We start from the raw sequence: 55786 nt of genomic DNA, 5'->3' as shown, positions 1-55786 counted from the left end.
CCTACCCCTCAGGAGGAAATAATGATATCTCTATCAAAAAATAAATGGTTCTGGTTCAGCCTGCTTCTCGCCTTAGTGATCAGCTCCAACTTTTTGATTTACCGACTTGAGAGCTTAGGCCCGCTTCCTACGGGAATGGTCATCGGTTCGCTGTTTGATTTCATCGTTACCATCCCGTTGCTCGTGTACTTTTTTATTATCAGAAAGCGCTATTCGCTAAAATATATACTCCCAATCATGTTTGCTGGATACGGGGCTGCGGTTCTGATTATTCCACACGGCCTCCTGTCCGCCTACTCGTTTGTAAAATATATCTTATTTGCGGGCGAGGCAGCCTTCTTCTTGCTCGAGATATACGTCGTTGTGAAATTATTTATAAAAATACCAGCAATCCTCAAAAGCTACCGCAAGAATGATAGTGAGATTCCAACCTTTCCATATCGGATGAAGCAAGCTTGGGATCAGCACCTAAAACCATCCCGTGCCCAGGAATTCTTTTTCTCCGACGTGACGATGTTCTATTACAGCCTTTTTTCGTGGCGGAAAAAACCATGGCCCTCTGATGACCGGAGGTACTCATTTCATAAAAAAACAGGGGCGATTACACTTTATATTATGCTGATTCACGCAGTTGTTTTGGAATCGCTAGGTTTTCATTTTCTCCTTCATTCGTGGAGTGAGTTAGTTGCCATCATCGTCCTCATTTTGAATGTCTATACTTTGTTATTTTTTCTAGGAGAAATCCAAGCTATTCGGCATTGTCCAATCATGATTACCGACAAATATTTATACCTGCAAGTCGGAATCATGAAACAGCTAATTGTCCCGATTGAGAAGATTAAAAGTATTCATGTATATAACGGCCCTGATAAGTTAACGAAAGAGGAAACCAAGGATATTTTCGATGCGACCCTTTCTGATTTTTTCAAAGAGAAGCCCCAGTTTGAAGTCGAACTCGATCACGCTGTGGAGGCGAGATTCATGTATGGGTTTAAGCGGAGGGTAAATAAGGTCCATTTACGCATCGACGAGCCACAGAGATTCTATCATGCACTTTTGGAAAAAATAAATTGAAAATAAAAAGTGGGACAGGCGAACTGTCCCATTTTTGCTTACTTGTTATGGCTTTTTTGCGCCTTTAAGGCTACTTTTTCAAATCCATTTCCTCTTTCTTCCGCAAATTCCATATCTGCTTTTGGTAGAGCAGTATTATGATTCTTCGCTGAGTTTTTCTTATTTTTAGACATAGTTTTTCACCACCTAGTTATATTCTTCAAGGAGGTCGCCATTTCGTGTCGGCGGCACCCACGAGTATAGTTTGCATTCTTTTTGAGAGGCTATGCTACTTCCATTTTTCTTCACCTAAAAAGCGAGCAGTTCCTGCATGGTAATTTTCATTTTGCTAAAAAAAAGAAGCCCTCTTACTTATAAGAAGGCTTTCTTGGAATATAAATTGAATTAATGAACACGGATAATTTCGTTTTGATATTGATCATGATGAACCCTAGTATGCTTCGATTCAAGCCGTTCAAATTCCGTAACTTCATCGATGGATTCGCCAAACAACCAGTTTTTGAGTTCAAACCAAAAATCTGTAAGCATCAGAATTTCCTCCCTAAATTGGGTTATTGGATACCTTATACCGTTATTATACATGTGAATCACTTCACATAAAAGCGGTTACAAAATAGGCGAAATAGCAAAATTATACAGAAAAATGAGAGAGTTAAGGCAGATATCTTACCACCATTTCAAGCATAAATACCAACAAAAAAAGGATAAAACCATTACGGCTTTATCCTCTAAATTTGCGTTTATTGGTGGTACCTAACATTGCGGTACCTGACACCATTTTGTGTCCTGTCTATATGGACAAAAGGGGTCGAGTGTCCACGAAGGGTACCTGACACCAATAATGACACCAATAAATGAAACCATAAACATTACCCCAGATACACCAGGTCTTTCAATTCATCGGTGGATAATTCGGTGATCCAGTTTTCGCTTTGGATGATTTGGTCGTTTAAGAATTGTTTTTTCTCGAGCATGGCATCGATTTTTTCCTCGAGGGTACCAGTGCAAATCATCTTGTGGACGTGGACGAAGCGCGATTGGCCGATGCGGTACGCTCGGTCAGTGGCTTGGTTTTCTACAGCTGGATTCCACCAGCGATCATAGTGGATGACATGATTTGCCGCCGTCAGGTTCAGCCCCGTTCCACCAGCTTTCAACGACAGCAGGAACACCGGGAACTCCTGATTTTGGAACTGCTCAATCATCTCGTCACGTTTCGCTTTCGCCACACTTCCGTTCAAAAATGGTACTTCGATGCCAAATTTCTTCTTCAGCGCACTTCGAATCATTTCGCCCATTTCGATATATTGGGTGAAAATCAGACAGCTTTCACCCTGCTCCAAAACAGCGTCAATTAATTCGACCAATTTCTCCAGTTTATTCGAACGCTCCAACAGCACGCGCCCAGCAGATTTTTCCTTCAGATAAAGGGCTGGGTGGTTGCACAACTGCTTCAAGCGGCTTAGCATTTGTAATATTAACCCTTTCCGCTCAAAGCCCGACAGCTTTTCAATTTCCGCAAACGTGTCATGGATCAGCTGCTCATACAACGAGGCCTGCTCCGCGGTGAGCGGGCAATATTCCTTTTGCTCAAGCTTGTCAGGAAGATTCAAGGCTACCTCCTCATCTTTTTTCGTACGGCGCAATAAGAACGGCCGAATCAATGATTGAAGCTGTTGGACCTTATCCTTCTTCTCATCCTTTTCAATCGGAATCACAAACTTTTTCTGGAATTGCCCTAGACTGCCCAAATAGCCATGATTGGTAAAATCAAAGATTGACCACAGCTCAGTTAACCGGTTTTCCATCGGTGTCCCTGTCAGCGCAATATGATGGCGGCCGCGCAGCCGCCGAACCGCCTTCGACTGCTTGGTCTGAGCGTTCTTGATATTCTGCGCTTCATCGATGGCAATCGAGCTCCAAATCAACCCTTCAAACTCCGCCAAATCGATGTGGCTCAACCCATACGAAGTTAACACGATATCGGCCTCTTTACACTTTTCAGCAAAAGCTTCCTCCTTCAGCCGGTTCGAACCGTAATGCAAATACACCTTCATCTCCGGTGCAAAACGCTCCAGCTCCTTCTGCCAGTTTCCAAGCACAGAAGTCGGGCAAATAATCAGCGCTGCCTTCGTCGGGACTTTCGCAGCAGGCTTAGCTGCAGCATCCGCCTCATCCTTTTTGCGGCGCTTTTTCGTCTCAGTCAGGGTGTCAGGTACCATCTCCAGCTCGTCCCCAACCACTTCTTTCACCTTCAATAAGTAAGAGATAAGCTGGACGGTTTTCCCGAGACCCATGTCATCAGCGAGACAGGCACCAAAGCCGTATTGGCGCAAGAACCAGAGCCAACTCATGCCCAATTGCTGGTATGGCCGCAGCTCTCCCTGCAAACCAACAGGTACATCCTCGAGCGGAATTTCGTGGACTTCAGACAGCTGTTTGATCATCTGCTTCCATTGGCGATTCAACTCTATTTGAATTTTTGCAAATGCCTTTGGATTCTCAAGCTCATCTTCGGTCACCTCAGACTCTGTCAATTCCTGCTCTAACAAATCGCGGACATGCAAGCCCTCTTTTTCCGCCCGCTTCATCATATCCTGAATATGTCGAATAAACTGAGGGTCCAGTTTCACCCAGCGTCCTCGAATGAAAACGAGCCGCCGTTTTTCCTCGACAAGCTTCCCAAACTCATCCTCGGACAAGTCGACACCATTCATCGAAAAGCGCCAGTTAAAATCAAGCATCGCTTGGAGCCCAACAAAGGACGGCCGGTGACTCGAGGTCCCTTTCAGCGATGCTTTCACCTTCAAATTGGCATTTTTCATCGCCTGCCACCATGAAGGAAGGAGGATTTCAACATCCAACGCCACCAAGGTCTCACTCGCCTCCGTCAAAAACATCCACGCTTCTTCTTCAGTCAGATGTGTTTTAAAGAAACCATCCTCGCCTAACCATGGAATCAAGCGGGCCCAGCGTTCCCGCTCGCGGTCGACTTTTTCCAAAAAGGGACGCCACTTAGCAGGAATCTTGGTAGAACCGTCCACATCATAAACCTCGTCCACGTTTTTCTTGCCGCGTAAAAAGAGATCGAGACTCCACGCCCCTTCGCCATCCTCCGGCTCATCTAAGCGGAGCCCAATCGTAAACGGGGTGTCGCTTTCCTTGATTCCGACCCATTCCAGCCAGCTTTCTTCATCAAAATAGCGGGCCAGTTCGCCGCCGGAAATATTCTGCCTACGAAGCAAATCAAGCTTAGGCCCGAACAGCTCTTTCATCTCAGCATTCCGCGTCAAATAGCCGTCAAGCGCATTATTATATAAATCGGAGATATAGCTTTTAGTCGTCCCTTGGCCATCCTCAGGTTCGGCGTCCTCAATCCGTTGCTCCCAAAACGATGGATCAAACTCATCCTTCACACGCTCAGGAAGCTTCCAGCGGAAATCGCCGTGCTCCCAGACCGAAAAGTCGGGGAGCCAATCTTTTTCAAGGATTCCCTCATAAAGCGCATGGGCCGCCGCTAGACAAATCTCTGATTGCTCATTCCAATCCCATTCAATAAAGCGATTGAACGATTCCTTGGCGAAAAGAGAGACCAGGTGCCAGCCGCTAACCGCGACACCTTCAACGCCATTCATGGTCTCGTTCTCAAGAAGCGTTCCATAGAAGCTCTCCTCATGACTGCTGAAAACGAGATTTTTCCACCTAAATGGGCTCATCACATGACCTCGTTCATCCTCGGCAGTAAGAAGAAAGCGACCTTCCCCGATTTTAGTCGTCAGCAACTTCAAAAACCTTGTTTTAAGCATCGATTCAAAACTCCTTTTAGTGGGGGAGAGAACATCACAATCCGTGTGGAAATTTCCAAAAAATGTCTAATTGTACAAAACCCCTGAAAAAATCAACAAAACATATAAAAAAATGTACAAGAGGATCCGGAAATGAACAAAATCTATAAAAATATGCACAAAATCCAACCATAATTGTACAAAATAAATTTCATCCCAAAATAGTCATCCTGATACCCAAAAACCTGATCAAAATCCATATATTCCTAACAACTGTCCACTCTATATGGACAAAATACTGGAAATTGTCCACGAGAGGTACCTGACACCAGTTTAACTAACCCTCAATCAATTTACTCCGCTTACATTCCTCATGAAACGCCCGCAGACGCTTCGTCCGTTCCATCAATGTATCTAAAAAATACTGCCATTCATCGACGCGTTTCAGCTTTTTATACAGCGTCCGCAGCTTCTTCAAATGGCGCACCGCCATCCGGTAACTGGCCCGATTCTTCTGGTCAATTTCCTTCTGCGCCGTCTGATGCAGCATCCCGAGCAGCACTTCAGGCTGCTCCTTCTCAATCAGCTTCAACCGGTCCTTCGGCAGCTCATAATAATCCAAGCCGACAAACGCCTGGAGCTCGCCCCAGCGGTCATACTGTTTCCGCTCAAACAACACATACTCATAATCACCGAAACTATACGGAAGCATCGCAAGCATCGCCCGCTCATACAAATCGCCCCGCTCACTCTCCGAACAATAGGGCGCCACCGCCCGCAGCGCACTCCGCACAAACGTTGCACAGCTATGATAACCGCCGAGCCACTCCAAATACCCCTTTACTTTTTGCAAAAATAACTCAACCACCGCACCAACACGCTTCCACGCCTTCAGCCCGTTTAAATATTCAATCCAAAATATCAAATAAGGCGCAATCTCAGCGTCACTAAACGCTCCTACTAATTTTAGTGCCGCCTCATCATCACCAAGCAAGAAATTCAGATGAACCCTGGCTAGCAGCAGCGCTCCTGGACTCTCCCAATCCTGCAGCTCCTTCAGCCGCGTCTGAAGCTTCACCAGCTCTTCCTCACGCCACGCCTTCTTCTTGAAAAAATGAATCCACATCAGCCGATACAAGAAAATTCGTTCATACTCCAACCCCTGCGTACACGTCAGCAGTTCAAACGTATCCATCCGTAACTGGTCGACAAACTCATCAAAATCAAACGGCAGTGTCTGCACGCCAATCTTCATCGCCAAATCCTCTGCATCATCCATCAAATTATGGAACAAATGCAAATAGGCCCTCTTCACCATATCCTCATCATGGCCCAGAGAATCACTCAGCCGCGCCAGCTTCCGAAACGACACCACAATCCCAACCAATTCATACAGCAAGCGCCATTCCTGCTCCACCGGCGCACCCGCATGAATCCGGCGCTCATAAATCCCAAATAACTCCGGAATCACATATGGACTCGTGTACTTCTTCGTCGCCAGCAGCGTATCAAAACTCACCTCAAACGAATGAACCCAGCGCCGATAATCCGGCTTTGACACCCCATTCGCTTTAATCAAATCCTTGGCCGCCTGCAGTCCCCAGCCCGAAATCGCCTTCGACTCCCGCACCGGCTCGCGCCAATCCGACACCCAGTCCGACACACTGCCAACCCGAGCAGCATACGCACCAAAAAACACCGCCATCTGATGCCGGCAAAACCCGTCACTCGGACACGAACACTTACTCAACGACAAAAAATCAAAATCCAGCGTCACATAACACGGCGTCACATCCTGAACCGTCGCCGTAATCTTTGTATTCCATATCTGCAGCTGCTTCACCAGCCCTTGCCGGTACAACATCAAACCCTTCTGAACCAGCCTCGCATCCTCCGTTACCGTCGGGTGCAGCAATTCCCTCACCTGTTCCCCAAAAAGCTCAATCTGATCACTCGCAGGTGTCGACTCCAAAGCCACAACCCCCTCATAAAAATCCATATTCCTATATTATACCCAAAAATGCACCCATAGAGATAGCCCACGCTCAACTACATGGATATTTTAATGAAAAATCAGCTCGGATTAAAAAAATATAAATATATGGAAAATTATGCTATAATTTTAGTGAATAGGGGGTCCGAGCTCAAATGAAAAAGTATTTAAAAATTGGTCTCGTTGCTGTGATTCTGTTTAGCTTGTTGATTGGTACAGCACAATCGACAACGTATGCTGCAAGCAGTAAGAAGGTTCTTGGAACCGAATTTACTAATGGCCTAGTATTATTTAAGCAATATGGTAAGTATGGAATGTTGGATAGAAAAGGGAAGGTCGCAATTAAGCCGCTTTACCAAGCAATTGATCAATCCAAGCGGACCAATTTACTACGCGTAAAAAAAGGGAATAAATACGGGTTCATTAATCAAAAGGGAAAAGTGATTGTCACGCCGCAATATGACTATGCTGATGTTGGTTTATATAATCCAATTCTAGTAGAAAAGAAAAATAAATATGGATTAATCAGCACATCTGGTAAAACGATGGTTAAACCAAAATATGATAGCATTAGTGATTTTCACAATGGTGTTGCCGCTTACAAGAGTAACGGTAAATATGGAATTATCAACACAAAAGGCAGTATTATCCTAGCGCCAACCTATGATGAGATCACGGAAAACACGAATGGAGTTTTCACAGTCTCCCAAGATAAAAAGTTCGGGTTAATCAATAAGCAAGGAAAAGTTATCGTCGCACCTGTTTATGAATCCATCGCATCTTTTGAGAACGGACTGGCTAGAATCAAAAATAATGAAAAATACGGGGTTATTAACACAATGGGAAAAATCATTGCTACGCCCAAATATGATTATATTGGATCGTTTGTTAATGGTTTTGCCGAAACAAAACTTAATGAAAAATGGGGTTTTATCAGCACAAATGGAAAAATGATCGTAGAACCGAACTATGATTCCGTTGATTTTTTCTGGAAGGGTTTAGCACCAGTTGTAGTCGGCGGTAAGCTAGGCTATATTGATACAACTGGAAAAATAATCATTCAACCACAATATGAGACAGCCTACGATAGTGATGGGAGTGCGCTCTATGAATTTAGGCACAATGCCGCGGTCGTCATCAAAAATGGGAAGTATGGAATGATCAATAAAAAGGGTGAAGTGATTCTGGATTTTACCTATGATTCAATTAGTTTGTTTAACAAACGAGGAGTAGCGATCATTCGGCAAAATTTAAAATATGGTGTTGCAAATGATACGGGAAAGGTTATTGCCCCGCCCTCCTATGATTATGTGAGACTGGCAACCTATGGTGATGGCCAGTTTACGGATGATTTTGTTATTTTTAAGAAGAATAACAAAGAAGGCGCGATGAATAGCAAAGGGAAAGTTTTCATTCAACCCAACTATGACCGACTCGACCCATTTCAATACAAGGGCTTAATTCGTATGCAGCAGGGATCGAAATATGGACTTCTGACATCAACAGGAAAGGTCCTGGTCAAGCCAAAATTTAGCGACATTAATCCTTTTTACAAAAGTGACTCTTATTTATCGCTTGTTCAGTATAAAGGTAAATATGGTTTTATTAATGCTAAAGGGAAAATCGTCATCACGCCCCAGTATGATGAAGTGCGGTCATTCAAAGAGGGGCTTATATATGTGAAGAAAAAAGGAAAAGCAGGTTTCATTGATAAAAAGGGAAAAGTAGTTATTAAATTGGTTTATTCCTAAACAAAAATAGAGCCAACTCCCACAGATTAAGGGGTTGGCTCTATTTTATTTATTTCCGTTTTTGATAAGCTAGTAATATATTCAAACAAACTCGTAATATAACTATTAAGCTCAAACCCGTCCTCATTAGCAAACTCCGACAATAACAACTTACTTTCCTTCATCTTCGTAACCCCCTCGAATTAAGTTCCTATCCTCATTATTGCCAAACTATCATTCTCGTATACACGTAAACTTTTCAAATACAGATTTGAGAAAAGGCTATTTTAGAAGTATGGTAACTAAAAAGGGGTTTGGCGGAATCATAGGGGAAGTTGGCGGAATCCATCATTGGTCTCGCGGGAATATTCCAGAGAACGGCGGAATCCTGCCAAAGTTTGGCGGGAATATCGTCGCAAACGGCGAAATCGCCGTCCCATCAGGGGAACCTTTACTTTAAAAACTACCGAGGGATTTGGCTGGTTTAATACCAAAAAAGGTAATTGAAAAAGGGGTTTGGCGGAATAAAAGGGGAAGTTGGCGGAATCCATCATCGGTCCCGCGGGAATATTCCAGGGAACGGCGGAATCCGCCTCGGTTCTGGACAAATCCCGCCCACTGCAAAAAAAGGACAGGTTATCTTGCAACCTGTCCTCTGGATCTTCCAAAAAAGTGACTAGGCACTTTTTTGATTGATTAGCCTAAGAAAGAAGCGCCTACAATGATTAACAAAATGAACAATACTACGATTAAAACAAAACTGTTGTTAGAACCGCCACCGTAGCCACCGCCATAGCCGCCGCCGTATCCATAGCACATGCACAATCACCTCCCAAAAAGTATTTGAGGATAGTAATTACTAACCACATCACCATTATATTTTTTGAAAAAGAAGGTGATTGGACAAGTTTCATGCTTTTTAAAAATCCGCAATTGCCCCCCTTGTGATCCTAATTTGATTTAGTGGAATAATTATCAGGAAAAGTCACCATTCAAATAGCGGAAATGGTTTATTATGGATTTATGCGGAAGGCAGGAGATTAAAAGTGAAAAAGAGAATCGTAGTCTGGTTCCTCCTCGTTTCCATGCTCGCACTGACGGCATGTGAATCTGAGCAGCAAGTGAATCAGATTGTTAGGGATTATGTGAAAAAAGAGTACGGAGTTGGCGTCACAATTGAAGAGCGTGAGGATGTGAATGAAGGGAACGGCGGGGACCGCACGTTTGTGTTGAAGAGTAAGGAAGAAATTCCGGTTACGTTTGAGGTGTATCTGAAGGGTTTATTTTCCACGAGCGTAACTGGGGACACTTATAAAAAACAGAAAAAGCAGGCGATATCAGGCAGAAAATTTTTCAATAAGAATAAAAAAGAACTATCAACACTGGGCTTTTCGGATGTTGAATTTTCTGATCGGGAGGGAATTCAGGTTACAGCTAGTTATGATAAGGATATTAACTTGTATGACGAAAAGTCAGTTAACACCATCTATCAATTTATTCAACTCTTTAATACCTACAAACCTGCACCCGAGACACTCTCGTTAAAAACAAAATCGATAGAGGTTCCCGTTGAGTTTAAGGGTCTGTCTCGCTTTAGAGAGAAAGGAATAGTAAAAAGGATGCTATTTCAGGACCTTCATGTCGTCAATGTTTCCTTGTTTCAGCGGGACTTTGACAAATTTAAAGCAATTGAAGAGGGGGTCGAAAGACGAGGATATTCGCTTGAATTTGGTTTGACCGTCGGTGTATTTGACCAAAGTTTTTACTGCTTTGAGGAAAATCTTTTAGCCCATGAATGTACGGGCGGGTACTTAATTGGTCTGAAGGGCGGGAAAACTGACAAGGAGAGTTTGTTTGATCTTGTTCGTTTTTTAAAGTCCCAGCCCATTCGGATCAGTAATATTGCCTTTCATGACCATGGGATTTACCTTGAAAAACTGGACCAAATTAATCATCCTGACCAAATCGTCATTGATCCTGATTAAAACTCCCAACTATTTTGGTCGGTCATTCACTTCTTTGGCGGTCCGGACACCTGATTCAATCGCTCCTTGGATCCAGCCGTGGGTAAGTGAGGTATGTTCGCCGGCAAAGTGGACTCTTCCCTCAACGGTTGAAACATAAGGATAGAGCTCCAAATCCTGTCCGGGCTCAAACGAGGTAAAGCCTCCGCACGAATAGGGATTCTTGCTCCAGCTATAAGTTGTCCCTGAGATAAACTCTGAATAAACGTATGGCCCATAAATTTCTGCCAGGTTTGCCAACGCACATTGAAGCTGCTCTTTTTCAGACAGGCTCTCTAAAGTCAGGGCCTCGTCTGCCCAGATATAACTCGCGATAACAACCGCAGGACCAGGTGTCCCAATCCCGTAACTTGGATAATAGCTAAAGCGAATCGGCAGCTCCGTAATGGATTTCCCGCCACGCTGCCCTTCTTTTTCCCAAAATCGGCTCTTAAATTCGATGGCGATTTTGGTCGAGGCCATATAATTGAGCTCGCGGATTGCTACCCGTTTATAATAGGTAAAAGAATGATAGGGCTCAATTTTTACAAAGCGCAGGGTCGAAAAGGGAATCGTCACGATGGCGAGGTCGCCAGTGATCTTCGTATTCAAGCTGGTTAGCTGATGCTTACAATGAATTGTGACACTGTCCTGTGATTGAGAGATTTCCATCATTCGTTGGTTGAAGTGGATGTTCTCTCTTAATTGCGGAACAAAGGCAAGCGGTAAGCGGTCCATGCCGCCCGTTATTTCATAGAAAGACTTGGTGGTTGTTAAGATGATGATCTCCCGTAATACTTCAACAAAGGTCATGCCCATAAAAGCTTCCAAATCTAGAAGCACACCAATCATGTCATTCGCCCCGATTGAAAAATAAGTATTTAAGAAAGCACCAAATGAAAGACTTCGATATTGTTTTTCGATTTGGGGCCAATTCTTTTCGGGGTCTTGATTAATAAAGTTGATAATGGGCTGGATTGCAGACAGCAACAGGTCCTCAGCCGATTTTCCTTGTTCATGGGGCGCGACAGGGAATTTTAAAATGCTGGGATTCCGTTCAAAAACATTAAGACGTGTTTTGATGCCGTTGGCGTAGATGATGTCCGTGGGAGTTCGGTTAATAAATAGATTGGTAGGCAGCTTGAATCTTTTAATATATTCAAAGGTTAAATGGTGGGTATCAGGAATACGCATGGCTCCGGCATTAAAATATAAGGATTCACTAAAGGGAGCGCGGATGGTGTGAACACGCCCTCCAACTCTATCATTTGCTTCGAGCACTGTGACTTTATGCCCAGTCTCTTTTAATAAAGAGGCCGCAACGAGTCCTGCCATACCGGCACCGATAATAATAATATGTTTAGGAGTTTGTGAAGGGGTAAGGCCATTCCGAATAATTTCAAGCATTTGCTGATCCGTTAATCGAGAATTCATGATGTGGTGACCTCCCTTGTATTTCCATAAAAAGGCTTAGTGCATTATATACAATTGAGGGAACGCATATGTGTTTAATTTGACGTCGATGCTTTGGGTCTTTGCAGCTAGTAGGCATTTATCTGATTAGACTTGGATTCTATTCAATGACCTGATCGAGGAACAAGCGCCTGATGTTGGGTTATTTCGCCTGGTGTGGGCTATAATTTTACCATCGAAAGGGGTGTGGTCTTTATTTTTAATGCAATTGTTTTGTTTATCCTTGCCGGATTGGCTGAAATCGGTGGTGGTTATTTAATTTGGCTGTGGCTGCGAGAAGGAAAGCCTGTGCTATGGGGAATTGGCGGAGGTATCATTTTAGCTTTGTACGGCATCATTGCTACCTTTCAAAATTTCCCCTCATTCGGGAGAGTGTACGCAGCCTACGGGGGTGTGTTCATCGTACTGTCTATTTTATGGGGATGGGCAATCGACCGAAAAACACCAGATTTGTATGATTGGGTCGGTGCCGGCATAAGCTTAATCGGAGCCTCGGTCATTTTGTTTGCACCCAGGCATTGAATCTAATTGAGTGGATAAGGGAGTTACTTTATCTGCTTTTTATTTTTTTAGACAAGTATCCACACTTTTTAAATAATGAATCATAGTTTATGGAAGAGGCATTAAAGAGAGGAGGACCGTGATTGGAGGACAAGGATCATCATCGGAAACAAAAGTCGACTAGAGAAGTGGACCGTTTTTCTAAATTCATGTTTGGGAACCGTCAACCAAGAGGTACATCCCAAACAGAAGAAGACTCGACTTCGAGAACAAAGCGTAATGATGGTTGGTTTTGGGGGCGTGGAATTAGGGAAAATCGAACGCACAACCATGATCATCAACCTCAAACGATGCAGAATAAAGTGGAAAATATTATGAACAACGTGGATATCGAATTACTCTTCGAAACCTTTGAAACTATCAAAGCGACTACTGAACAATATAAACCACTATTAAAAGAAATCACCCCATACTTTAGCAAATTCACTAGTAAATTTAAAAAGTAATCCAGCCCTACCTACATGTGGAGTGTAGGTATTTTTTTCTCGATCTAAAATAACTGTAAAAAATGGTTAAATTTGTTATATACTATTAATGACTAGCTAAGTTTTGGAGGTGTTCGAATGATTTGGTTATATATATTTGGGCCGGTTATTATTTTGGCTGGAATTGCGATGTTTTTGGGAAGAAAATCGGGAGAGATTCCGTCGGATGGCAGCCATCTAACGGAGAAGTTACAGGAATACCCGCCCGAAAATAACAATATTGGTGGACCCACACTTTAATACAATCTCACTTGCAGCAAGCATCGGAGAAGTTTTTCCTCTTTGTCAGCCAATCGGCGAATAAGAAAATAAGGGCATAGATAGGCAACGAAAAGGTGTATTTCCAACCAGTTAAAACATAGTATCCCGCCCAAACGAAGAGAGGTTCGCCAACATAGGCGGTCAATACTCCAAAGAATATACTTTTTTTCCATGCTGAAATATGAGGCTTTGTTTGAATGAGAAACATAATTGCAACAGGCAGCATACAAAAATTAAACGGTAACCAAGCTGGGAACGAAGGACTTTCTTTCCCACTATAATACCAAAGCCCAAGCGCTGCCCCGGTATAATCTAAACATAGTGAAATAAGCATGACAGTAACACCTGCATAGAGAAGACGGTGTGTACTTTCCTTTTTTCGATAAAAAATCCAAAATATCCATGGACCTGCTGCTAAAAAAACTGATCCCCACCAATCCCAATGGAGAAAGGTTTCATCTACCCATAATCGTCCATATTCTTCATGAAGATGATGAAATTTTGCAAACAGCTCTCCTACCTGTTTCATCTTTTCTGCCTTCTCCATCCTGCACCTCCTGTATGTTCCGAACCTTTGGTGCTCACCAACCGGTGAGGTTTCAATTATTATTATTTATTTCGTTCCATTTTTCTATGCTTATAAAGCATACTAAAGTGCCGGTTCTCCCTACAGATACCGTCCCCATGGCAACCTACTATATACTTGTTCCCAATCCTTCAACCGTAGGCGGAGGATTGGAGCCTTCATAGTTTGAAGATTTCTTTCCTTTTTTCGAATGGGCTTTCCCACTCTTCCAATATTGTTTACCCAACCAATTAACTAGCGAACCAGCGAACATAATCGGTAAGATTGGAAGAAACCCGATGAAGCTAAGGAGATAGCCTAACCATTTGTTCTTCCCAAATTTACGAAGGTACCAGCCCACTAGTAAGGCTGCTAGAGTGATAGAAACGAATAAAATACTATATAAAGAAAAGTCAGCAGCGCAAATCCCCAACATACCGCTTAATGGTGCGACAATCGACTCTAAGCTACTTGGTACAAAAATTTGTTCCACCGTTGTTTTAATAAAATTATTTCCTTGTGTGACTAGGTTCTGAAAAAAGGTTTGGGGGGCCAGTTTGGTATATTGCAAACCAATAAACAAGACCACGATTAATACAACAGCTCCAAGCAGCCATCTCCAGCCTTTCCTTTTCCTTTTTAATTCCGTCATAATTTCAACTCCTTTGTATTTAAATAAAAGGGGGACCATCGCCTAGCGTTATCTCGCGCTTTGCTAATAGTGCCCCCCACGGATGGATTAGGTTTGGACGACCAAAACCTTGTTTACTTATTTTCCTTTAGCAGCGCCAATTCACGTTCGACCGCTTCCTGTACTTCCATGTCTACCGAAGGGGCAGAGGGGATAAAGTAAGAGCCAGCTAACGCCTGAGCCTCTAATCTTTGAACATAATCTTCCACACGGTTAAAGCCCTTCAAGGCTTGGTCTGCACTGAAGGATGCGATTGCTCCTTGCAGCTGCTCCTGTGCCTTGGCTGCATGGGCACGTGAGAGGAGAACAAGTCGTCTGTTGGCCAATTCGTTATATTTTTCAAGCAAGACATCAATTTGGTCACGGAGTGCGGATGTCTGTTGTTTCATGGCCGCATATTGCTCTGAATAGACTTTCAGCTTCGCTTCCTCGTTCAATTTTTCCTGAAGGGCAATCCTAGCAATGGTGTCCTCCCCTTTTGCAACGGCAAGCTCTGCCTGGCGTGAACGTTTGGCCACAACAGCCGCAACCCCTGCCACCAGTTGCTCATGGCGTTTTTCTAAATATAACTGCTGCGCTAACGCATCCTTTGCCTGATCAACCTGCTCGTCCAATTCGCGCATATATTGATTCATTAAACTGATAGGGTCTTCCACCCGATCTAATAATTCATTTAAATCTGCCTTAACAATAGTTTTTACTCGATTAAAAATACCCATTTTATTTTTCCTCCTTAAGTATATTCTTTTCCCATGTATCCAAAATCTGTGAGTTGTTGCTTACCGAAGTGGCAGTATAGCCGACCGGGATAAACTCCTTTTGTTTAGGGGAGCGAGCCTTCTTAAGCAGCCAGTAAGCACCTGCACCAATCGCAAGGACTGGAAGAGCTGCCTTAAAGGCGGTAACAAGACCGACACCGATTAATCCGTAGCCAGCCCACTTTTTCCATACCTTATCGCCGGCATGTTTGCGAAGGGAGACACCAAAGAGGCCAATTCCTACGCCGACAAGAATTCTTACCCAACCAAAGTCAAAACCAAAACCATGTCTGCCATCATGTCCCATCATGCCGTTGCCGCGACCGCCCTGCATCATGCCATGTCCATGACCGCCTTGCATCATCGCTTGTCCCGATCCGCCTTGCATCATTGCTTGTCCAGACCCACCCTGCATCATGCCCTGACCACAGAAGTGGCCAAAGTGCCCGAAGCCTGGAAGGAAATGCGAGCCGGCCCAGATTGCAGCTGCTCCGACTGGAAGCCAAACTAACCATTTTTTCTTCATTGTGTCATTCCTCCTACACGGATATTTATCTATTATGTTGTTGTTTTCTCGCTTACAAGATTGATTATGCCTAACCTGGCTTAACTTTTTCTTAACAAAAAAAATAATAGACAAAAAAAGCTCAGAGCTTAAAACTCTGAGCATTTTTCAACACTACTTCCTACAAAAATGAAATTTTTTACAATAAATAATGATGCCCATAAAAAGGGCTTGATATCTCACCGTGAGAAACCAAGCATCGATTTACATGCTGCTATTTGCTTGGAGAAAGAACTGGGATTGTTCATAGTTATAAGTGACTTTTGAGAAGTCGAAAGGCTGTCCGTTAGTTAAATGAAAAATTGTTTCAACATAAAGCTTAGGTGCGCCCGGCCTCAAGTGTAAATAATTCGCTTCTTCTTCATTCAATTGGTCGACATGAAGGAACATATCGGAAAAGCCGACCTTTAAACCCAACCCGTCCCGAATGTAATGAAAAATCGACTCAGAAACAATTTCTTTATTTAAATAGGTAATGAGCGCTTTATTGTAATAGGATTCCTCATAGCATAAGGTTTGCCCATTAATATAGCGAACCCTTGCGACATAATAGATATCATCCCCGAGTCCAATATTTAAGTTATCGGCCACTTCGATTGTTGGTTTCCGGACGTCTAATTCAATGACTTTTGACGTGAGTTGATAATCCTCAAGATCACTTTTAAACCCTTGATTCGAAAGCAAACTAATGTAGCCTTTTCTCTTGTGCCTTCTCACAAAAATTCCACTGCCTCTGACTTGAAAGACGACTCCCTTTTTCTCCAATAGATCTAAAGATTTTGTAATCGTGCTCTTACTGACTTCAAATTGTGCCATTAATGTTTCCAAGATCGGCAGTTTATCTCCTTGTTGAAGGGCCTTTTCTTCAATATACGTTTCCAGTTCTGCTGCAATTTGCTGGTACTTTAGCATAGTCATTCCTCATTAATGTATTTACTTTCCTTCATAGTAGCATTATAGCATGAAGTGGTTAAAATTATTATCCAGTTATAAGTATATTGTTTGGGTGTTGATAAATTATACCGGTACAATTATAATGTGAACATATATTTTTAAAATGAAGTGGAATACCTAATGAGAGGAATAACCGTTATAAAATAAGGAGGAAATCAACATGGCAAAATTTCCAAACGATTTTTTATGGGGCGGTGCGTTAGCCGCTCACCAATTCGAAGGCGGCTGGAATGCAGGCGGTAAAGGACCAAGTGTTGTCGATGTCATGACTGCAGGTGCCCATGGCGTACCTAGAAAAATCACTGAAACAATCGAAGCGAATGAATACTACCCAAACCAGGTGGCGATTGATTTTTATCATAAATATAAAGAGGATATCGCTTTATTTGCGGAAATGGGCTTGAAATGTTTGCGGACATCAATCGGCTGGAGCCGAATTTTTCCAAAAGGTGATGAAACGGAACCGAACGAAGCAGGCTTACAATTTTATGATGACGTCTTTGATGAACTGCTGAAATATGGAATTGAGCCGGTCATTACCCTATCACACTTCGAAATGCCGTTACATTTGGCAAGAGAGTATGGCGGTTTCAGAAACAGAAAGTTGGTCGACTTTTTCGCAAAATTTGCTGAGGTTTGTTTCGATCGCTATAAGGATAAAGTGAAATACTGGATGACTTTTAACGAAATCAATAACCAAATGGACGTGAATAATCCAATCTTCTTATGGACGAACTCAGGTGTATTGGTAGGAGAAAACGAAAACGCAAAGGAAGTTATGTATCAAACAGCACACCATGAATTAGTAGCAAGTGCCTTAGCGGTCGCAAAAGGGAAAGAAATTAACCCTGAGTTCCAAATTGGAGCAATGGTTTCACATGTGCCGATTTATCCATATTCATCGAATCCAGAAGATGTGATGTTAGCGGAGGAAGAAATGAGACAACGGTACTTCTTCCCAGACGTACAAGTCCGTGGTTATTATCCAAGCTATGCGTTAAAAGAATTCGAACGAGAGGGCTATCAAATCCGTATGGAAGACGCTGATGCTGAAATCCTTAAAAAGGGTACAGTCGATTACCTCGGCTTTAGCTATTACATGTCGACAACCGTAAAAAGCGATGTGATAAATAACAACACGGGTTCAATCCTAAATGGCGGCTTACCAAATGGGGTAGAAAATCCATACATCAAATCGAGTGATTGGGGCTGGACGATTGATCCAACCGGATTAAGATATACGTTAAATCGTTTCTATGATCGCTATCAAATTCCTTTGTTTATCGTTGAAAATGGCTTTGGCGCGATTGATACCCTGGAAGAGGACGGCTCCATTCATGATCCGGAAAGAATTCAATATTTAAAATCACATATTGAAGCATTAGAAAAAGCAGTTACCTATGATGGCGTGGATTTAATCGGTTATACTCCATGGGGAATCATTGATATCGTCTCTTTCACAACAGGCGAAATGAAAAAACGCTATGGGATGATCTATGTCGATCGTGATAATGAAGGTAACGGTTCAATGAAGCGTTATAAGAAGGATTCCTTTGCTTGGTATCAAAAAGTGATTGAAACCAATGGGGAAGAATTATAAGAGGATCCCTCCACGTCGAGTGGAGGGGTTTTTTTGCATGATTCAGCTTCACAGGGCAGTTCTCCTCTTGGATTTTTGAGATAAAACTCACTCCGTCTATTTATCAGCTTCAGGGCTTAACCTAGTAAGCTTTTTTATGAACTGCTTTTAAGATTAATCCTGCATGGCTCCTGCCTCTCTGGAAGTCATTGCACCTTGTCCTGCCCGTACATCCTGTTGAATTTCTTGTTTTACTTTTTGGGGGTCGGTTCCGGCAAATTCCGGTTTCATCATAGATCTCGGATTCACATTAGCCTGTTGATTCTGTTCCATAGAAGCCCTCCTCCATTTAGTGTTTAACAACCATAGTATTTACAAAAATCATTCTTTTATCTCTCGTGGAATTCATTGAGTAAATCGCATCATTAAACACAAAGAAAGGATAGCTTAATGTCTATCCCTTAAATGATTTATCGACTCCCGTTCATTAAAAAATTTGTTGTCTGTTTTTACTGATTGTCCTCGTCGCTTTTGTACTCCAAAATATCACCTGGCTGACAATCCAAAGCCTTACAAATCGCTTCTAATGTTGAAAAGCGAACCGCTTTTGCTTTCCCGTTTTTAAGAATAGAAAGATTCGCCATCGTAATTCCAACTCTATCCGAAAGCTCCGTTACACTCATTTTACGTTTTGCTAACATCACATCAATATTAATAATAATTGCCATCTCTCCACCTCAGACCGTCAAATCATTTTCTGATTTTATGTTAATCGCTTCTTGTAGAAGCCGTTGGAGGATCGCAGCAAAAACGGCGATAACCAACGCAGCAAAAATGATGATGAGTCCTATGAATCCAATAGGAGGGTCAACTTTCTTCGCGATAAAACGAAAGAGCGGCAAACCTAATACATACAAACCACTGATTGTTATCGCACAGTATTTTATGTTCTTTAACGCCTTTACAGATATTTCTGAGAACGCAGTGTTCAGGTCAATGTACCGTAAAAGGTTGAAAGCCTGATAGAGAGCAAAGTAAAAAGGCACGGCGGCTCCATACATCAGGATGAAAACGAGATATTTCATTGGAGCAATATTTGGATACAATTTTGCTGTGAAGTTCGCCATATGGGGCACTAAAAATATACATAAAGCAAGCACGGCAATTCCAGCCAGAAAAATAGTTACCTTTAAGAAATAGGTTGAGCCTCGTTTAACATTCACTAAAAACACCTCACTGATTTAATAACAACATGATTTTAACATGTTATTTATCGATTATCAATAAATTAATATTGTTTTATATTATATTATTGTTGTGTTGAAATACTCTTTCAATGGTTTAAGGAGACCCGTTTAGTATCGAGGGATATGTCAAAATAAATTTTATTTTATGAATAAAATAATCGGAATATTTATGTTAAATTGGAAATGGATAGAAGTGGGACTTTAAAAAAGGAGCAGTTAGTTTGAGAATTTTCTTGTGTTTTTTTTATTTTTTTGCTTTAAATGGGTTAGTATTGGGCTCAATGGAAAGCGATTTTCTTATTGATATTTTCGGGAAGGTCAGTAAATTTATCCTATCTTCTTTTGGTGTTTCTTTATTAATTTTAATAAGAAATTATTTCAAAGAGATAAAAGGTTGGATGATTGGAGTATTGTTTTTTGTAAGTTTACTATTTTATTTGGTCCTAATAGTTATCTTTGTGAAATAAATGGGTGACTGTTTTCCTGGCTCTTTTTGAAGTTATTTCTATGCCGCCAAGACAGTCGCCCGGGCCTTTTGGTTATAATGAAAGATAGGTATTCATAAAGGGAAGGAAGTGCATTAGGTTGGATTTTGAAATGGTCATGCAGGAACTGGAAGCGCTAGGTAAGGAACGGATGAAGAAAATATACATAGGCAATGGCGCACACGAGCCGGTGTTTGGGGTAGCTACGGGCGCTATGAAGCCGATCGCAAGGAAAATTAAGAAAAATCAACCGTTGGCTGAGCAGCTTTACGCCACAGGAAACTATGATGCCATGTATTTTGCCGGGGTCATCGCCGACCCAAAGATCATGACGGAGGCGGATTTTGAGCGTTGGATCGAGGGGGCGTATTTTTATATGCTGTCGGATTATGTGGTGGCGGTCACTTTAGCCGAAACCGATATTGCGCAAACCGTTGCCGATAAATGGATTGCAAGTGGGGAAGAGCTTAAAATGTCGGCCGGCTGGAGTTGTTATTGCTGGCTGTTGGGCAGCCGCAAGGACAATGAGTTCGACGAAAGCAAGCTGGCAAATATGCTCGATCAGGTTGAAAAAACAATTCACGAGGCGCCTGAACGAACAAAATCTGCAATGAATAATTTTATCTTCACCGTGGCAGTTCACTATGTGCCGCTCCATGAAAAAGCCATCGAAACTGCTAAGGCAGTCGGACCAGTCGAAATGAAGCGGGATAAGAAAAAAAACAGTATTCTGCTTGCCTCTGAAAATATCCAAAAGGAAATCGAGCGAGGAAGAATTGGTTTCAAACGCAAATACGTCAGATGTTAGACTCGGTTATTTGATTACGAACCGGTAAGGAGAAACAACATTGTCTATTTATACATATACAGTTCCAGAATATGTCCCATTCCGGATGACTCTGCCGATTTATAACGAGCAAAACGAAGTCGTCTTTTTATTAAAAAAGAACCGCCACCGATTATTGACCCAGATCGCTCATTGGAATTTTCGTGGCGGGATGCCGTTTTGTTACCAGGTTCAGACTCAAGATCAAATCCCTATCTACAAAATCGAGTGCTTGTTTACGGGGATTCGGTACAAGTTACTCAATGGCAAAACAGGGGAGAAACTACCAATCCATCAACAGCGAGTACAACTGCTTGAAAAAATGCAAACGGTTTCCATCAAAGGAGCAGTGTACAGCCTGGAGAGAGACCCCACAGACACCGGGATTTTAAGAAAAGGCACGGAAACCATCGCTACGGTTCGGAATCTTGATCATATCAATACGAGTCTAACCAACCGTATCCGCATCGAAGCGAGCGATGACCAAACAGCAGCCCTTGCTGCCGTCATGTATCATACCTTTATCTTTTTTGGGGCTTAAATTTGTTACTTCCTAAATGAAGTTACTTTGTTTCATCAGAGACACCCTCTAAGCCTTCTTTTAGGATCACTCCAAACTTTTACATGAAAGGACGGTTACTATTGCCTACTGGGACGCTAATCATAATGTTTATTGCTGTTATCCTACTTGTTTTAGCAGCACTGCCTAGAATAGCCAAGGGTTTATTTTTAAAAGAAGCAGAAAAAAATGTAAAACTGTTATATCAAACTTTTAATGAAGAGAATGTAAAAATGATAGATAAAGAGGATCTAAAAAATCTACCGTACCCTGTTCAAAATTGGTTACTCCATTCTAATGTTATAGGGAAGGAAAAAATAGTAACCGCTCGGCTCAAACAAGAAGGAAGAATGCGTACAAAAAAGAATGGGCCATGGATGCCAACGAAGGCTGAGCAATACTTTACTGTCGATCAGCCTGGGTTTGTTTGGATCGCAAATGTGAAAATGGCACCGTTCATACATTTATCAGGAATTGATACATATCACGCTGGCAAAGGGAAAATGAAAATAAAAGTTCTTTCCTTATTACCAGTTGTGGATGCAAAGGGTCCAGAAATGGATTCTAGTACCATGATGCGTTATCTTGCTGAAATGATGTGGTTCCCGACGGCTGCATTAAACCCTTATATAAAGTGGAAGGCAATTGATCAAAAATCCGCGAGCGCTACCATGGAATATAATGGGGTGTCTGCCTCTGGGATCTTTCATTTTAATGAAAATGGGGACATTCTTCGTTTTATAGGCAAACGGTACAGAGAAATGAATGGACAATATATCTTAAGTGATTGGGGAGGTATAAATAAAGAATATAAAGAATTTGAAGGGATACGAATCCCTAGCAAATCTGAGGTTACTTGGTTTGAAGAAGACGGAGAATTTAATTGGTTTGAGATAGAAATAACCGAAATGCAATATAACGTGCCACTGGGACGATGCTGATAATTCCATAGCAAGTGCCTTGTGCCAATAGGACCCCGTATGTTCAGAGAAAGAGAGTGAATGTATTTGAGAAAAGTAATTTCTTATCTCCTAATTTTTATATTATTTGCTAGTTTATTACCGATTTCGACATCGGCAGAAGCCCTACCAGAAAACGCCATATTATACATACCGAATGATGAAAATATGCTCGTGGGAACGATTGATTACGAGGGGCAAGTGAATACATATGAAATTACCCCTGAAGCTACTGGGGATCTGGTAATGTACCAAGCGAATGCACTAAGGATCTGGGCGGTTTTATATGATGAAAATATGAAACTATTAGATGTTATTCGTGATCCATCTGTATTTAAAGTAGAAAAGGGCCACAAATATTACTTAAGGGTACAGATGTTGTTGAATATTCCCGAGAAGACGGGAGAGTACCAATTAAAGGTTATTCTGCCAACTGATACTCCTGATTGGAACAGCAACTATGAGCCGAACGATTCGCTCGGATTAGCTTATCCATTACCAAGCGCACAGACAATTTCATCTGCAATCGAATATTCGAGCGATAGGGATTTCTACAAAATTGAGGTCAGCCAAGCAGGTCAAATTTTGGCGATAGTAAAGGGTAAAAATTTTAATATGCGTGTGTTTGACGAGGGTGGTAAAAATTTAAATTGGATTGCCTCCAGTGAAGCCTATGGGCAAAGCTTCCGTCAGTGGGTAACACCAGGTACCTACTACTTATCTATTGGTCCAATTAATGGATACAGAGGTACGTATGACTTCCAAATCACCTATCCAAATAATCATGAGGTAATTCAAGATTCCTTTGGAGAACCCAATAATGTGCTACAGGAAGCCATGCTGCTAGAAACGGACCAAACCTACCAGTTTAAATTTGAAAATGAGTCAGATATAGACTGGTATAAATTTGTTCTAACGGAACCACAACGCATTGCGATTGAAGGTGTCCAAGACCAATTAGGAATAGGAACGATCTGGGGATACAATGATCAAGGTGCGGGGGTGAGCGGATTTTCGCAATTCACGGATATCCAACCCAATTATTTTCACCAATTAACAGAGGTTCTGCCTGCAGGCACCTCTTATCTTTTGGTCTATCGAGTCAATAAATCTATAAAAATAGGAAATTATTCATTGAAGCTTACGAAGGTTCCGGCCGATGACGTCACGAACACCAATTCGATGCGCCTGCCTTTAGACCAGTCGTTTACTGGAAAAATAGACTACTCATGGGACACGGATCCGTTTGTCTACTGGGACACACAATATGATGGAAATCTTCAGTTCCGTGTTCACTCGACATTCCCGGCAGGGCTGGAAGTATCCTATGATTATGGCACGAAAGCGCCCCCAGTGGTGACAAAAGATGGGGAGGATACCCTTTACACTTTTAACGTGAAAAAGGGAACCACTTATTATATCAATGTCTATTCTCCTAGCGGTGTATACGGCGACGCTACCACCTATACCTTAACAGCAACGCATAAAACGGATCCGATCCCAGGACCTGTCAGCGTTCCCGTGATAACAGGTGTATCTGATAAATCGACTCCAATCAGTACTGACTTTGATCCTCTTTTAGGGGTGAAGGCAACGGACTCTGTTGACGGAGATATAACGGCTTCAATCCGAATCAGCGGCGTGGTGAATGTGAACGCGGCGGGAACATATTGGCTTACGTACACAGTAAAGAACAGCTCAGGAAAAGAAACATCAGTTACCCGTAAGGTGATGGTATATGATAATGTGAAGCCTGTATTTGAAGGAGTCGAGGACATCGCGATTCCAATCGGGACCGTATTTGATCCTCTCTCAGGGGTAAAGGCAACCGATAATGCAGATGGAGATTTAACAATCGCAATCGAAATATTTGGTGCGGTAAATGGGGACACAAAAGGAATTTACGTCCTAACGTATGAAGTTGTGGATACGTCAGGCAATCGAACTACAGTTGAACGAAAAGTCACCATTTATGATAATGAATCACCTTGGTTTGAAGGGATAACAAACCAATGGATTCAAATCGGAACCGCATTTGATCCTCTTGATGGGGTGAAGGCTACGGATACCGTCGATGGGGATTTAACCTCCTCAATCCACATATCCGGTTCTGTAGATAGTAACACCAAGGGAATCTATGAGCTTACCTATACAGTGAAGGACAGTTCGGGGAATGCTATATCTGCTACTCGTCAAATAACGGTATCCGATCGTGTGAAACCTGTATTGAAAGGGGTAACAGATAAGACCATTAATATTCATTCAGCCTTTGACCCGCTCGCCGGTGTGGCTGCAAATGATATTCCCGATGGCGATCTTACAAAATTGATCCAGGTCAGCGGCTCGGTGGATGTTCACATGAAGGGCATTTATTGGCTGACGTATACAGTTAGGGACAGTTCGAGAAATGAAACAACGGCAACTCGCAAAATTACCGTCGTTGATCAGGTGAAGCCTGTATTTAAAGGAATCACAGATAAAGCCATTCCAATTAATACTGCTTTTAATCCGCGTGCGGGAGTGGGAGCAATCGATAATGTCGATGGCGATATCACTGGATCAATCCGGATCAGCGGCTGGGTTAATGTGAAGGCCAAAGGAACCTATTGGCTGACGTATTTGGTTAAGGACAGTTCGGGGAATGAAACAACAGCTACTCGTAAAATAACTGTCAATGATCATGTGAAGCCCGTCCTAAAAGGGATAACAAACCAAACAATCAATATTAATTATACCTTTAACCCTCGGGCCGGTGTGAGTGCGACCGATAATGTCGATGGCAACCTAACGAAAAATATTAATATTAAGGGAGCCGTCAACGCGAAGGTAAAAGGAGTTTACGTTCTGACTTACTCGGTTGTAGATAAATCAGGGAACACCTCCACCATAACTCGGAAAATTACTGTCAAAGACAATATTAAACCCGTCATTTACGGGGTAAAATCGAAAACGATTAAAAGATATTTATCCTTCAATCCAAGGACAGGCGTACTCGCAAAGGATAACTCGGACGGCAACCTAACAAAAAAAATCCAAATCAGCGGTTCGGTCAACACACGGAAAAAAGGGAAATATACTTTAACCTACTACGTGTTCGATCAATCAGGAAACAAAACAACCATCAAACGGAAAATTACAGTCAAATAGCTGGGGTGTGACACGGGGACGGTTCTCAAGTCTAGAACCGTCCCCGTGCTCTTTATTAAATCTAATCAAAAAGGAATTTACCTATGTGGAAAGAACTAATGAGATACGTCGATGAGGACGCGAAATTTTTTGAACCAGCTTCTTTAAATGAAATAGAGGAAATCGAAGCGAAATTTAACTTGACTCTTCCGAATGAATTAATTGATTTTCTTGAAGAGACGAATGGGGCTGAAGTGAGAGGAGCCGGATTCTCGTCCACAAAATATATAATGGAGCTAAATGCTGATTTTAGAACAGATGAAATTTTCAAAGAAACGTACATGCCATTAGACTGCCTATTATTTATTGGCGGATCGGGCAACGGTGATCACTTTGGATATTCGATTGTAAATGGTGATATACAAAATAAAGATATATACTTTTGGAATCACGAGAACGATAGCCGCGAATGGATCGCACCTTCATTGGAGCAGTTATTTATTTGGTGGGGGGAAGGGATAATCAGCGTATAAATAATAATTAGAACTAATACATTCTTCTTAAAATCACATTACTGGAGTGAATAACTTGTGGAAGAGAATTTTTTAAAAACAAATAGAGGTAGGAATAGATGGTGGAATTACATTATTTCTCTTTTACTGCTAATGACCTTATTAATTTTAAGTGATCCATTATCTACTATGTTCTACAAGTGGTATGTAGAGCACGACGGGAGTGCCGGTAGTTTTTATAGTCCTGATTTAGACCAAGCTATATCGCTAAATCCCTATATCAACTATTCTTTCCACCAACTTTATGTTGTTTTTTGTTTAATTGGTATTGTCTTAGTTATGCTGCTGATTCATAGGAGAAGTGTGCTTACCTTGATTACACCAAATAAAAAGGTGAATTGGAGGAAGATGGGCTGGGGATTTTTGGTTCTATTAATACCCATGTGCACAACCACAATTATTGACTATTTCCTCTTTTCGAGTGATTATTCTTTAAATAGAATCAACCTGGAGGTCTTTTTAAAGGTATTCGGGCTATTAATCGTCTTTTTACCTATTCAAACGTTGATGGAAGAGTTGTATTTTAGGAGTTACCTGATGCAGTGGATTGGCTCGAAGGTTAGTAATAAGATTTTCCTCTCGATTATTGTAGGTCTGATTAATGGAGGAATTCTTATTTCCTTCGATCCGTATCTCATGGATCTGAATCCTGTTTATTCTGGGCTAAGTTATATTGTGATAGGAATCCTTTTAACCTATATAACCTCTAAAACCAATAGTTTAGAGATAGCAATAGGTGCTAAATTTGCCTATTACTTATATATTAGTGTTCTTTCCATGCTAGGTTTTACCCGTTATCAGTTCTTCCCTAATTACTTCTCGATATCGAGTCTTTATACGAAAATGTACCTTTTTTGGACTGTATTATCGTTTGGTATTCTAGCCTTTGTAACTGTAAAACGATTTCAGGGGAAAAAAGATATTACACATATTTAAACGGATAAAAAGTGAATGGGATTAAGATTGATTATGTAGGAAAATAAGGAGTTTAAAAAACGGGTGCTTAATTTATATGTGATAGAGGGGGATTTCTATTGAAGGGAAATAGAAATAAACATATTTGGATAGAGGCAGAGGAATGGGCAGAAGGTGAATGGAATATTGAAGATGACAATCTTGATGTGAAAGTTACTTTCTCTGACCGTACTGTATGGATTGCAAGTTTTATTACATATAAAAACATTAAGACCCTGAGCGAAATGAATAAACGGACAGGTGAATGCATGAGCGGTGCATATTATTGGTCAAGTGATATGGTTCTTATTGATATTGCCAGTCGAAGCCGGATTTTAGAGGTTATTGATTACCTTATCGAAAATGATGAATTTGAGTCTATTTTTACTCAGTACCCAGATGTTGAAACAGATGAAGAGCATTTATATCCAGAAGAATTCTTTGATTAACAATAACTAATTTATGTTGAAATTATCCCTTAAATTAAAAAGTTAATTAAAAGTATACCCCTCACTAATGAGGGGTATATCTTATTTATCCTGTGCAAGTTCATCCCTATTAGGAGCAAGCGGTGGCTGTTCTAACCATTTGTTTTCCACCATAATATCGAACCAACTTTTTGTCAATGTTAATGTTTTTAGAATTGTCTTTTCATAAACGACAGCTAGGTCTGTTCGCATGGCTCCTGCTAGACCTGTACCGTAATATACTTGTGCAGCTTGACCCAAGAAACCCATATGATACATCATTAATTTATCTGAAAAAGGAGAGTCTTGTGACGTTGTAACCTCTGATTCCCACGACATTGGAACGGGCAAATTTTCCTTGTGCAAAATACTTGCAAGGGCTTGTATGTTTTCATCTGCCTTTTTTCTTACTTCCTCAAAAAACGTTCTTATTTCTTTTGATTCAGCTACTTGACTAAATCCAATTGCAAGAGTTTTTGCCGTAATGCTCTTTTTAATGTTAAGAGAAATACTGATTATTTCTGTTGCAGATAAAAGTCTCCCTTTTCCGAAGAATCCATCAGTAAAATCTTTGGTAGAAATAAATTTAGGGTTTTCATCAGGATAGAAATAAGGGTCTCTTTGGAATTTTCCTTTTTTAAGCAATAACTCAATCGTTAAATCATACATGCTTTTTGCATCATTATCACATGAATTGTAAAATTCCCGTAAGTCCTTTCTAACAGAAACACTTAAAGCAGTTGTGTGACCCAACAAACCATGTATCGTCATAATATGTAAATAATTTAAACAGAATGAGTCAGAAAACAATCTCTCTGCACCTTTATTAATAAGGTCCGACTCAGTAAATCCAATAGGAACTGGAAATCCCTCATCCACAATGAAGGCAACAATCTGCTTCTTTTGCTTTTCCCATGTCTCAATGGCAATTTCAAAAACTTTTTTTATTGATTCGTCTTCCAAAATAGAAATCATATACCTATTTACTATCTCGGTCATAGTTCCGTTTACATACTCCCCCCATAGTGTTCCTATTTCGGAAGATGTAAGTTGTAAATTATCATTTTCCACTTGTTCTCACCTCCTCCATATTTTTTACGGACAAAGGATAAGTTATGCGCATATTTGGGGCTTATGTTAATAAAGGCGGTACCTTTTGAATTGAAATTCGATAGTCGCTGTGGCGGACTTTCTTCTTGAGTAACGGTTCAGTTAAGGCAGGAAGGATATTGCAGGGAAATAAATGAACAAGGTTGAGTATTTATTTGTAAGAACAATTGTAGTAAGGTGGACAATGAGGAAATATGCTTTTCTTGAAGAAAAAATGATGATATAGGAAAAGTAATGATTTTATACTTTTTCCCATGGGTTACAGCTACTAGTACATTGATTTAACCAAGCATCTACATAAAAATGTAAAAAATAAAACGGCTTTGGATAATCCGTTGCTAAATAAAACTTGAAGAAGAGGTGATTTATGTTTGGAATCAAAAATTACCATCCTGAATTTTATTCCGATCTATCTCATTTAATAGATGAACATAAAACAAGATTACAGGGGCTAAAAGGGAAGATAATAGAGGAAGTTTGGGTCGCATGGGAACAAAATCAAGATGAGTGGTTTAATGATTTACCTGTAATCTTAAGGTTTGACGATTGTCAGTTAGAATTATGTGCTTTTAAAACGGATCAATACGCTATTACATTTGATCAAATTGATTTATCTGAAGTAATAGATTACTATGGAACCGATTTTTTACTTAGTTGGGAAAAGAACAAATTGAAGGAACTCAATCAATGTATTAAAAAGCGTATAGTTAAAGTTGAATTGATTGAATGGATAGGACAATTAATGGGAATGGGTTTTCAGCTTGAAGAAGGTTATTTTTCCGTATGTAACGGTTTAGATGAAAATGAGATAGGCATAACTAGGAACGAGGAGCGACAATACAAGTATACATATTTGTAAGGTCAGGATGATGGGTATTAAATTGAAACATAAATGATGATTACCAGCTGAAAAGGACTAAGTAGAGCGATTCTAGTGTGAGAATCGCTTTTTATGCGTGAAAATAATTTTAATAGCCTGTATACATTTTAGTTCTTCTAACGTTATATAAACGGAAGGAGGAAAGCGCTTGAAGAGTCGGGTTTCAAATGATCAGTTAATGAAAGTGATGAACGAACTATATTTCTATTTAAAAAAGCAAGGTGCGGATTCGGAAACAGCAAAAGATATGGTTCAAGATGCAGTTTACAAGTTGATGATACATATTGAGTCAATTAATACCGACAAATACAGAGCTTGGCTTTTTAAGGTAGCTATAAATTTGTATTACGATGATTGTCGCAAAAATAACAAGTCCCCGTCACTTCAATTAAATGAAAATCTTGTTTCAAATTCTAAGTTGATCGATGAACTCATTATTAACAAAGAAGATGAACTTCAAGTAAGGGAGACATTGGAACAACTGCCACTTAAATTTAAACAGTTGCTCCTTCTAAAATATGATTTAGAGTGGTCGTATCAACAGATTGCTCAATATTTAGAAATGAAGCCAGATGGAGTGAAAACGTATTTAGCTCGTGCAAGAGCAAAATTCAAGGAGCTTTATGGGAGGGAAAATAATGACCGACAAAAATAATGATAAGTTTGAGTCCGTCTTTGATGAAAAATCATTAGGCAATACATTGAAAAAAGCCAAACGAGTGACTATATATAGAACTATTCTAATATCTGCAATTGTCTGTTCCCTAATGATCTTTGGCTTATATAGAGCAAATTTATGGTGGGTTATGAAAAAAGGCAGTGAAACAACTATAAAACTAATGGCACAGGATGCAGTGATGAAAGCACCAAATACAATCATTAATACGGAGACCATAGATTATGGTTTTCTAAAAGGAACGATTAAACGAGAGGTATTTAAAGTGGTTGAAGATAAGATCATACCTTGGGAAACACAAGAAGCCCATTTTGGATTAAGAGGTTTTACCTCGATGTCTTTTTCATCCTATAGCACAATAATTGATGAGGACACGCACATACACATACCCGATGGCGAGCGTTCCATGTTATTTTATGTACCTCAATATAGATACAAGTCCTATGCAAATGACTTATCAGAACTTAAAGAATACCCCAATGATAAGTATATCGAATTAGGAATTTCGTTTGATAAAAGTTACTCATTAAATGAAGTGAAGAAAATGCTTCCCAAATCAGTCCATCCCATGTGGTATTGGGTCAATGACTATCCAAATAAAGCGGATGAACGGAATGAACCTGAATCTGGACAATGGTTATTTGGAATATATGACCCATCTTCAAAAGTAGGACAAGCGATGAGTTCCACAAAAATAAAAAGTGAAGCAAACTTTTTAAAGCGATTAAGAAAATTTGATAAAAGTGAGTATGAGTTAGTTAAGAATCGTCAAAGAGATGGATTTATTATTGGTGTAGTTGTTACAGGAACGAAAGATGCCTTACTTGAATTAAAAGACCAACCATATGTAAAAGCATCCAGTATAGGGGCGGTTGTTGATAAGTATTAGAAACATAGTACTTATAGTAACGGCAAGAGTTGAGGGATGAGCTGCTATAATGGCGGCTTTTTCTTTTTGTGCTAATGGGGCGGGTTAGTAAAAGAAGGATTTATTTTTGGACTTAATGAATTAGTTAGATAGAGGAAAATATAGAGGGGGTTTTTATATGAAAAAAGACTTGCTTGAATACATAAAGGTTGCAAGTTTTGTTATAATCGCGGTTAGTTTATCTGTTATTGCTTGGAATTCCTCGAAGGAAGTTTCATATCTCCAGGGAATTGAAGAACATTTAAGTGGCATATTCGTAGCTCTGAATAATCTTCAACAATGATTAAATAATGGTTATTCTTCATCTAACAAGTGCGTTGTTCCAGAGGGAATAACGCTTTTTTGTTGAATTCCGTATTTAACAAACGTGGCAGTAAAGTTCAAGAAGGAATACAATGATTATTCAAAAAATATGACTGTTATAGATTATTATTCATATATAATTGATTAGAAGATATGTAATCTTTGGATAAATGAAGGGCTGAGAATATGATTGGGAAATTATTTGCAATTATAATTGGTATTACTTTTGTTGGTTTAGGTATTTGGTGGAATAAAAAATACCATAATGAAAAGTTTGTGGATACTTCTTCCGCATCAACTGGTTCTTTTTTAGGGGATATAATGGCCCAGCTTTTTATGTTTTTAATGGGTATTCTTCCCTGGTATGTCTTTAAAACAGTTTTAATTTTATTTGGTACACTTTTAATTTATGAAGTAATTATAAGTTAGCCATACACCTATTAGACAGAATTTGTGAATTTTTGTACTTAAACGGGTGCAAGAGTTTAACAAGGGGTTCTGCAGCAGCTCCGTTAATTATTGTGCTTACGAAGCAGGTAAATGGAGGATTCAGCTGCCATAAATGGAGGGGTTTTAATGTTAGATTCAGTATATGTTGATATTCGTCATATGAATTTTTGGTATGGAGAATATGGTCTTTGTGATAAAAGCTGTAATGATGAGATTACAATTTATTCAGATGCTAATAAGACCAGTAAATTGGGTTATTTTGAAATTACCACCCATATTGGTTTAGCTTATTTATACAATAACGAATTACACGAACAAGAAGATTATGATTACAAGAAGCGAATTGAAGAATTTTTGAATGATGATTCTCAGATTATTTATAATTATATATATCCAAGAGATGATGAAGATTTATTGTATCAAGTTGACCATTTTGCACCTTTAAACAAAAATAATCATAAACCCATTTATATCGATATGTGGACTAAACTTTCAGATGAGTTAGACATAAATGAAATTAATAAATGTGTAAAAATATTAGTTAAAGAATTCTTACACAAAAATGTTTCAAATGTTGAATTGCTTGATATTCCAACATACCATGAAACTAAAATTTCATATAATGAAGATTATTCGCATTGATTGTGAATTAATGTAATTAAAGTAACGGGTAGAAAGAGATTAAGAACCAGCTGCTATAATGGCGGCTTTTTCTTTTTGTGCGAACGTGAAGCGGATTAGTTGAAGAGGGAAACGAAATTTTTATGTAAAAATATCCATTTTATCCCTAATGTGCTAAAATTTTCTGAAGGGGGAATAAGCGTGGCAGGGAAAAGACTTTTTCTATTTATCTTAATTGCTGTACTGTTAATAGCTGTGACTGGTTGGAAAATTTACGATTATAGACAGTGGAATTATCCTAGATGGGAAGGGGCAAGTGATGATGGAAACTGGAAAGCTGTGATAGCACAAGATAAAAATGCAATGAAAGATAGCCTTTTTGGAAATGTTTACTGGAAAGGTAATAAAAATGAAGTGAGCAAAACTTATATTAAATTTATCCAACTGCGGGTTGATGGCAAGTATTACATTGGTGATAAAAAGGAAAGAACTGAAAAATCGCAACAAAAAATAAATCCTATGAATTTGAGTTTTTTAGATTGGGACGGTGCTGAAAGCTTTGAGAATAAAAAGTTAGTTGTAGAGTTGCATTGGAAGAAGAATGGGCAAGAAAAAAATACTAAAATTGAATTGAAAAAGGTCGAAGAGTGATTCCAACTATAATATAAATACTCAAAAAGAAAATTAATCATATAGATGGTTGGGAATCATTAGAGACCATTAGTGTCTGTTTTACTTATCTTTGACGGTTTTCCATTTTTAATAATTATTTATTTCTCATTTATGGGGTTTATATCTTCTACGGCTTTTTTGCATATTTATATGGTTTTGACAAAAATGGAATTGAAAAAAGTGTAATAGACTTTTAATGTCGAACTTAGGAATTATATAAAATAAAATGGGGGTTTAATGTAGTGGAACAGAAAGAATTTTGGAGTTTAATTGAAAGGTCCAGAGAATTTGGTGATCAAGCGGAATGGTTAACAGAGGTACTAGCTCAAAAAGGGTTAGAGGAAGTTATAGATTTTGAATTTTTGTTTCAAAAATTAATGAATGCAAGTTACACATCTCGTTTATGGGGAGCGGCCTTTGTTTTGATGGGTGGCTGTTCAGATGATGCTTTTGATTATTTTCGAGGGTGGCTGATTGGACAGGGAGAAGAAATATTTAATAAGGTAATGAAAGACCCTGAATTTTTAGTAGAATACATAAATGAAGATAACCTTGATGAGGAAGGGTTCCCACAAAATGAAGAATTGCTTTCGGTAGGATTAGGTACCTATACTCTGATAAAGACGGGTGATATTGAATGGGATGATAATCTATATGATGAGCTAGTAGAAGCTATTAACAAAAAGGGATTACAATCTGTAACGGACATAGAATTTGATTGGGAAGAAGATGATTTAGAAAGTTTATTCCCTGTTTTATGGGAAAGGTTTGGGGAAGAACCACTAGGTTAATAAAAGGTTATTTGAAGAATCAATTGTTTATATTATTACTATTACGACCAATGAATTAAAAATAAAATAGAGGTGGAATATGAAGAAATTTATGTTTCTAATTTTTTTCTCCCTAATTTTTCTAGCAAGTTGTTCGCAAGTAGATAGTATGCATAATAGAGGATTAGAGAAATCGATAAGTTCTATTTTGGAGAAAAAAAGCGTGTCGGAAATAGATCTTAATTCTCTTACGGACTTTGATTGGGATAAAGCATACCTAATCACTCCTTACACTGATCAAGAAACCATCAATAAGCAACTGGGTGTTAAATTTAAAGACCCAACTAATATGGTTTATCGAGATGATATATATTTGCTTGTATTTCTTAATAAGAATAAAGTAGTCCAGTATGTTGAAATCCCCACCAAATATGGACAGTTGAAACACGGCGGAAATAAAAATAGTATTACCCTTCAAATGCAATCATAAAGATACAAGAAAGTTAGTTCGTTATAACATGTCCGTTTAAATTTCTTGGACATTACATTCAACCCACAGTATTAGTATGTGCCTGCAAATGGTTAATATGAGGTGAGATATTGCACTAAAGATGCAGGTTAATTCAGGAAAGATTCCGAGGGGGGCTATAAACTGGGTGATACAAATGAGTTTGTTTTAAAATGGGTAGCATACATTTGCTTCTCCTATCTTGCTTTATTAGCCCTTTGGGAACTATTTGCTTTTATTTGGATAGTCATCTTGAAGAGAAGAGATTACGACCGCACTCTTTTCTGGATAAAACCAAGGTCAAAGAAAAAATCCAAGAATAAGAAAAAGAAAAGAGCAAAATAACCAGGTAAAAAATGTACTAAACATACGGGTGCGATGATCAATTTTAATAGAAGGCCTATTTCTAAGGGGTTGTTTGTTTGATACGCTGATAGAAATGCTATATTCGCTGATTGAACCGTGATTTTCGCCGATTGAAGTGGCAAATTCGCTGATTAACGTTCAACTTGAATCATAATTTTGGTAACATATTGTTCCTTATGATTCATCACAACTGTATCATAAATATACTCTTCAAAAACATAATCACCTAAGGCTAAATGTAGTCTATCCATCTCTGATAAAAGTCGCTTATATGTTTTATGTATTGTTTTCTCATCCCCAATATGATATCCAATGAGAAAATCACCTTTCACAGCCTGAAAATACGGATAGCCCACCTTTGGATGTGGTTGCTCAATATATAAAAAGCTATAATTAGAGAATTCTCCCTTCATTACGTTCTCCCGTTTCGTAATACCACCAATTGGATACCCCGAATCCAGATGAGAGATGTTCAATTCATTAATAAAATCTGAAATCACTTCAACAAATTCTTCATCCGTTATATTTTCAATGTTTCTACTAAGGTAAAGTGTTGCTTCCGGTAATGATTGTAGCGTAATTTGTTGAAAATCAAGTTGTGATGCTTCTTCCATTAATGCTATTTTTGCATCAATCATTCTTTCCTTCATTTCAATCTCCTGACGCTTTTTCACAATCTCTTCTTTTTTTTGATGCATTAATGATAAGAAACTTTCAGGCGATTTATTTTCTGTATATTGTTGAATATCGTTCAGCGACATACCCAAATCCTTTAATAAATCAATAACAAAGAATAGTTCTATTTGGTGAATTGAATAATAACGATAACCTTTTTCATTTTTCCATTGGGGAGACAAGAGTCCAATTTGATCATAATAAAAGAGGGTCTGTTTGTTTACCTTACAAAGCTTCGCAAATTCCCCAGTCGTTAAATACTTGCCATTTATTTTATCCATTTTTTACAGCACCACCCTTGACTATATAGTAACTATATACACTACGATGGAAATTGTAAAACAAATGAAAAAAATACAAATTTGTTTAAGTTATTTGTTTTGTTAAGGAGAATGTAAAAAGATGAAGACTCATAAAATCACCTTAGGATTATTATTAATGAATTTATTTATAGCCTTTTTGGGAATAGGTCTTGTTATTCCTGTATTACCTACGCTGATGAATGAATTGGGGATAACCGGGAAAACAGTGGGTTATTTAACCGCAGCTTTTGCCATCGCTCAATTGATTGTTTCACCATTTGCAGGGAAAGCAGCCGATCAATTCGGCAGGAAAATAATGATTGTCATTGGCTTATTTATTTTCGGCATTTCAGAATTCTTATTTGGGATGGGAAAAGGAATCGAAATGCTATTTATTTCCCGCGTTTTAGGGGGAATTAGTGCTGCGTTCATTATGCCAGCAGTTACAGCTTTTATTGCTGATATTACAAATTTGGATACCCGCCCGAAAGCACTCGGTTATATGTCAGCGGCCATTAGCACAGGATTTATTATTGGTCCAGGTATTGGCGGATTCTTAGCGGAATTCGGAACACGCATTCCATTCTTCTTTGCAGGGGGACTTGGTACGATTGCGGCTATACTTTCAATTATTTTATTATCTGAGCCGAATCGTAGTGAAGAGAATAATGACCAAGTTTCCAATGGGAAGATTGGGATCAAACGAATTATTGACCCAAAATATTTCCTTGCGTTTATTTTAATCTTTATTGCCTCATTTGGATTAGCCGCTTTTGAATCATTCTTTAGTTTATTTGTAGACCATAAATTTCAATTTAAACCATCCGATATTGCCATTGCTATCACAGGCGGTGCCATTTTTGGGGCAGTTTCACAGGTCATCTTATTTGATCGTCTTACAAAAATTTGGGGTGAAATTAAACTGATTCGATATAGCTTAATATTATCAGCCGTCCTTGTCTTTTTAATGACTGCTGTTCATTCCTATTTCTCTATTTTACTTGTTACATTTATTGTTTTTGTAGGATTTGATATATTCCGGCCAGCAGTTACTTCATACCTTTCAACTATTGCCGGGAACGAACAAGGTTTCGTTGGTGGAATGAACTCTATGTTTACAAGTTTAGCGAACATTAGTGGACCAATTATAGGGGGGATATTATTTGATATAGATATTAACTATCCTTATTACTTTGCGACTATAATCCTGTCTCTGGGTATAGTTGTTACATTGTTCTGGAAGAGGCAAGCAAGTGATTCTTCAGAAAAAGTGAAGGCTAGTGTAGTTAATTAAGGAAATTGATTAATTGGTGGTGTGAATATCATTGAAAACGATCCAAAAGATGTATGAGCATTTAAATTGGGCCAATCAACGTATTCTTGAAACACTGCAAAGTATGGAAGATGAGAATCAAGAGGTGTGCCGTTTATTTTCTCATATCCTTTTTGCAGAAAAAGTATGGATCACTAGATTACGAGGATTGGACAGTTCACAACTGCCCATTTGGTCAGAGGTCGATCTTGCAGTATGTGCAGAACTTGTTAGGCAAAATGAAGAGAGTGTAACAACATTTCTTACTAATTTAGACAGCACTGACCTAGATAAAATAATATCCTACACAAATAGTAAAGGAAATGAGTTTAAGAATTCTGTGCGGGAGATTCTAACCCATGTCGCATTGCATGGTCACTATCATCGCGGACAGATTAACTCACGACTTCGCTCAGATGGTATGGAACCGATTAATATGGACTTTATTACGTTTGTGAGATAGATATTTTTAAATTCTTTATTGTTTAGTCTAGACAAGCCTGTCCTATCCTGCATAAGTTATTTAGAGAAAATAATGAAAGGAGGGATAAATATGTCATCATGTCAAAAACTTGCAGATATTATTGGAGGAGAGGTTATTACTGCTGCCCCTGTCTGTGTAGTTCAGCGTCTTCGTGATATTAATGCTACTATATTAGGTCGTCGTACTCGTTCCCCATTAGCCCTTCCATTCGCCCTTTCCTTCGAAAACAACCGAAATGGTCAAACACTTAATTTAGGTGAATCTGTTGTTCTTCAAAAAGAAATCAACCCGTTCCTTACTGCATTACGAAATCGAGGAATTATCGTTACAGCCGTTCATAACCACTGGCTGTTTGATAACCCACGTTTAATGTACATGCACTGGGAGAATGTTGGAAATCCATTTGAGTTTGCAAGAAATAGTATCGAAGCAGCCAGAGAAGCAGGCCTATTCTAAGGACAAGCCATTGTTAAATTTTGACCTTCATATGAAGGTCTTTTTTTTTACTCAATAAAAGCGTATTCAACTAACATTGCAGTGGCTCCGAACCTTATCACCGACGACCAGGCATGCGAATAAGTCATAGGTATTCACCTATATTTCCCTAAATGAATATCTTATTGGTAAGGCTTTTTTAGGGGGAATCGGAGTGGGATACTATGTAAGTGTAGATTCAGGCGTAAAATTATATGTAGAAGATATCAATCCTGAGGGCGGTAAGACGATTGTGTTTTTACATGGTTGGCCGCTAAGCCATGAACAGTTTGAATATCAATTTGATGTTCTTCCTTTTATGGGATACCGCTGTGTCGGAATTGATTGGAGAGGATTTGGAAAGTCGGATCGGCCAATCAGTGGATACAGTTTTGACCGATTGGCGGACGATATCCGGGCAGTGGTGGATGTCCTTCAATTAGACCATTTCACACTTGTCGGTCACTCGACAGGTGGAGCCATCGCGCTTCGTTATATGTCCCGACATAATGGTTTCGGAGTATCCAACCTTGTCCTTGTAGATGCGGCCGCTCCGGTAGGTTTTACGACAGAAACGGCGACTAAATTCCTTACTCAATCGTTAAACGACCGTCCGAAAATGATGCAAGAAGTGACAGACAGCTTTTTCTTTCAATATGTAACAAACTCATTCTCTGAGTGGTTTTTTCAAATGGGCTTACAAGCAGCTGGTTGGTCAACGGCAGCAATCATCAGGACATTACGAGATGAAAAACTGTATGCAGATTTGCCAAAAATACTCGTCCCTACCTTAATAGTTCATGGTGTTCACGACAAAGTAATTCCCTTTGCCCAGGCTCATGAACTCAATCAAGCGATAAAAAATTCTCAGCTAGTTCCATTTCATTACAGCGGTCATGGACCTTTCTGGGAAGAACGTGACAAGTTTAACCAACTATTAAGGCAATTTATTGGTTGATCGTCCTCTAGAGTTGTGATCATTAAGCTGCCATTTGGCGGCTTTTCTTTTTGAAGTAACGGGGTCAGCGATAGTTGAATAAAATTAAACTCTGGCCCTATCTTGGTATGTTTAAAAAAGGAATGGAAGATAATACAAATATCAATTCTTTAGGAGAATAACCGAATGAATTTTGAAAGATGGATGTTACTAGGTTTCTTGGTTTTAAGCATCACGGCCATTTTTAAATTGGTGCCCAAAGAGAAAGCAAGAGATGCCTGTGTTTTATTCTTATTTCTCCAAATGATAAGTTGGCCAGCTGGTCTATTTGTAGTTGAAATGGGATGGATTGAATATCCTACTCAGTTACTCTCCATTTCAAATCAATATAACAGGACAAGTTTCGCTTTTGAATTTTGCATTTTTCCTATTGTTGCCGTTTTTTTTAGTCTGTATTATCCAAAAAAAGCTAAATTTAAGGGTGCCATAATATATTACCTAGCATTTACTGGTTTCTTCACTTTCTGTGAGGTAATTCTTGAAAAGTACACAACGCTGGTGGAATATCACGGATGGAAATGGTATTGGACGTTATCATCGGTTATTGTTTCTTTATTTTTGAACCATAAATATTATCTCTGGTTTAAAAAAAGACTGGTAAAGGTTGAAGGCTGATGATGAAAGAAATTCTAATTCTCATCTTTTCATGGTTAATATCTATTGCTTTATTGTTAAAATTCATACCGAAAGAAATGAAAAGGACGGCTCATATCACATTTTTATTTGTTTCAACCGTCACATGGATTTATGAATACCTCCAATTATTACTTGGGTTGGTGGAATTTCCGTTTAGAGAATTTAATGTAGCAACAAAAATGAGTTTTTCTCTTTATTATCTTGTGTATCCAACATTTGGAGTGTTTTTTATTACTTTGTATCCTATGGAAAAAGGAAGACTACGGATCTTTATTCATTTTTTCGTATTTGCCATAGGACTTACAATCTATTCAGTTATCATTGAGAAATACAGTTCATTAATTACATTCAAAAAATGGGACTGGCCTGCTAGAGTTTTGAGTAACCTCATTATTTTATATATTGTTAAAAGATTTGTATTTTGGTTTAAAAAGGGACTAGTATAACACTTTTTTCTCCTGAAATTCCCCAGTGCCACTAGAACCATACAAACGGTCTATTCATTGCAGTTTTTCAGGATGAAAAAAGGATATTGACAATCGAGTTTATACGTAGTAATATTTATCTCAGGTTAAAGATATTAGATTTCGAGATTATTTAAAACGAATCTCATTATCGATAAATAATGATGTTAAAAGGAGGTATTACAAAAAAGAACGCGGTGAAAAATTGAGACTAGAACTATGATTTTTTTTGAGTCGATATCTCGAATTAAAAATATCTTAATTTAAAATAATTTTTTTAAAAAAAGGGGAAATGAAAAATGATGGATTTAGGCTTATTTATTATACGTTTGATGGTCGGTGTGGTCTTTGTGTTTTACGGTACGCAAAAATTATTTGGTTGGTTCGGAGGATACGGGATCAAGGGAACGGGCGGCTGGTTTGAATCGATTGGGGTTAAACCAGGAAACGTGGCAGCAACATTATCTGGACTTGGGGAATTATTGAGCGGAATTCTCTTTATCTTGGGCTTATTTTTACCACTGGGGGCGGCTCTCATCACAATCATCATGTTAGGTGCCATTGCAAAAGTACACGGACCGAAAGGCTTTGCGAATGGTGCTGGCGGGTATGAATATAACTTAATGTTAATTGTAGTATCCATTGGAGTTGCCTTAATTGGTTCAGGAGCATACGCTCTACACTTTTAAGTGAACACAAAGCAACTTGCTACACTCGTTAGTGGTAATTATAGTAAAATTTTAGATGGGCTTTTTATCAGTGAAGGGGGCAAAATCCATGGCAAACGAAAAAATTCTTGGAATCCAACGATTGGGTTTTCAATGGCAGACGGAGGATCCGTTTTTAGTCACGATGCACCATCGAGATGCTTATCCTTCAGGTAATGATAAGCAGGGACCTATTACTTCTTTGGAAGGTAGGAATCTAGGCGAGGATTTTACGTTGAAGGATGGATTTAGAATGTACCACGGGACTACGGTGCCAGGTTTTCCAGCTCATCCTCACCGTGGATTTGAAACCGTAACGGTTGTTTTAGAAGGGTTGGTTGACCATTTTGATTCGACTGGCGGCGCCGGACGCTATGGGAATGGCGATGTTCAATGGCTCACAACGGGTAAGGGAACGATGCACAGTGAAATGTTCCCGCTCGTCGATCAGGATCGCGAAAATCCACTCGAGCTTTTTCAAATTTGGTTAAATCTCGCAGCTAACAGTAAATTTGCTGAGCCAGAATATAAGATGCTTTGGGCTGAAGACATTCCGGTAATCTCATCAACTAACGCAAACGGGGCGAAAACCACTGTCAGGCTGATTGCAGGGAATTTACAGGGGAAAAACAGTTTAGAGCCAACCAAGGCTTCTTGGGCAAATGACCCAGTTCATCATGTTGGAATTTACCTTATTCGGATGGAACCACAAGCAACTTTCACGCTGCCAGCTGTTGCCGAAACATTGAACAGGAATCTGTACTATTATCAAGGAAAAGAGATTCAAATAGATGGAACATTGCTCACAGCTTCTCACCGCGCGAAGTTAGTGGGCGGCCAAGAAATCGAGATAACAAACGGAGAGGAAGAGTCTTATCTGCTCGTTCTAGAAGGTGAACCGATTCAAGAACCTGTTGCCCAATACGGACCATTCGTGATGAATACAGAACAGGAAATTCGCGATGCCTTCAACGAATATCAGCGAACACAATTCGGTGGCTGGCAATGGGGCAGCTACGATCATGTAAATGAGCGTGAATCAGGAAGATTCGCCCGCCATTCAGATGGGAAAATTGAAAAGAGGTAACACTGAGTTAGTGAGCCTCAATAGACACAAGAAAAGACGTATGAATTAGCATACGTCTTTTCTTATTTATGGGGGGTCAATCAGGTTAAGCCTCCGAGCTGATAAATAGACGGAGGAATTCCGCTTATTTTGAAATTTTTGTTAGAAACGGTCTCTAGTGATGAACTTTTTCCAGTGCTAATTTAATACCAAAACCGATCAGTATCGTACCTGTGATGCCTTCAATTACTTTTTTTGTTTTAGGCTTTTTCATAAAAGCACTAATCCGATGAATCAACGAGACATAAAGTAAAAACCACACCGCAGTCAATACGATATAAGTGATGCCCAATATTAGAAATGGGAAAAAGGTATGACTTCCAGGTTCCACGAACTGAGGCAAAAAAGTTAAGAAAAAGACCGCAACTTTGGGATTTAGTAAATTGGTAAGGAAGCCTTGTTTAAAACAAGCTGGGCTCCTTAGCTGTTTCTCTGTGTTCATTTCAATACTTGCTGCTGTTTCATCCTTGTTTTTCAAGGACCACAAGGCTTTCACACCCATATAAAGTAAGTAAACGGCACCCACGTATTTGAAGATAGAAAACAATAATGCTGATCTCATAATGATTGCTGAAAGTCCGAATACAGCAGCTGAAGTATGGATACAAAGGGCACAACATGTACCTAGAGCAGATTTAAGACCGCCCAATTTTCCAACTGAAATAGTATTCTTTGTAACCATCGCAGTATCGGGGCCAGGTAAAATAACTAAAAAAACACATAACATGACAAACGCATAGAAGTTTACCAATACAGTATCTCCCTTCCTATATAGTTAGAATTCTTAAACAATATTATATAGTAAGTCGTAGTTGTTTACCTGAAAAAAATCATCGGCCAAATGTACTTGGGGACAATTCTCCTGGCACTTTTTGCTGTTCCTTTGTGCACCCATGATCATCCGAGGGGTCCATTGCCGAACTGTGAGCTCCTTTAGCCAAATTTCGCTTAATCTAGAATGAGCATCATTATGGTTTCTTGAACTTTCCATATGGTATATTTATCCATATAAAAAGAGTTAGGGTGGTTGTTTTGGGGAAAAAAGAAAATGATATAAAAGTAGAAAAGTGTATAAAGATGGAGGAACATCTAAATGAACTTGTTGACCTTCTAATTGATGTTGTGGAGGAGGGTGCGTCGATTGGATTTTTACGACCACTTGACCCTTTGGAGGCAAAACAGTACTGGGAGAGTGTGCCAAATCCCAATGTTACCATTTTTGTTGCTAAGATCAACAACAAAATAGTTGGCAGCGTGCAATTACATCTATGCTCAAAACAGACGGGCAAACACCGAGCTGAAATTGCAAAATTATTGGTTCACCCCAATTATCGCCGGAAGGGGATAGCTCGTTTATTAATGGAGTCGGCACATGAAACAGCATTAAAAATGGGTAGAACACTATTGGTTCTCGATACGAGAGAAGGTGACCCCTCCAATTTACTTTATCGGTCCTTAGGATATGTTAATGCAGGGCGGATCCCTCATTATGCCATGAATGAAATCGGCAACTTCGATGCGACCATCATTTATTATAAAAATTTGATGGAGTAGGTTGTGAGTTTAGACAGGTAAAGCATACTTTGAGCTGAAATAAGTGCCAAGGGGACGGTTCCCCTGGCTCTTTTTTTGCTGTTACTTTGTGCAAGCAGACCGTCCCAGTATCATCACTTTGCCTGAACTCTTTTTCGATCAGCATTTCCCTTCAGCACCATGCATGTGCTAGTAGAATGTGCGACAAGACTTTGTTTGTGATCATAAATATAGCATTCTAGCAATCCGAGAGAGGCACCTTTTTTAATTAATTTCCCCTCCGCACGAAGCTTTCCTTTAAAAACGGGTTTAAGGAAATTCAACTTTAATTCAACTGTTGAAAAAAGCTCATCATCAGCCAGGGTAGTAGCAAAGGCATATCCCATCGCTGCATCCGCGATGTCGCATAAAATGCCCCCGTGCAGCGTCCCCATTGGATTATGTAACCTTTCAGTGGCATCCAATTCAACCACAACTCGACCCTCTTCCACCTCTACTACGTTAAAACCAAGTACCTGTGCAGCAGGAGAACCAGGTATTTCACCGTTTGCCATTCTCCTTAAACCTTCTAAATGATTCATTATTTCACCATCCTATAAAACTTATGACATATTTTCCGAGACTTATAACCTATATTTGGACACTAATGACGTATTTCTAAAACTTACGACATTTGCTGGATAATAATTGGAAGTAACCTGAAACCCTAGTTAATTATGACATATTTTCAGAGCCTTATGACATAAATTTGCACACTTAGCACGTATATTTTCAAACTTACGACATTTGCTGGATAATAACTGGTAATCATAGAGTCATTTTCATTTTAGTGCTTTATAGTGTGTAAGGGCGATGGTTAGCTTTATAATGATAAGAATACTATATTTAGGGGAAAAATTGGGGTGTGCGTTTAGATGAAACTTAGTATTAAAAAAAGCAAATTGGAAGATGTAGAAGAATTGTTAGCTATACAAAAAGAAGCTTTCGCAGAAGATTATGCATTATACGAAGATCATGCTTCAACCCCCGTAAATGAAACGGCCGAGAAACTAATTGAAAACATAGAACGTTTTTTTCATTACACCATCTGGTGGGGCAACGAAGTGATTGGGGCGGTCGATCTTCGACCATTGGATGAAAACCGCTTGAGATTAAGCAAACTATTCCTAAGAACCGATTTTCAAAATAAAGGGCTTGGAAGTAAAAGCATCAAGTTAATAGAGTCAGAATTTCCATTAATCAAAGATTGGAGCCTATACACTCCATACTTAAACAAAAGAAATCATCACTTCTATGAAAAATTGGGCTACAAAAAAATAGGTGAAGTACAAATTACTGAGAAACTTCAGTTATTTAAATATGAAAAAATAGGTTAAGTTTGTGCCGCGGGGTTTGTGACTAAATAAAATGGCTCAGTATAGTTCTACTGAGCCATTGGCTTATATTGTTATCGCTTAATCAATACTGATAACTCACCTTCAAAAACTTTCTCTTCTTTATCATTGAAGGTAGATAACAAGACAGTTAGGATACCTGTTTCATCTTTAGTTGCTTTCTTATCAATCACTTCAACAATGATTTGCAATTCATCTTCAGGATACACTGGCTTAATAAATTTAATTTGATTCATCCGTGTTCCAGCAATGACGTCCTCGCCATAGCAGCCTTCTTCCACCCAAAGCTTAAAGGAAATAGCTAGCGTATGTATACCAGAAGCAATTATCCCATTAAACCTACTCTGATTGGCCTTTTCCTCATCCAAATGCATATATTGAGGATCAAATTCACCTGCAAACCTCATAATATTCTCTTTTGTTAATTTTAATTTTTTCGTATGGAACACTTGTCCAATTGAAAACTCATCTAACTTCATTCTTACACCTCAATTATGTCGTTGTTGTCCTTGTTAATTTTAGCATCACATACTCAATAAGTGTAAAATTCAAAGTCTGCTTAGTTATGGGTGTAATAATATCCCGGCAGTTCCCATTCTTCTAGTAGGAGTTTTAATTAATGTTGGAGAATATTAATAGTAAAATAAACACTGCTGGAGGAGCTTTATTATGACCAGTTTTAGCAAAGTAGCTAATGCGTTAAAAAAGGTATTAAACACGAACCAATCAATCTTAAAAAGGATAGGGGATGTTTAAAATAAAAAAATTAATAACCATTGTGATTACGTTAGTAGTTTTAGCAGGTTTGAATTATGTTCTTACATATTATACCCATACAAAATTCCTTGATTATTCATTCTTTGTTGGAATGGTTGTAACCATAATTATCTGGTTTTTTACCTCAAAGGGTGGGTATTCGTCAAGGAGCTTAGATATGACGGTTCAAGGTTCAACAGGGATCAAGATGGATGCACAAAAGTATGAGTTTTCACCGAATATTGCTTTTCTGACCTCCTTGGCCTATACCATCATTACACTTGGAGTCATGCTATATCAGTACAGAAGTTATTTCTAAAAAATTCCAAGCGGACGGTTACTTTATCCCATCACAACCGTCCCCGTGGCCCCGGAGTCCCCAAAATAAAAAAGCATCCGATTATTCGGATGCATACTTATATATTCCATGTAAATATACGGAGTATTCTCTCTGTACATATTCTCGTAATTTAATTCTTTTTTCTGTTTCTAACAATCGAACCAATTCTTGAATCTTTTTTTCATTTTCTTTTGTTGTAGGAATCTCTAATGAAAACAAATTACCTCGACTACTGTTTAGTAACTTTTTTAATAACTCAATTTTATTCATTTGATATCCCCTTTAGATACTATATTCGACATAAAGGGGACTTTTTCCTTTGAACATTTCAGTATTTATTTATTTTTCACAAAAAATTTGATTTTAAGCTTTTTTATAACTACCTTCAACCAATCTAATCATATCACGCCCTGAAATCTTTTCTGTTTCATGGTAACCTTCATCATCACGTAAACTCAAGGACCAGCTGCTATCGTTATCTTCATTTAACTTATATAACTTATTGGTAAAAACATTTGTATAAAAATCACCATTTCTTAGCCTCATACTTTACCCCTCTCTTTTGTATTTAACTGTATTATGCCCAAGTTACTAACCTGGAGCCATTCGACAAAAACAGTTTAAAAAATAGGGGAGATATGCAAATTTGTTATACTATATTTCTTTTGCAATTTCTTTTCTATTAGGAGCAAGAGGGGGCTGTTCTAACCATTTATTTTGCACCATTAAGTTATACCATTTTTTTGTAACCATTAAATTTTTTAGAATAGTCCCTTCATAAGCTGCTACGAGGTCTGTTCGCATAGATGTTGCTAATCCCGCTCCATGATAGTTTTGTGCAGCTTGGTATAAGAAACCAATATGGTGCAACATTAACTTATCAGAAAAAGGGGAGTCCGTTGAAGTTGTTACTTCCGTTTCCCATGATTTTGGGACTGGCAAATTATCTGACTGCATAATCTTTGAAAAAGCTTTTATTTGTCCATCAGCCGCTTTCTCTGAATCGGTTAAAAACTGCCTTACCTCTTTTAATTGAGCAACTTGACTGAATGCAATAGAAAGGGTTTTAGTCATAATGCTCTTTTTAAGGTTTAAAGAAAGACTAATGATTTCTACCGCTGATAATGTTCTTCCCTTTCCAAAAAATCCATCTGTGAAATCTTGGCTGGAAATATATTCAGGGTTTTTAGCTGGATAAAATAAAGGGTCTCTTTGAAAGCTGCCTTTCTCAAGCAATAACTCAATGGTTTGATGGTACATTTTTTTCGCATCGTTATCACATGAATCGTAAAATTCTCTTAAGTCTTTTCTAACAGAAACAGCTAAAGATGTGGTGTGTCCCAGTAACCCATGTAATGTCATGATATGCAAATAATTTAGGCAAAATATATCCGTGAATAATCTAGGTTTACCTTTAAAGAGGTCAGAATCAGTAAATCCAATGGGAACGGGAAATCCCTCGTTCTCCAAAAAAGTGACGATTTGCCTTTTTTGTTTTTCAAAGGTAATAATAGCTTCCTCAAATATAGCTTTAATCGGCTCATCTTCAATAATAGAAACCATATATTTATTTACCATATCTACCGACGTGCCGTTTACATACTCTCCCCAAAGTGTTCCTATTTCTGAAGATGTAAGTTTTAATTTATTCCCATCCATATTTACCACCTCTAAGATATTATTTACCAATTTAATAAGTGATATGAATTTTCTTGAAGAGTTAGAAACTAACATGAATAAGGAAAATGATGGGGAAATAACTTTAGTTAAAATTGGGGAAATGGAAAATGACTATCAAAAGCTCCTTTGATAGTCATTTTTTAGGAATATGATTTCCATAAGATCAGAATATAGTTACATTGAATCACTCAGCCAATAGCAGTCGACTACCTTAACTAATCCTTCTGATTTCCCCCATAAATTATTTGACCGTTTGCATTATAAACGGTTACCTTAACTGGTAATTTCACTTTAGCTTTCGAGATCGTAACATACCAAACCCACAAATTATCTCGAACGAAGAATCTGTTTGGCTGTATGTTGCCTTCACTATTGATAACGATGGTCTTGGCAGCATCTTCAGCAAATCCGTAAATAACGGATAAATCCTCTTGGATATTGCTTTTTGCTCGCCAGTCAATGGGTCCACGTTCTGTCCTTTCCTCTCTGAACTCCTGAAAATCCATCATTGGAAAAATAAACTTTTTAAATTGAGTAAACTCTTTATTGGTAAGGACAGGATAGATGGCCGTACTATTTTCGACAAACACTAAATGGGACTCCGCATCATACATAAGAATCCTTTTGCAATCGCCAAATTGTGTGGCGACTCGTTTACAGATATCTTTTTCCAAGGAAGTCGTAGGAATAACGAGATGTTCAGGTTTTTTAACCGGGTCGGTAGGACGTGCAACTAAATAAAAAATAGTCAAAATGACAACTAAACAGAGTACAGTCACCAATCCTTTTTTACGCATTTTATAGCCCTCCATTTAATATGATTCAGGCAATTATATTATAAACTACAAGTTCCTATTTGGAGAAAACCTGACCGTAATTTGGCAAGTGGCAGATAAGATGCTACAAGTGGCAGATAAAAAGTTTTTACACCAAAATTGTCGATAGTTTTCTTATCTAAAGTGTAAAATTACATTGTTTAATTTAGGTATTTATGGTTTACCAAACAATAATTCTCTTCAATGAGCGAATTTCCAGCTTCAATGAGCGAATTTTGGACTTCAATGGGCGAATTCTGGACTCCAATGGGCGAATTCCCGGCTTCAATGAGCGAATTCCCAGTTTTAATGAGTAAATCTAATAATTCAAATGTATGAATCAAAAAGAAAAAGGCTATCGATGGTTTTTCGACAGCCAATTTTCTCGCCAATCAATCTCTTTCTCTTGCCCGCTGCGTATCTCGAATATTCTTTTGAACCGTGATGGCTGCGAAAACACTAAGCACAAACGACATGCCATAAAAGCCTTTCTCACTTAAATCGATGCTTCCGGCATTGAATAGCCCGATTCCCATTAAAGAAATCGATACAATAAGGGCAAACCAACTGATCCCATAATAAATATTGGTCACTGGGATTCCTTCATCTTTATCTCGTACGGCTTTTTGTAATGATACCGCTGCATAGAGTCCAAACACTAAAACGGCAAAGTAATAACCTTTTTCGTTCAGTTGCATTGCTGCATTATACAAGCCGATTAGATATGCCGCGACCCCTACTAAAAGCGCAGCCCATGAAGCCCCTATGAAAGCCGGAGTCGGTTCTCCCTCTTTCCGTTCTACTTTTTTTGAATTCTTTTGTTTTCCTTTCTCTAATAAAACCTCATTCTCAGTTGACATCAAATGCTCGCCCCCCTCTTTTTATCTATAAAATTAGAGCATTACAAATTCATTATATAGAAATCCCTTACAAATAATAGATAAATTTATTAAAATTTACCATGCGAGAGTCAGCAGGAAAATTTTTAAAAAAATCTTTCTCAAAATGCTACAAAACACCTTGGATTTCCCACAAAACACTAATGAGAGTGACAAAGCCAAAATTAATGGTCAGAAGGAGTTTGTTTTTATATCTAGAATTTAATAAAATAGAAAAATTAATGAAGTGAGGGAGATCAATATTATGATAAAAGGTTTCGGTGGAGTATTTTGGAGGACTAAAAATCTAGAAGCTGTGAAGAAGTGGTACAGTGAGGTATTGAAGCTTGAAATAAATGATTGGAATATGACGATTATCAAACCACAACCAGAGAATGAAACAATCTTTTCGTTCTTTACGGAAGATGACAACTATTTCCCAACAGAACAGCAAGTGATGTTAAATTTCCAAGTGGAAAATCTAACTGAGATGATGAAACATCTTGAACAAATAGGTGTACCTCTTGCAAAGGAACAAGAGGCTAGTGAATTTGGTAAGTTTATTTGGATTAAAGATCCTGAAGACAGACTAATTGAACTTTGGGAAAAGTAACGGTTCTAGCGGCCTACATAGAGTGAAATCAGGACCAGCAGAACCGTCCCCCTGGTCCCCCTGGTCCTGTCAGCACTCCATCTTCTCTTTTTTGTCAATATCCGTCACTACATCCTCGAGGGTTACGCTCCCGAGAACCTTCTCCATGGCTAGTTGGGCCGCTTCGAATAACGGTTCGATTGTATTTTGAATATTCCTGCCTACGGGACATTGGGGATTCGGATTGTTATGGACACTAAACAGCTCTTTTTCCTGAACCACATTCACGGCCTTGTACACATCAAACAGGGTAATCTCCGATAAATCCTTGGCCAGTTTAGCCCCGGCAATGCCAGGATGCACCTCGATTAAACCTGCTTTTTTAAGCATTCCCATCAGTTTTCTGATCACGGCGGGGTTCGTGTTCACACTAGAAGCGATAAATTCAGACGAACTGGTCCCCTCCCTATTAAAATCAATCAGAGTTAATATATGAATTCCGACAGCAAATCGGCTGCTGATCGACATCTTCAGTCACCATCCTTAGTTTCTTTCTGTTTTGTAATTTTCCTATTTTAACGTGTAATTGATTTGATTACAAGTATATTATACCAAATGAAAACTAAATATAGATAGAGTATTTAATCTGTTGACAAATGATATACATGTAACTAAAATGAATACAGGTAATCAATTTTGTTACAACAAAATCAAATCCAATGGGGGAATCACAAAATGAAACTATTAGTTACAGGAGCAACAGGGAAATTAGGTTCAAAGATTGTTGATTTTTTATTAAAAACTGTACCTGCAAGTCAGTTGGCTGTTAGCGTTCGTCAGCCGGAAAAAGCCGAAAGTCTGCTTGCTCAAGGTGTAGAGGTGCGCCTTGGCGATTTTGACAAACCAGAAACATTGGAAGCTGCTTTTGCAGGGGTTGACCGCCTGTTAATCATTTCGGCAGACGGCGACAATGAAACGAGAATTCGTCAGCATACCGATGCAGTCGCGGCGGCGGAACGTGCAGGGGTTAAATTTATTGCTTACACCAGTCTAGCGAATGCAACAGAAAGTAAGAATTTAATGGCTCCGCCGCATGTGGCGACCGAAGCAGCCATCATAAAAACAGGTATTCCATACACTTTCTTACGCAACAATTGGTATTTGGAAAATGAAATCGGAAGCATCCAAGCTGTCTTGGCCGGTGCCCCATGGGTAACTTCTGCTGGAGAAGGGAAGGTAGGTTGGGCGCCGCAACAGGATTATGCAGAGGCGGCCGCTAAAGTTCTTGTCGGTGAAGGTCACGAAAATGCCGTGTACGAACTTTCAGGTCCACTTTTAACACAAGCAGAATTAGTCCATGCGCTTGGTGATGTATTAGGCAAAGAAATCCCTGTCCAACAAGTGACGGATGAGACCTATGCCGAAATCATGAAGGGTGCGGGGCTACCTGATTTTGTAATTCCGATTGTAGTGGGAATTCAGGAGAGTATTCGAAATGGCTCATTGGCAGTAGAAAGCAACGATTTTGAGAAAGTCCTTGGCCGTCCGGTAACACCAATCAACGAAGCTTTAGCCCAAATTGTTTCTAAATTGAATTAAAAAAATGGCTCAGTGAAATTTTACTGAGCCATTGCTTTTTTACACCGTCAAAGTCTTCCTTCAAGGATTTGCTTTCGATACTGAACAGCTGCAAGTAATTTATACCCTCTAAGTGTAGGAATCATCGTATCGAGCAGCCCAACTGCCTCATCCATTTTCCCGGCATACACAGCCTGGTCGACATCCAACATCTTTAAAAAGAAGGCATCCTTGATCTTCTTTTTATTTTGTTTCAATGCTTCCACGTCGCCTTCATTAATAGCGATATCTGCCAAAGCGTACCACTTTGTCTTATGGCCAGCCATTTTCATGAGAAGCTCTTTGGCTTTTCCGTATTGTTTTCGCTCCATTAACAGCATCACTTCGGAGGTTTGCCTCGATTTTTTGGAACGAATTTTCCCCAGCGCTTGTTCAGCCGTCGATAGGTCCTTATTAAAAGAATGGTAAAGGAATTGCAAATGCGGCGCTTTTGATTTTCTTAGATACGCCATCATCTTGTCTGCATCTTTCCCAAATAAAAGCGGGTTGCGTAGCATGAAAAAAAGAAACACGACAATCAATATGCCATACATAATCCAAATGGGAACCTGAAAAATCCCCATTATAAACGCAAACAGAACGGCAAGCAGCAAAAACCAAATCATAGAATCCTCCGTACAAGTTTTTTCTTTCTATTTTACCATATAATTATCAATACTCGAGCCGATTCCCATATGTAGAGAAGCATGGTCAACGCCTTGATTTCCATATATTGTCTAACTGTACTTAATACCTGATTTTTCGTACTTAATGATTAAAAAATGGTACTAAACCCCTGATTTTTTGTACTTAACTATCGAAAAATTGCACTAATAAGTTAATTTTAGAGAGTTACGAAACCCAAAATAGGAACTATTTTTAATGAAAAAAGAAACCAAAAGTACCTCAAAACAGCAAAAAAGCAGATAAATGGAACTTAGATCAAGGAATTCCGTCTAATTTTATGGAGGTGCATGATGAAAATAAAAATTTTTTCTACCATTTTATTATTGATGCTTTTAGTTAGCTGCCAGCAGGGGGCAACGGACAATCCGAAATCTCCTTATCCTTCTGAGAAGGCCATTAAGAATGGAGATATCGTTAATGTACACGGAGAAATAACGAATGTGGACAGATTTAATCAATTTATTAAAAATGTAAATCAAAAGGTCGAGGATAAAGTTCGGATAACAAGTTATACCACAGAGGGAGACCCAATTTTCTACAATTTGAACTTTAATGGGAAGGAAATTGAATACACGTATGATGCTTCACAGGATAGTTATGGAGGGTCTGATAAACAAAGTACTACTTGTTCGGTGATAGTTAGTTCAACTAATGAGAATGGAGTGGAGTACCATTTAAGTAAATGTTCCTCGAATGTTGGCGAAACGTTTTATTTTCAAATTCCGAAATAAGAAACTCTCGCAAGATTCTAACGTATATAAACAAACCACACACCATATGCTGCAGTAGGATGTAAAAATCTTGAAGGGAGTTACCCCTCATGCAACGGATAAAATTTATGTTCAAACAATTCCTAACAGAGCCTTTGTGGTTTAAACTATTGATCTCTACAACTCTGCTTATTTCCATCACTTTTAGTAGTTCATATTTTTCAAATCTTGCTTACTTACAAAGCGGTTCGAAATTAGCTGCAGCCATTTTTTTGTTGCATACGGTATGAAGATGAGAAGGAATCGTGTAATTTCCGTCATCTTTTTTGCTTTCGCTGCTATATGTATTTATCTATCCATCCAAGCAATATAAAGTGCCAAAGGGACGTTTCCATGGCCTTCTTAAAGATGCTCTTGAGCCACTAGAACCGTCCCTCGGCACACAATTGTTAACGGTTTTCAATATATTTTACAACGTCTCCAACGGTTTGGAGTGTTGCAGCGACTTTATCACTAATTTCGACTGCAAATTCATCTTCAATTTCCATCGTCAGGTTTACCATATCAAGCGAATCAGCTTCGAAGTCGTCCTTAAATGATGCTTCCAGTCTGATATTCTCCATTTTGACGCCGAGTTGGTCGGCAATAATCGGCTTTAACTTTTCAAATGTGGTCATTGGAATCCTCCTAATATATCATACCCACCATTATAACAATCCTAATCGGAACCTAAAACATAAAAATATTACCAATCAATTCCACTTTCGTTTTGGGTTCGCCGAAAAAAAATAGACAGGTCCCCCCGTCTATTTACTCATTTGATCTAACTTGTCAGCAATCCTAGTAAGGATTTTGTTCTTTTCCTGCTGTGTCTTAAGTAATTTAACCAAAAACCAGATAACAAATATAACGGGAGCTATGTAAAAGAGTATTGATACGAGTGGGAAAATGGTAAAAAGGGCATCGCCAGACATGAACAAGCCTCCTCTCATTTTTTGGTAATTATACCATATTAGGATAAGAGGTTAATAGAGTAAAACCCCGTTTCATTAAAACGGGGGTTAATTTGGATAGTATCGAGTTAATGTTTCTACCGAATTTTAATGATCAAACATGCTTCAATGCTTTTAAATGCTGCAGGTGTATGCCAATATGACCAATGCCGATGATGATTGCGGAGGCAATCAACCAAATTACTTTTCCATAGATACCTAATAGCAAAAAAGCAATCACAGGCAGACTGGCACCAGGGACGGGAATTCCATAGAAGCTCCGATAAAAATTTTCCTCCGTATGCTCGTGAGTGAAATACCGTATCCAACTAATCTCATAAATTACCATCAGCAAAAAGGAGGCAATTAGCCACCAGCTCCATGCGGAAAATGGAGCGAGATTATAATCGGTAAAAATCAGGATGCTGCACGTACAGCATGCTTGCCCGACACGCTCGAAAAATAATAATATTTTGCTTTCCTGGGCAGGATTATAGTCAATTGGCTTATGTTTACTCCAGATGAAGTTGGGAATCCAAAGCATCAATAAATAGATCAGACCTACATATGAAAATCCTAAATGACCTAACATAATAAGACCTCCTGTTAAGATTCAGTCACTAATTATACTTATTTTACCATTTATTGAACAGGAGGAAATTACATAAAAAGGAAACTATTGTGAATTTTTCTTCAACAAAAGAGAACCGTCCCCCAAATACCAAGGGGACCGTTCTCCTGGCTCATTAATCATTTTATTTGCGTCCCCTGGTTTCTTAACACCAAACAATAATTCGATATGGTGTGGTTTGGGCTGGGATACTTTTTGTGGCGGGTCCATAAATCACAATAAGATTTCGGCTGGCTGGGTTTTTGGTGAACGGTTGCCCATTGGTTAACACGATTTGGGTATATGGGGATAAATTTAATCGTAAACTTCCGTCGCTACTTACCAACTGATGATCAAAATAATCTACCTTTACAGTTTGATAGGTGCTGTCTTTTACGATAACAAGTGCTCGGTACTGTGGCGGATAGATAAGAGGAACCGGTGCGTTCCCATCATAATATCCTGTTACTTGGTCTCCTATTGCTACCACCGTGTGGTCAACGAAGTAAGTTTGCGGTGTAACGACAAAATTTACGATCATTCCAGCCCCATTGTCCACCGTCATTAATTTCGTACAGCCTTCTCCACTTGACTCCATAAAGTCACTAATCATGGTGACTGTCCCACGAAAAGCAAGAAATTTAATCATATTCGTTCCTCCATATCTCAAAATGCTTTGTTTAAATTATGTGGGTCAATGCCTATGTGCCTGTGTAGATGCCCATAACGGTGAGGAAAATGAAGAGATAAATCCAAATTTATCAGGTGTACAAGTTTATAGGCGAGTGTCTCAAGAATATGATGGGGTGAGATCAAAAAAAGGAGTGTAAGTATGTACCCTAATTATCTACCTCATTATTATAACCAACCATATAGTCAGCAGAATTATTTAAATCCACCGTCATTCCAAGATGAGTATTACTACTATGATGAACGACAACATGGCGGGGTTCAACAGCCACCGCCATTCTCCCCACCTGGTCATGGACCAGGGTCTGGGCCGCCAATGGGTCCACCACCTGGGCAGGGTCATGGGCAGGGTCATGGGC

General features: G+C 39.1%; 71 protein-coding genes and 1 pseudogene. 39 read left to right on the top strand and 33 right to left on the bottom strand.

Annotation, left to right across the window (positions count from 1 at the left end):
• The first annotated feature begins 21 nt into the window (after positions 1–21).
• Positions 22–1074, top strand: coding sequence for a hypothetical protein (locus tag V7121_RS09435; RefSeq protein ID WP_335546433.1), 1053 nt, complete (start codon positions 22–24; stop codon positions 1072–1074).
• A gap of 38 nt (positions 1075–1112) precedes the next feature.
• On the opposite strand, the gene V7121_RS09430 is transcribed toward V7121_RS09435, so the two are convergent.
• The 4 genes from V7121_RS09430 to V7121_RS09415 form a co-directional block, all read right to left on the bottom strand.
• Positions 1113–1247: a hypothetical protein gene (locus tag V7121_RS09430; RefSeq protein WP_335496916.1), complete on the bottom strand. Its 135-nt coding sequence runs from the start codon at positions 1245–1247 to the stop codon at positions 1113–1115.
• Between the two features lie 211 nt (positions 1248–1458).
• A complete protein-coding gene (locus tag V7121_RS09425; protein WP_335496913.1) occupies positions 1459–1602 on the bottom strand; it encodes a hypothetical protein in 144 nt (47 codons plus the stop codon).
• A gap of 341 nt (positions 1603–1943) precedes the next feature.
• Positions 1944–4880, bottom strand: a complete 2937-nt coding sequence (locus V7121_RS09420) for a DEAD/DEAH box helicase (protein WP_335496910.1) — start codon at positions 4878–4880, stop codon at positions 1944–1946.
• Between the two features lie 316 nt (positions 4881–5196).
• A complete protein-coding gene (locus V7121_RS09415) occupies positions 5197–6831 on the bottom strand; it encodes an SWIM zinc finger family protein (protein WP_335496909.1) in 1635 nt (544 codons plus the stop codon).
• 176 nt (positions 6832–7007) lie between these two features.
• On the opposite strand from V7121_RS09415, the gene V7121_RS09410 reads away from it, so the two are divergent.
• Positions 7008–8603 carry a WG repeat-containing protein gene (locus V7121_RS09410; protein WP_335496907.1) on the top strand — a complete coding sequence of 532 codons (1596 nt, stop codon included), beginning with the start codon at positions 7008–7010 and terminating at the stop codon, positions 8601–8603.
• Positions 8604–8629: 26 nt separating this feature from the next.
• Here the strand turns inward: V7121_RS09410 and V7121_RS09405 are convergent, their stop codons facing one another.
• The gene (locus tag V7121_RS09405; protein WP_335496906.1) at positions 8630–8767 is read right to left on the bottom strand and encodes a hypothetical protein; all 138 of its coding nucleotides are present in this window, start codon (positions 8765–8767) and stop codon (positions 8630–8632) included.
• 110 nt (positions 8768–8877) lie between these two features.
• Between V7121_RS09405 and V7121_RS09400 the strand changes: the two genes are divergently transcribed.
• Positions 8878–9042: a hypothetical protein gene (locus V7121_RS09400; RefSeq protein ID WP_335546431.1), complete on the top strand. Its 165-nt coding sequence runs from the start codon at positions 8878–8880 to the stop codon at positions 9040–9042.
• Positions 9043–9085: 43 nt separating this feature from the next.
• Positions 9086–9262 carry a hypothetical protein gene (locus V7121_RS09395; RefSeq protein ID WP_335546429.1) on the top strand — a complete coding sequence of 59 codons (177 nt, stop codon included), beginning with the start codon at positions 9086–9088 and terminating at the stop codon, positions 9260–9262.
• Between the two features lie 16 nt (positions 9263–9278).
• Here the strand turns inward: V7121_RS09395 and V7121_RS09390 are convergent.
• Positions 9279–9368, bottom strand: a pseudogene (locus V7121_RS09390) (YjcZ family sporulation protein); the annotation flags it as partial.
• A 260-nt stretch (positions 9369–9628) separates the two neighbouring features.
• Between V7121_RS09390 and V7121_RS09385 the strand changes: the two are divergent.
• Positions 9629–10567, top strand: a complete 939-nt coding sequence (locus tag V7121_RS09385) for a hypothetical protein (RefSeq protein WP_335496903.1) — start codon at positions 9629–9631, stop codon at positions 10565–10567.
• A gap of 9 nt (positions 10568–10576) precedes the next feature.
• On the opposite strand, the gene V7121_RS09380 is transcribed toward V7121_RS09385, so the two are convergent.
• The gene (locus tag V7121_RS09380; RefSeq protein WP_335496901.1) at positions 10577–12019 is read right to left on the bottom strand and encodes a flavin monoamine oxidase family protein; all 1443 of its coding nucleotides are present in this window, start codon (positions 12017–12019) and stop codon (positions 10577–10579) included.
• 225 nt (positions 12020–12244) lie between these two features.
• On the opposite strand from V7121_RS09380, the gene V7121_RS09375 reads away from it, so the two are divergent.
• The 3 genes from V7121_RS09375 to V7121_RS09365 all read left to right on the top strand — a co-directional run bounded on the left by V7121_RS09375 (position 12245) and on the right by V7121_RS09365 (position 13344).
• The gene (locus V7121_RS09375; protein ID WP_420490710.1) at positions 12245–12580 is read left to right on the top strand and encodes a YnfA family protein; all 336 of its coding nucleotides are present in this window, start codon (positions 12245–12247) and stop codon (positions 12578–12580) included.
• A 122-nt stretch (positions 12581–12702) separates the two neighbouring features.
• Positions 12703–13065, top strand: a complete 363-nt coding sequence (locus V7121_RS09370; RefSeq protein ID WP_335496899.1) for a hypothetical protein — start codon at positions 12703–12705, stop codon at positions 13063–13065.
• Positions 13066–13182: 117 nt separating this feature from the next.
• Positions 13183–13344 (top strand): hypothetical protein, encoded by a 162-nt coding sequence (locus tag V7121_RS09365; RefSeq protein ID WP_335496895.1) that lies wholly within the window; start codon positions 13183–13185, stop codon positions 13342–13344.
• A 7-nt stretch (positions 13345–13351) separates the two neighbouring features.
• Here the strand turns inward: V7121_RS09365 and V7121_RS09360 are convergent, their stop codons facing one another.
• The 5 genes from V7121_RS09360 to V7121_RS09340 all read right to left on the bottom strand — a co-directional run bounded on the left by V7121_RS09360 (position 13352) and on the right by V7121_RS09340 (position 16856).
• Complete coding sequence (locus tag V7121_RS09360; RefSeq protein WP_335496893.1) at positions 13352–13912, bottom strand: CBO0543 family protein; 561 nt, start codon at positions 13910–13912, stop codon at positions 13352–13354.
• 148 nt (positions 13913–14060) lie between these two features.
• The gene (locus V7121_RS09355) at positions 14061–14582 is read right to left on the bottom strand and encodes a hypothetical protein (protein WP_335496892.1); all 522 of its coding nucleotides are present in this window, start codon (positions 14580–14582) and stop codon (positions 14061–14063) included.
• 113 nt (positions 14583–14695) lie between these two features.
• Positions 14696–15340 (bottom strand): PspA/IM30 family protein, encoded by a 645-nt coding sequence (locus V7121_RS09350; protein WP_335496889.1) that lies wholly within the window; start codon positions 15338–15340, stop codon positions 14696–14698.
• 1 nt (position 15341) lies between these two features.
• Positions 15342–15905, bottom strand: a complete 564-nt coding sequence (locus tag V7121_RS09345) for a hypothetical protein (RefSeq protein WP_335496887.1) — start codon at positions 15903–15905, stop codon at positions 15342–15344.
• Between the two features lie 243 nt (positions 15906–16148).
• The gene (locus V7121_RS09340) at positions 16149–16856 is read right to left on the bottom strand and encodes a GntR family transcriptional regulator (protein WP_335496885.1); all 708 of its coding nucleotides are present in this window, start codon (positions 16854–16856) and stop codon (positions 16149–16151) included.
• Positions 16857–17058: 202 nt separating this feature from the next.
• Here V7121_RS09340 and bglA point away from each other — a divergent pair, with 202 nt between their 5' ends.
• Complete coding sequence (gene bglA / locus V7121_RS09335) at positions 17059–18498, top strand: 6-phospho-beta-glucosidase BglA (RefSeq protein WP_335496881.1); 1440 nt, start codon at positions 17059–17061, stop codon at positions 18496–18498.
• A 153-nt stretch (positions 18499–18651) separates the two neighbouring features.
• On the opposite strand, the gene V7121_RS09330 is transcribed toward bglA, so the two are convergent.
• The 3 genes from V7121_RS09330 to V7121_RS09320 all read right to left on the bottom strand — a co-directional run bounded on the left by V7121_RS09330 (position 18652) and on the right by V7121_RS09320 (position 19700).
• Complete coding sequence (locus V7121_RS09330; protein WP_335496879.1) at positions 18652–18810, bottom strand: hypothetical protein; 159 nt, start codon at positions 18808–18810, stop codon at positions 18652–18654.
• Positions 18811–18986: 176 nt separating this feature from the next.
• Positions 18987–19205 (bottom strand): helix-turn-helix domain-containing protein, encoded by a 219-nt coding sequence (locus V7121_RS09325; protein WP_335496876.1) that lies wholly within the window; start codon positions 19203–19205, stop codon positions 18987–18989.
• A 9-nt stretch (positions 19206–19214) separates the two neighbouring features.
• The gene (locus V7121_RS09320) at positions 19215–19700 is read right to left on the bottom strand and encodes a DUF2975 domain-containing protein (RefSeq protein WP_335496874.1); all 486 of its coding nucleotides are present in this window, start codon (positions 19698–19700) and stop codon (positions 19215–19217) included.
• A gap of 609 nt (positions 19701–20309) precedes the next feature.
• On the opposite strand from V7121_RS09320, the gene V7121_RS09315 reads away from it, so the two are divergent.
• The 7 genes from V7121_RS09315 (at position 20310) to V7121_RS09285 (ending at position 27654) form a co-directional block, all read left to right on the top strand.
• The gene (locus tag V7121_RS09315) at positions 20310–21017 is read left to right on the top strand and encodes a DNA alkylation repair protein (RefSeq protein WP_335496871.1); all 708 of its coding nucleotides are present in this window, start codon (positions 20310–20312) and stop codon (positions 21015–21017) included.
• Between the two features lie 40 nt (positions 21018–21057).
• Positions 21058–21576, top strand: a complete 519-nt coding sequence (locus V7121_RS09310) for a tubby C-terminal domain-like protein (RefSeq protein ID WP_335496869.1) — start codon at positions 21058–21060, stop codon at positions 21574–21576.
• A gap of 125 nt (positions 21577–21701) precedes the next feature.
• Complete coding sequence (locus tag V7121_RS09305; RefSeq protein WP_335496865.1) at positions 21702–22535, top strand: DUF6544 family protein; 834 nt, start codon at positions 21702–21704, stop codon at positions 22533–22535.
• Between the two features lie 66 nt (positions 22536–22601).
• Positions 22602–25700, top strand: a complete 3099-nt coding sequence (locus V7121_RS09300) for a DUF5011 domain-containing protein (protein WP_335496862.1) — start codon at positions 22602–22604, stop codon at positions 25698–25700.
• 98 nt (positions 25701–25798) lie between these two features.
• Positions 25799–26212 carry an SMI1/KNR4 family protein gene (locus V7121_RS09295; protein ID WP_335546427.1) on the top strand — a complete coding sequence of 138 codons (414 nt, stop codon included), beginning with the start codon at positions 25799–25801 and terminating at the stop codon, positions 26210–26212.
• Positions 26213–26269: 57 nt separating this feature from the next.
• The gene (locus V7121_RS09290; protein ID WP_335546426.1) at positions 26270–27187 is read left to right on the top strand and encodes a CPBP family intramembrane glutamic endopeptidase; all 918 of its coding nucleotides are present in this window, start codon (positions 26270–26272) and stop codon (positions 27185–27187) included.
• Positions 27188–27285: 98 nt separating this feature from the next.
• Positions 27286–27654, top strand: coding sequence for a hypothetical protein (locus V7121_RS09285; RefSeq protein WP_335496855.1), 369 nt, complete (start codon positions 27286–27288; stop codon positions 27652–27654).
• An 81-nt stretch (positions 27655–27735) separates the two neighbouring features.
• Here the strand turns inward: V7121_RS09285 and V7121_RS09280 are convergent, their stop codons facing one another.
• Complete coding sequence (locus V7121_RS09280) at positions 27736–28743, bottom strand: DUF3231 family protein (protein WP_335496852.1); 1008 nt, start codon at positions 28741–28743, stop codon at positions 27736–27738.
• A gap of 406 nt (positions 28744–29149) precedes the next feature.
• On the opposite strand from V7121_RS09280, the gene V7121_RS09275 reads away from it, so the two are divergent.
• The 9 genes from V7121_RS09275 to V7121_RS09235 all read left to right on the top strand — a co-directional run bounded on the left by V7121_RS09275 (position 29150) and on the right by V7121_RS09235 (position 34572).
• Positions 29150–29641, top strand: coding sequence for a hypothetical protein (locus tag V7121_RS09275; RefSeq protein ID WP_335496849.1), 492 nt, complete (start codon positions 29150–29152; stop codon positions 29639–29641).
• A gap of 169 nt (positions 29642–29810) precedes the next feature.
• The gene (locus V7121_RS09270) at positions 29811–30317 is read left to right on the top strand and encodes an RNA polymerase sigma factor (protein WP_335496848.1); all 507 of its coding nucleotides are present in this window, start codon (positions 29811–29813) and stop codon (positions 30315–30317) included.
• Entirely contained in the window at positions 30301–31227 is a 927-nt protein-coding gene (locus V7121_RS09265; protein ID WP_335496847.1) for an anti sigma factor C-terminal domain-containing protein, read from the top strand. Before V7121_RS09270 ends, V7121_RS09265 begins: the two co-directional genes overlap by 17 nt.
• A 157-nt stretch (positions 31228–31384) precedes the next feature.
• The gene (locus V7121_RS09260; RefSeq protein ID WP_335496844.1) at positions 31385–31549 is read left to right on the top strand and encodes a hypothetical protein; all 165 of its coding nucleotides are present in this window, start codon (positions 31385–31387) and stop codon (positions 31547–31549) included.
• A gap of 206 nt (positions 31550–31755) precedes the next feature.
• Positions 31756–31998, top strand: coding sequence for a hypothetical protein (locus V7121_RS09255; RefSeq protein WP_335496841.1), 243 nt, complete (start codon positions 31756–31758; stop codon positions 31996–31998).
• 147 nt (positions 31999–32145) lie between these two features.
• A complete protein-coding gene (locus V7121_RS09250; protein ID WP_335496838.1) occupies positions 32146–32661 on the top strand; it encodes a hypothetical protein in 516 nt (171 codons plus the stop codon).
• A gap of 180 nt (positions 32662–32841) precedes the next feature.
• Positions 32842–33291, top strand: coding sequence for a DUF4944 domain-containing protein (locus tag V7121_RS09245; protein ID WP_335546424.1), 450 nt, complete (start codon positions 32842–32844; stop codon positions 33289–33291).
• Positions 33292–33554: 263 nt separating this feature from the next.
• Entirely contained in the window at positions 33555–34103 is a 549-nt protein-coding gene (locus V7121_RS09240; RefSeq protein WP_335496832.1) for a DUF4240 domain-containing protein, read from the top strand.
• A 202-nt stretch (positions 34104–34305) separates the two neighbouring features.
• A complete protein-coding gene (locus V7121_RS09235) occupies positions 34306–34572 on the top strand; it encodes a hypothetical protein (RefSeq protein ID WP_335496829.1) in 267 nt (88 codons plus the stop codon).
• A gap of 515 nt (positions 34573–35087) precedes the next feature.
• Here the strand turns inward: V7121_RS09235 and V7121_RS09230 are convergent.
• Complete coding sequence (locus V7121_RS09230) at positions 35088–35912, bottom strand: MerR family transcriptional regulator (protein WP_335496826.1); 825 nt, start codon at positions 35910–35912, stop codon at positions 35088–35090.
• A 121-nt stretch (positions 35913–36033) separates the two neighbouring features.
• On the opposite strand from V7121_RS09230, the gene norA reads away from it, so the two are divergent.
• The 8 genes from norA to V7121_RS09190 all read left to right on the top strand — a co-directional run bounded on the left by norA (position 36034) and on the right by V7121_RS09190 (position 42094).
• Positions 36034–37227 (top strand): multidrug efflux MFS transporter NorA, encoded by a 1194-nt coding sequence (norA, locus tag V7121_RS09225; protein WP_335496823.1) that lies wholly within the window; start codon positions 36034–36036, stop codon positions 37225–37227.
• 31 nt (positions 37228–37258) lie between these two features.
• On the top strand, positions 37259–37708 hold the full coding sequence (locus V7121_RS09220; protein WP_335496822.1) for a DinB family protein: 450 nt from the start codon (positions 37259–37261) through the stop codon (positions 37706–37708).
• A gap of 90 nt (positions 37709–37798) precedes the next feature.
• Positions 37799–38185 carry a DUF1259 domain-containing protein gene (locus tag V7121_RS09215; RefSeq protein ID WP_335496821.1) on the top strand — a complete coding sequence of 129 codons (387 nt, stop codon included), beginning with the start codon at positions 37799–37801 and terminating at the stop codon, positions 38183–38185.
• 193 nt (positions 38186–38378) lie between these two features.
• Positions 38379–39161 (top strand): alpha/beta fold hydrolase, encoded by a 783-nt coding sequence (locus tag V7121_RS09210; protein WP_335496819.1) that lies wholly within the window; start codon positions 38379–38381, stop codon positions 39159–39161.
• Between the two features lie 165 nt (positions 39162–39326).
• Complete coding sequence (locus tag V7121_RS09205) at positions 39327–39815, top strand: CBO0543 family protein (RefSeq protein WP_335496818.1); 489 nt, start codon at positions 39327–39329, stop codon at positions 39813–39815.
• The gene (locus V7121_RS09200) at positions 39815–40282 is read left to right on the top strand and encodes a CBO0543 family protein (protein ID WP_335496817.1); all 468 of its coding nucleotides are present in this window, start codon (positions 39815–39817) and stop codon (positions 40280–40282) included. The genes V7121_RS09205 and V7121_RS09200 overlap by 1 nt, the downstream gene beginning before the upstream one ends.
• Positions 40283–40599: 317 nt before the next feature.
• The gene (locus V7121_RS09195; RefSeq protein ID WP_335496815.1) at positions 40600–40989 is read left to right on the top strand and encodes a DoxX family protein; all 390 of its coding nucleotides are present in this window, start codon (positions 40600–40602) and stop codon (positions 40987–40989) included.
• An 88-nt stretch (positions 40990–41077) separates the two neighbouring features.
• Positions 41078–42094, top strand: coding sequence for a pirin family protein (locus V7121_RS09190; RefSeq protein ID WP_335496813.1), 1017 nt, complete (start codon positions 41078–41080; stop codon positions 42092–42094).
• Between the two features lie 154 nt (positions 42095–42248).
• On the opposite strand, the gene V7121_RS09185 is transcribed toward V7121_RS09190, so the two are convergent.
• On the bottom strand, positions 42249–42884 hold the full coding sequence (locus V7121_RS09185; RefSeq protein ID WP_335496811.1) for a LysE family translocator: 636 nt from the start codon (positions 42882–42884) through the stop codon (positions 42249–42251).
• A 326-nt stretch (positions 42885–43210) separates the two neighbouring features.
• Between V7121_RS09185 and V7121_RS09180 the strand changes: the two genes are divergently transcribed.
• Positions 43211–43687 (top strand): GNAT family N-acetyltransferase, encoded by a 477-nt coding sequence (locus tag V7121_RS09180; RefSeq protein WP_335497150.1) that lies wholly within the window; start codon positions 43211–43213, stop codon positions 43685–43687.
• Between the two features lie 113 nt (positions 43688–43800).
• On the opposite strand, the gene V7121_RS09175 is transcribed toward V7121_RS09180, so the two are convergent.
• Positions 43801–44247 carry a PaaI family thioesterase gene (locus tag V7121_RS09175; protein WP_335496809.1) on the bottom strand — a complete coding sequence of 149 codons (447 nt, stop codon included), beginning with the start codon at positions 44245–44247 and terminating at the stop codon, positions 43801–43803.
• Between the two features lie 333 nt (positions 44248–44580).
• On the opposite strand from V7121_RS09175, the gene V7121_RS09170 reads away from it, so the two are divergent.
• Positions 44581–45042, top strand: coding sequence for a GNAT family N-acetyltransferase (locus tag V7121_RS09170; protein WP_335496807.1), 462 nt, complete (start codon positions 44581–44583; stop codon positions 45040–45042).
• 71 nt (positions 45043–45113) lie between these two features.
• On the opposite strand, the gene V7121_RS09165 is transcribed toward V7121_RS09170, so the two are convergent.
• Complete coding sequence (locus tag V7121_RS09165; RefSeq protein ID WP_335496806.1) at positions 45114–45539, bottom strand: MaoC family dehydratase; 426 nt, start codon at positions 45537–45539, stop codon at positions 45114–45116.
• Positions 45540–45808: 269 nt separating this feature from the next.
• On the opposite strand from V7121_RS09165, the gene V7121_RS09160 reads away from it, so the two are divergent.
• Positions 45809–46135 (top strand): hypothetical protein, encoded by a 327-nt coding sequence (locus V7121_RS09160; RefSeq protein WP_335546422.1) that lies wholly within the window; start codon positions 45809–45811, stop codon positions 46133–46135.
• Positions 46136–46216: 81 nt separating this feature from the next.
• Here the strand turns inward: V7121_RS09160 and V7121_RS09155 are convergent, their stop codons facing one another.
• The 6 genes from V7121_RS09155 to yiaA form a co-directional block, all read right to left on the bottom strand.
• Positions 46217–46426, bottom strand: coding sequence for a hypothetical protein (locus tag V7121_RS09155; protein WP_335496802.1), 210 nt, complete (start codon positions 46424–46426; stop codon positions 46217–46219).
• A 93-nt stretch (positions 46427–46519) separates the two neighbouring features.
• On the bottom strand, positions 46520–46702 hold the full coding sequence (locus V7121_RS09150; RefSeq protein WP_335496800.1) for a hypothetical protein: 183 nt from the start codon (positions 46700–46702) through the stop codon (positions 46520–46522).
• Positions 46703–46810: 108 nt separating this feature from the next.
• Positions 46811–47815 (bottom strand): DUF3231 family protein, encoded by a 1005-nt coding sequence (locus V7121_RS09145; RefSeq protein ID WP_335496799.1) that lies wholly within the window; start codon positions 47813–47815, stop codon positions 46811–46813.
• A 236-nt stretch (positions 47816–48051) separates the two neighbouring features.
• Entirely contained in the window at positions 48052–48633 is a 582-nt protein-coding gene (locus V7121_RS09140; RefSeq protein ID WP_335546420.1) for a hypothetical protein, read from the bottom strand.
• A gap of 179 nt (positions 48634–48812) precedes the next feature.
• Positions 48813–49043 carry a hypothetical protein gene (locus tag V7121_RS09135; RefSeq protein ID WP_335546418.1) on the bottom strand — a complete coding sequence of 77 codons (231 nt, stop codon included), beginning with the start codon at positions 49041–49043 and terminating at the stop codon, positions 48813–48815.
• Positions 49044–49511 (bottom strand): inner membrane protein YiaA, encoded by a 468-nt coding sequence (yiaA, locus tag V7121_RS09130; RefSeq protein ID WP_335496797.1) that lies wholly within the window; start codon positions 49509–49511, stop codon positions 49044–49046.
• Positions 49512–49794: 283 nt separating this feature from the next.
• On the opposite strand from yiaA, the gene V7121_RS09125 reads away from it, so the two are divergent.
• Positions 49795–50142: a VOC family protein gene (locus V7121_RS09125; protein ID WP_335496795.1), complete on the top strand. Its 348-nt coding sequence runs from the start codon at positions 49795–49797 to the stop codon at positions 50140–50142.
• Positions 50143–50211: 69 nt separating this feature from the next.
• On the opposite strand, the gene V7121_RS09120 is transcribed toward V7121_RS09125, so the two are convergent.
• Positions 50212–50649, bottom strand: coding sequence for an Rrf2 family transcriptional regulator (locus V7121_RS09120; protein ID WP_335496793.1), 438 nt, complete (start codon positions 50647–50649; stop codon positions 50212–50214).
• A 207-nt stretch (positions 50650–50856) separates the two neighbouring features.
• On the opposite strand from V7121_RS09120, the gene V7121_RS09115 reads away from it, so the two are divergent.
• The gene (locus V7121_RS09115; RefSeq protein WP_335496791.1) at positions 50857–51720 is read left to right on the top strand and encodes an SDR family oxidoreductase; all 864 of its coding nucleotides are present in this window, start codon (positions 50857–50859) and stop codon (positions 51718–51720) included.
• A gap of 47 nt (positions 51721–51767) precedes the next feature.
• Here the strand turns inward: V7121_RS09115 and V7121_RS09110 are convergent, their stop codons facing one another.
• Positions 51768–52364 (bottom strand): hypothetical protein, encoded by a 597-nt coding sequence (locus V7121_RS09110; RefSeq protein WP_335496789.1) that lies wholly within the window; start codon positions 52362–52364, stop codon positions 51768–51770.
• A 351-nt stretch (positions 52365–52715) separates the two neighbouring features.
• Here V7121_RS09110 and V7121_RS09105 point away from each other — a divergent pair, with 351 nt between their 5' ends.
• The gene (locus tag V7121_RS09105) at positions 52716–53156 is read left to right on the top strand and encodes a DUF4362 domain-containing protein (RefSeq protein WP_335496787.1); all 441 of its coding nucleotides are present in this window, start codon (positions 52716–52718) and stop codon (positions 53154–53156) included.
• A 428-nt stretch (positions 53157–53584) separates the two neighbouring features.
• Here V7121_RS09105 and acpP read toward each other — a convergent pair whose 3' ends face one another.
• The 5 genes from acpP to V7121_RS09080 form a co-directional block, all read right to left on the bottom strand.
• Positions 53585–53812 (bottom strand): acyl carrier protein, encoded by a 228-nt coding sequence (acpP, locus tag V7121_RS09100; RefSeq protein WP_335496783.1) that lies wholly within the window; start codon positions 53810–53812, stop codon positions 53585–53587.
• A gap of 129 nt (positions 53813–53941) precedes the next feature.
• Entirely contained in the window at positions 53942–54109 is a 168-nt protein-coding gene (locus V7121_RS09095) for a hypothetical protein (protein WP_335496781.1), read from the bottom strand.
• Positions 54110–54242: 133 nt separating this feature from the next.
• Positions 54243–54719, bottom strand: coding sequence for a hypothetical protein (locus V7121_RS09090; RefSeq protein ID WP_335496779.1), 477 nt, complete (start codon positions 54717–54719; stop codon positions 54243–54245).
• Positions 54720–54903: 184 nt separating this feature from the next.
• Positions 54904–55386, bottom strand: coding sequence for a hypothetical protein (locus tag V7121_RS09085; protein WP_335496776.1), 483 nt, complete (start codon positions 55384–55386; stop codon positions 54904–54906).
• Between the two features lie 190 nt (positions 55387–55576).
• The coding region (locus tag V7121_RS09080) for a hypothetical protein (protein ID WP_335546416.1) at positions 55577–55786 on the bottom strand (210 nt) is incomplete at its 5' end.

The organism is Neobacillus drentensis, from assembly GCF_036962125.1.
GTDB classification, from domain to species: domain Bacteria; phylum Bacillota; class Bacilli; order Bacillales; family Cytobacillaceae; genus Neobacillus; species Neobacillus drentensis_B.
Note: the sequence above shows the minus strand (reverse complement) of the source record. Positions and strands in the feature narration are given on the sequence as shown.

Bases quoted from the DNA above. Each gene is read 5' to 3' on its own strand.
- V7121_RS09425 (WP_335496913.1), bottom strand. From the start codon at position 1,602: ATGCTTACAGATTTTTGGTTTGAACTCAAAAACTGGTTGTTTGGCGAA.
- V7121_RS09380 (WP_335496901.1), bottom strand. From the start codon at position 12,019: ATGAATTCTCGATTAACGGATCAGCAAATGCTTGAAATTATTCGGAAT.
- V7121_RS09190 (WP_335496813.1), top strand. From the start codon at position 41,078: ATGGCAAACGAAAAAATTCTTGGAATCCAACGATTGGGTTTTCAATGG.
- V7121_RS09145 (WP_335496799.1), bottom strand. From the start codon at position 47,815: ATGGATGGGAATAAATTAAAACTTACATCTTCAGAAATAGGAACACTT.
- V7121_RS09195 (WP_335496815.1), top strand. From the start codon at position 40,600: ATGATGGATTTAGGCTTATTTATTATACGTTTGATGGTCGGTGTGGTC.
- V7121_RS09420 (WP_335496910.1), bottom strand. From the start codon at position 4,880: ATGCTTAAAACAAGGTTTTTGAAGTTGCTGACGACTAAAATCGGGGAA.
- V7121_RS09365 (WP_335496895.1), top strand. From the start codon at position 13,183: ATGATTTGGTTATATATATTTGGGCCGGTTATTATTTTGGCTGGAATT.
- V7121_RS09410 (WP_335496907.1), top strand. From the start codon at position 7,008: ATGAAAAAGTATTTAAAAATTGGTCTCGTTGCTGTGATTCTGTTTAGC.
- V7121_RS09160 (WP_335546422.1), top strand. From the start codon at position 45,809: ATGTTTAAAATAAAAAAATTAATAACCATTGTGATTACGTTAGTAGTT.
- V7121_RS09105 (WP_335496787.1), top strand. From the start codon at position 52,716: ATGAAAATAAAAATTTTTTCTACCATTTTATTATTGATGCTTTTAGTT.
- V7121_RS09125 (WP_335496795.1), top strand. From the start codon at position 49,795: ATGATAAAAGGTTTCGGTGGAGTATTTTGGAGGACTAAAAATCTAGAA.
- V7121_RS09095 (WP_335496781.1), bottom strand. From the start codon at position 54,109: ATGTCTGGCGATGCCCTTTTTACCATTTTCCCACTCGTATCAATACTC.
- acpP (WP_335496783.1), bottom strand. From the start codon at position 53,812: ATGACCACATTTGAAAAGTTAAAGCCGATTATTGCCGACCAACTCGGC.
- V7121_RS09170 (WP_335496807.1), top strand. From the start codon at position 44,581: ATGAAACTTAGTATTAAAAAAAGCAAATTGGAAGATGTAGAAGAATTG.
- V7121_RS09085 (WP_335496776.1), bottom strand. From the start codon at position 55,386: ATGATTAAATTTCTTGCTTTTCGTGGGACAGTCACCATGATTAGTGAC.
- V7121_RS09215 (WP_335496821.1), top strand. From the start codon at position 37,799: ATGTCATCATGTCAAAAACTTGCAGATATTATTGGAGGAGAGGTTATT.
- V7121_RS09120 (WP_335496793.1), bottom strand. From the start codon at position 50,649: ATGTCGATCAGCAGCCGATTTGCTGTCGGAATTCATATATTAACTCTG.
- V7121_RS09430 (WP_335496916.1), bottom strand. From the start codon at position 1,247: ATGTCTAAAAATAAGAAAAACTCAGCGAAGAATCATAATACTGCTCTA.
- bglA (WP_335496881.1), top strand. From the start codon at position 17,059: ATGGCAAAATTTCCAAACGATTTTTTATGGGGCGGTGCGTTAGCCGCT.
- V7121_RS09150 (WP_335496800.1), bottom strand. From the start codon at position 46,702: ATGAGGCTAAGAAATGGTGATTTTTATACAAATGTTTTTACCAATAAG.
- V7121_RS09200 (WP_335496817.1), top strand. From the start codon at position 39,815: ATGATGAAAGAAATTCTAATTCTCATCTTTTCATGGTTAATATCTATT.
- V7121_RS09345 (WP_335496887.1), bottom strand. From the start codon at position 15,905: ATGAAGAAAAAATGGTTAGTTTGGCTTCCAGTCGGAGCAGCTGCAATC.
- V7121_RS09355 (WP_335496892.1), bottom strand. From the start codon at position 14,582: ATGACGGAATTAAAAAGGAAAAGGAAAGGCTGGAGATGGCTGCTTGGA.
- V7121_RS09330 (WP_335496879.1), bottom strand. From the start codon at position 18,810: ATGGAACAGAATCAACAGGCTAATGTGAATCCGAGATCTATGATGAAA.
- V7121_RS09250 (WP_335496838.1), top strand. From the start codon at position 32,146: ATGTTAGATTCAGTATATGTTGATATTCGTCATATGAATTTTTGGTAT.
- V7121_RS09360 (WP_335496893.1), bottom strand. From the start codon at position 13,912: ATGGAGAAGGCAGAAAAGATGAAACAGGTAGGAGAGCTGTTTGCAAAA.
- V7121_RS09165 (WP_335496806.1), bottom strand. From the start codon at position 45,539: ATGAAGTTAGATGAGTTTTCAATTGGACAAGTGTTCCATACGAAAAAA.
- V7121_RS09275 (WP_335496849.1), top strand. From the start codon at position 29,150: ATGTTTGGAATCAAAAATTACCATCCTGAATTTTATTCCGATCTATCT.
- V7121_RS09255 (WP_335496841.1), top strand. From the start codon at position 31,756: ATGATTGGGAAATTATTTGCAATTATAATTGGTATTACTTTTGTTGGT.
- yiaA (WP_335496797.1), bottom strand. From the start codon at position 49,511: ATGTCAACTGAGAATGAGGTTTTATTAGAGAAAGGAAAACAAAAGAAT.
- V7121_RS09175 (WP_335496809.1), bottom strand. From the start codon at position 44,247: ATGAATCATTTAGAAGGTTTAAGGAGAATGGCAAACGGTGAAATACCT.
- V7121_RS09230 (WP_335496826.1), bottom strand. From the start codon at position 35,912: ATGGATAAAATAAATGGCAAGTATTTAACGACTGGGGAATTTGCGAAG.
- V7121_RS09405 (WP_335496906.1), bottom strand. From the start codon at position 8,767: ATGAAGGAAAGTAAGTTGTTATTGTCGGAGTTTGCTAATGAGGACGGG.
- V7121_RS09265 (WP_335496847.1), top strand. From the start codon at position 30,301: ATGACCGACAAAAATAATGATAAGTTTGAGTCCGTCTTTGATGAAAAA.
- V7121_RS09110 (WP_335496789.1), bottom strand. From the start codon at position 52,364: ATGATTTGGTTTTTGCTGCTTGCCGTTCTGTTTGCGTTTATAATGGGG.
- V7121_RS09305 (WP_335496865.1), top strand. From the start codon at position 21,702: ATGTTTATTGCTGTTATCCTACTTGTTTTAGCAGCACTGCCTAGAATA.
- V7121_RS09340 (WP_335496885.1), bottom strand. From the start codon at position 16,856: ATGCTAAAGTACCAGCAAATTGCAGCAGAACTGGAAACGTATATTGAA.
- V7121_RS09090 (WP_335496779.1), bottom strand. From the start codon at position 54,719: ATGTTAGGTCATTTAGGATTTTCATATGTAGGTCTGATCTATTTATTG.
- V7121_RS09325 (WP_335496876.1), bottom strand. From the start codon at position 19,205: ATGGCAATTATTATTAATATTGATGTGATGTTAGCAAAACGTAAAATG.
- V7121_RS09435 (WP_335546433.1), top strand. From the start codon at position 22: ATGATATCTCTATCAAAAAATAAATGGTTCTGGTTCAGCCTGCTTCTC.
- norA (WP_335496823.1), top strand. From the start codon at position 36,034: ATGAAGACTCATAAAATCACCTTAGGATTATTATTAATGAATTTATTT.
- V7121_RS09350 (WP_335496889.1), bottom strand. From the start codon at position 15,340: ATGGGTATTTTTAATCGAGTAAAAACTATTGTTAAGGCAGATTTAAAT.
- V7121_RS09295 (WP_335546427.1), top strand. From the start codon at position 25,799: ATGAGATACGTCGATGAGGACGCGAAATTTTTTGAACCAGCTTCTTTA.
- V7121_RS09260 (WP_335496844.1), top strand. From the start codon at position 31,385: ATGAAAAAAGACTTGCTTGAATACATAAAGGTTGCAAGTTTTGTTATA.
- V7121_RS09400 (WP_335546431.1), top strand. From the start codon at position 8,878: ATGGTAACTAAAAAGGGGTTTGGCGGAATCATAGGGGAAGTTGGCGGA.
- V7121_RS09205 (WP_335496818.1), top strand. From the start codon at position 39,327: ATGAATTTTGAAAGATGGATGTTACTAGGTTTCTTGGTTTTAAGCATC.
- V7121_RS09140 (WP_335546420.1), bottom strand. From the start codon at position 48,633: ATGCGTAAAAAAGGATTGGTGACTGTACTCTGTTTAGTTGTCATTTTG.
- V7121_RS09180 (WP_335497150.1), top strand. From the start codon at position 43,211: ATGGAGGAACATCTAAATGAACTTGTTGACCTTCTAATTGATGTTGTG.
- V7121_RS09115 (WP_335496791.1), top strand. From the start codon at position 50,857: ATGAAACTATTAGTTACAGGAGCAACAGGGAAATTAGGTTCAAAGATT.
- V7121_RS09155 (WP_335496802.1), bottom strand. From the start codon at position 46,426: ATGAATAAAATTGAGTTATTAAAAAAGTTACTAAACAGTAGTCGAGGT.